Source organism: Streptomyces zinciresistens K42 (genome assembly GCF_000225525.1).
GTDB lineage: Bacteria > Actinomycetota > Actinomycetes > Streptomycetales > Streptomycetaceae > Streptomyces > Streptomyces zinciresistens.
Map to the genome: position 1 here is coordinate 1 of NZ_AGBF01000023.1, position 55,270 is coordinate 55,270.

Below are 55,270 nucleotides of genomic sequence, written 5' to 3' on the forward strand. Positions count from 1 at the left end.
GCTGTCCTGCCCATCCCCGCCCGACCCTTCCCGGCCGCGCCGTCGGCCCCGCGCCGTCCGCCCGGGACGTCCGGCCGCCGACGCCACCGCGGACCATGGCACGGGGCCCCGCGGCGCCCCCTCGGCCTCAATCCCCGGAGCCCGCGCCCAACTCCGGGTGGGCGTCCAGGAGTCGGGGCGGAGCCGCCTGGCGCCAGGAGTCGGCCAGGATGTCCCGCAACTCGGCCTCGTCCTCCAGGGCCGCGAGCCGGGCCCGCACCCACGCGAACTGGGCCTCGTGTCCGGCGATCCAGAACTTCTCCGGCTCGGCGAGCACCAGTTCGCCGCGCTCCTCCTTCGGGCAGCGCACCGCGAGGGAGGTCTCCTCCTCGGGCAGTGTCGCGAACATCTTCCCCGCGACCCGGAACGTGGGCATGTTCCAGGCGATCTTCTCCGAGCTGTCCGGCAGGGAGAGGGCGATACGGCGTACGTCTTCGGCGTCCGGCATGGCAGGCACGCTATCGGCCGCCTCTGACAATCACCCCGCGGCGGCGGGCGGGCCCAGGTGCTTGCAGGAGAGCGTCGTCGGCCGCGGGGCGCCGTCCGGGACGGCCGCGCAGCCGGGGACCACTCCGGCGCGGGTCCAGCCGGCCGAGCCGTACAGGCGTTCCGCGGGGCTGCCGCTCCCGGTGTCCAGATGCAGCAGGGTGATGCCCGCGCGTACGGCCGCGTCCTCCGCGGTGGCCAGGAGCGCGCGTCCGAGGCAGCCCCCGCGCGCGTGGCGGTGCCCCATCAGCTCGCCAGTGCGGCGCGGTGCCGGCTGTTGGGCCTGCCGGCGAGGGCCAGGCTGACCGTGCCGAGGACCCGGCCGCCGTCGTGCGCCGCCCACACCAGCGGGGTGCCGTCGGCGACGGCGCCGGAGCGCCCCTTCCACCGGGCGAGCGCCGCGGGCGGGTCCAGCGGCGCGAGGAAGCCGACGGAGGCTCCGTCGCGCACGGCGTCCACCAGCAGCTCCGCCAGGCCCTCGATCCTCTCGTCCAGCCCGGCCGCGTCCACGCGCGTGACGCTCACGCCAGCACCGCCACGCGCGCGTACCGCGCGCCGCCGGGACCGGGGCGTCGCGGCAGCGTCGGCCACCGCATCCCTGTCCGCGGGCGGACGCCGGTGCCGTGGCGCTGCCCGGCGCCGCACGGGGTCACGTCGCGTGCGCGGGCGGCGGCGGTGTCCGGGGCGGCGTCGGCGGTGGTCCGTCTCATGGCCGTGACGCTGTGCCGCCCATGAGACGCCCGTGTTGCGGGACGCTCACTCGGCGGCTGCCCGGCTCAGTGCCTCGAGGACGGGGCGGATCAGGGGATGCGCCTCGGCCCCCCGGCGTACGGCGGCGAAGACCCGCCGCGTGGGCGCGTCACCGTCCACGGGCCGTACGACGACTCCGGTGAGGTCCATGCCGCGCAGGGCGGAGCGCGGCACGAGGGCCACGCCCGCGTCGGCCGAGGCGAGCGCGACGACCGCGCGGAAGTCGTCGGAGGAGTGGGCGAGGCGCGGCTGGAAACCGGCGCTCTCGCAGGCCAGGACCACCACGTCGTGGCAGGGATTGCCGGGGTAGGGCCCGATCCAGGTGTCCTTGGCCAGCTCGGCGAGCGGGACCTCGGCGGTGTCGGCGAGCCGGTGGCCGACCGGGACGACCGCGTCGAAGGGCTCGGCGTACAGCGGCACAGGGGTCAGCCGGGGGTCGTCGGCGGGCGGCGCACCGCGGTACTCCACGGCCACCGCGACGTCGACCTGCCGGTCCAGGACCATCGGCAGGCTGGCGTCGCCCTCGGCGTCCTGGACCCGGATGCGGATGCCGGGGGCGGTCCTGGCGAGGCGGGCCACCGCGGGGGCGACGACCAGGGCGATCCCGGTCGCGAAGGACGCCACGGTGACGGTGCCCGCCTCGCCGGAGCCGTACGCCGCGAGCTCGGCCTCGGCGCGCTCCAGCTGGGCGAGGACGGCGTTGGTGTGGCTGAGCAGGATCTCACCGGCCGCGGTCAGCCGTACGCCCTTGGCGCCGCGCTCCACCAGCCGGTGCCCGGTCTCCTGCTCCAGCGCGGTGAGCTGCTGGGAGACCGCGGAGGGGGTCAGGTAGAGCGCGGCGGCAGCCGCCGTCACGGTGCGGTGGTCGGCCACCGCACGGAGGATGTGGAGCCGCCGCGCCTCGATCATGGGACCGATTATCGCAAGGTGTCCGGCATGCCGGACGTCAGCCTTCCAGTTCGCTCCGGGCGGCGACGAAGGCGTCGACGGCGCGGTCGACGTCGTCCGTGGAGTGCGCGGCGGAGAGCTGGACGCGGATGCGGGCCTGGCCCTGCGGCACGACCGGGTACGAGAAGCCGATCACGTAGACCCCGCGCTCCAGCAGGAGTTCCGCCATCCGGCCGGCGACGGAGGCGTCGCCGATCATCACCGGGGCGATGGCGTGGTCGCCGGGGAGGATGTCGAAGCCCTCCTCGGTCATGCGGCGGCGGAACAGCGCCGTGTTCTCGGCCAGCCGTAGGCGCAGGTCGTCGGCGGACTCCAGCAGGTCGAGGACCTTCAGGGAGGCGGCGGCGATCACCGGGGCGAGGGTGTTGGAGAACAGGTAGGGCCGCGAGCGCTGGCGCAGCAGGGCGACGATCTCGGCGCGGGCGGCGACATAGCCGCCGGAGGCGCCGCCGAGGGCCTTGCCGAGGGTGCCGGTGATGATGTCGACGCGGTCCATGACGCCGTGGAGTTCGGGGGTGCCGCGGCCGCCGGGGCCGACGAAGCCGACGGCGTGCGAGTCGTCGACCATGACCATGGCGTCGTAGCGGTCGGCGAGGTCGCAGATCTCGCTCAGCGGGGCCACGTAGCCGTCCATGGAGAAGACTCCGTCGGTGACGACCAGTCGGCGCCGGGCGTCGGCGGCGTCCTTCAACTGCCTTTCCAGGTCGGCGAGATCGCGGTTGGCGTAGCGGAGGCGGCGGGCCTTGGACAGCCGGATGCCGTCGATGATCGACGCGTGGTTCAGGGCGTCGGAGATGACCGCGTCCTCCGGGCCGAGCAGTGTCTCGAACACACCGCCGTTGGCGTCGAAGCAGGAGGAGTAGAGGATCGTGTCCTCCTGGCCGAGGAACGCCGAGAGCCTGCCCTCCAGTTCCTTGTGCACCTCCTGCGTGCCGCAGATGAAGCGGACGGAGGCCATGCCGTAGCCCCAGCGGTCCAGCGCCTCGTGGGCGGCGGCGACGACCTCGGGGTGGTCGGCGAGGCCGAGGTAGTTGTTGGCGCAGAAGTTGAGGACCTCGCCGGGGCGGCCGCCTGCGGTGACGTTGACGGTCGCGGACTGCGGGGTCCCGATGACGCGCTCGGGCTTGTGCAGGCCGGCGGCGCGGATCTCGTCGAGGGTGGCGCGCAGGTCGTCGCGCACGGAGTCGAACATGTCAAAAGCTCCCAGGGATGCGGATGGCTGACGCGGCGGGCTACGCGGTCCAGTCGAGGATGACCTTGCCGCCGCGGCCGCTCGCCGCGTCGTCGAACGCGGCCTCGAAGTCGCGGTACCCGTAGCGGCCCGTGATCACGGGTGCGAGGTCGAGGCCGCCTTCCAGCAGCACGGACATGGCGTACCAGGTCTCGAACATCTCGCGGCCGTAGATCCCCTTGACGGTGATCATCGAGGTGACGATCCGGGCCCAGTCGACGGGGAACTCCTCGGCGGGCAGGCCGAGCATGGCGATCCGGCCGCCGTGCGTCATGTTGGCGATCATGTCGCGCATGGCCTCGGCCCGGCCGGACATCTCCAGGCCGATGTCGAAGCCCTCGCGCAGGCCGAGTGCGCGCTGGCCGTCGGCGATGGACGTCCGCGACACGTTCAGGGCGAGGGTGACGCCGATCTTGCGGGCGAGCTCCAGCCGCTCCTCGCTGACGTCGGTGACGACGACGTGGCGGGCACCGGCGTGGCGGGCCACGGCCGCCGCCATCAGACCGATCGGTCCGGCGCCGGTGATCAGGACGTCCTCGCCGACCACGGGGAAGGACAGCGCGGTGTGCACCGCGTTGCCGAACGGGTCGAAGATCGCGGCCACGTCGAGGTCGACGGGCACCCGGTGCACCCACACGTTGCCCGCGGGCAGGACCACGTACTCGGCGAAGGCTCCGTCGCGTCCGACGCCGAGGCCGATGGTGGCGCGGCACAGGTGGCGCCGCCCGGCCAGGCAGTTGCGGCACTTGCCGCACACCAGGTGGCCCTCGCCGCTGACCCGGTCGCCGACGGTGATGTCGCTGACGTCGCGGCCGGTCTCGACGACCTCGCCGACGAACTCGTGACCGAGGACCAGCGGGGTGCGGATCGCCTGCCGCGCCCAGCCGTCCCAGGACCGGATGTGCAGGTCGGTGCCGCAGATGCCGGTGCGCTGCACCTTGATCAGTACGTCGCCGGGCCCGACGGCCGGTTCCGGCACGTCCGCGAGCCAGAGTCCGGGCTCCGCCTTCTGCTTGACCAGCGCCTTCAACGCTACGGCTCCTGTGGGGTGCGTCCTTGCCGCGAGCGCACCGAGCGGGGCCGCGGCCGGGGGGTGGGGTGGAATCGCCTGGTGCTGTGGGCCGGGAGGGACCGTGCCGGGCGTCGCGAGCCGGTGAACGTTTCCGGCCACAGCACTAGAATCTGCCGCACCTCGGCTCCCTGGTCCATCGAGGATTTCTTAAGCGGCGTCACAGCTCTACTTCACACCCTGCGCACGGCCCCGTCGCGCCCGTTGCCCCACACGGGTGACCGGGCGGGGCAGAGGGCGCGCGGGGCGGAGGGCGGGGCTCCGGCCGGCTTCCGGGTCGGCCGCCGGGCGGTGCGGCGGGTCGCCGGGCTCGCTGTCCCGGGCGCGAGACCTGGTAGCGCGCGATGTACCGGCCGTCCCCCGGCCGTCTCGCGAGGACGGCCGGCCTGACGGTGACGAGGGCACGGCCGGTGAACGTGAACTCGGCGTCGGCGTCGGCGTCGGCGTCGGCGTCGGCGTCGGCGTCGGCGTCGGCGTCGGCGTCGGCGTCGGCGTCGGCGTCGGCGTCGGCGTCGGCGTACCCGAGCACACGGCCGCGGCCGTCACCGTGCCGCGGTTCGGCTCCGTACCCGCCATGGTCGCAGGAGGCCCCACTAGGCACGGAACGGAGCGAGAATCGGTACGGGCACCCGGACCGCCGACGCCGTCCGCGACGCCCTCGTACCGCTGGCCGACTGACCTGGAGCCGCTCATGAACACCGCACGGGACCTCGCGATCGTCGCCCTGGACCTGGCCAAGGACCACCCCGTGAACCAGGGCGAACTCTCGCTCGCGCTGGCCGCGGCCGAGGTGTTCGACCTGCTGGACGCCGGTGCCCTCGCACTCGACGGCGACCGCATCACCCCCAACGCCCAGGCGCCGACCGGCGATCCGCTCCTGGACGACGCCGCCTCCTCGCTGGTGCGGCGGGAGCCGTACGAGACGGTCGAGGAGTGGCTGTGGCGCCGGGGGCGCGGGCTCGGCCAGACCTACGTCGCCGACATGGAGCGTGCGGGGCTCACGGTGCGGCCCCGCGGCCGCCGGATCCCGTTGCGGACCGGGCGTACCGTGCCGGTGGACTCCGCGGTCCGGCAGCGGGCCGAGGAACGCTGGAGCACGCGCGAGCCCCTGCTGGTCGCCCTGGCCGACGCCGCCGGGGTGGAGGGTGATGTGCCCGACCAGAACACGGACCCGGACGACGACAGGGTCACGGCCGTGCTGGCCGCCCTCGGCGACGCGGTGATGGAACTGGAGGCCGTACGCCAGCGGCGGGCCATCGAGGACGCCGCCTTCGACAACGTCTGGCGCGGCTTCTAGGCCGTGTCGTGGGAAGGGCACCGTCGGCGTGTCCTGAGAGGGGCGTCGTCAGCGGGCGCACGGGAGGGCCAGGCGGTTGCCCCGCGGCGGGCCGGGGCGCTCGGTGCTGCGGTGGAGCTTCGCGAGCCTGACCTGGCCCTCCGACTGGGCCACCACCGCCCACGCGGCCTTCGGTGGGTCCGCCACATGTGCCTCGCCCCGCTCGCACGCCTGCGCGACGACCGCCTCGACCATGTCGGCCTGTGCCTCGAAGTTCTCCGGGAGCCGCGCGTACGGCCTCGGTGTCGCGGAGATACGCGCCGAGGCCGGTCGGGCCCCGGGAGCCGCGCGCGTACGCCCTCGGTCCGGTTGCCCGGCTCCGGGGGGAGGTTCCCGAACAGACAGGCGAGACTCTTCTGCCGGGCGTCGCTGGTTCGTCCCGCACGCGGCGTGACGGCGGTAATGCACCGGTCGGCCGGGAGAGACGCGTCCGGGTGCTCAGAGCAGCGGAAGCCCGTCCGCCTGCCGGCGCTCCAGCCGTGCGACCAGGTCCGCCGCGGCGGCCTTGATGGTCTCCAGCCCGGCCTTCCCCCAGGGCCGCGGCTCCATGTCGACGACGCTCACCGTGCCCAGCACCGTCCCCGTGGAGTCGGTCAGCGGGGCGCCCAGGTACGAGCGGACGCCGTGCTCGTCGACGATCGGATTCCCGGCGAACCGCGGATAGTCCCGGACGTCCTCCAGGACCAGTGCCTTGCGTCGGACGACCACATGGGGGCAGAAGCCATGGTCCCAGCCCATACGGCGGACCAGCGCGGGCTTTCGGTCGCCGCCCCGGGAGAGGTTCACGGCGTCGCGCACATGCAGCCCGGCGAAGAACTGGTGGTGCTCGCCGATGAAGTTGACCATGGCGTAGGGCGCCGCGGTCAGCTCGGCGAGACGGTCCGCGAAGACGTCCAGGGCCGGATCGGGCTGCTCCCCCAGGCCCAGTTCGTGCAGCCGCGCGGCGCGCGCGGAGGGTTCCTTGTCGTCGGGAGTGAGCAGCAGACGGGCGACCGGGTGCGGTGGGCCGTAGCTCATGGGCGGATTCCGTCGCTGTGGGCGTAGCTCATATGCGGCTCCGAGGGGGTGTGGGTGCGTGTCACATGTGGGCGCCATGGCTCGGCGCGTGGGCGGGTGCGTGGGCGATGAGGTGCCGTACCAGGGTCAGCAGGGTCTGGACGCCGGAACTGGAGATGCGGGCGTCGCAGCGCACGACCGGGATCTCGGGGTCGAGGTCGAGGGCGGCCCGGACCTCTTCGGGTTCGTACCGGTGTCCGCCGTCGAACTCGTTGATCGCGATGATGAAGCCCAGGCCCCGCTGTTCGAAGAAGTCCACTGCGGCGAAGCAGTCCTCCAGGCGCCGGGTGTCGGCGAGGATGACCGCTCCGAGTGCGCCCTCGGAGAGCTCGTCCCACATGAACCAGAACCGCTCCTGTCCCGGGGTGCCGAAGAGGTACAGCACATGTGCCGGGTCCAGGGTGATCCGGCCGAAGTCCATGGCGACGGTCGTCTCGACCTTGTTCTCCACGCCTTCCAGGCTGTCGGTCGCCGCGCTGACGGTCGTGAGCAGTTCCTCGGTGCTCAGCGGCGCGATCTCGCTCACCGCGCCCACGAAGGTGGTCTTGCCGACCCCGAATCCTCCCGCCACCAAGATCTTCAGTGCGGTGGGGAAGGGGTCAGAGCTGTCGTCGTAGTCCATCGAGCACTGCCTCCAGAAGAGCCCGGTCAGTCGGGTTGTGGTGGAACTCGGGGCTCTTGGTGGTGAGCGCCCCGCAGTCGACGAGGTCCGACAGCAGCACCTTGGTGACCACCGCCGGCAGCTTCAGGTGCGCCGCGGCCTCGGCGACGGAGACGGGGCCGCGGCACAGTTCGAGCGCTTGGTCGTGCTCGGGGCCGAGGTAGCCGAGGGGGGTCGCCCCGGTGGCCATGACCTGCGACATGAGGTCGAGCGCGACGGTGGGCCGGGTACGGCCGTTGCTGACCGTGAAGGGGCGTACGAGCCGTCCGGCCGCGTCGTCGAGCCAGGGCCCGTCGCCGACCGCCGCCACCTTCAAGGCCTCATCGCGGGGGGTTCGGCGGCGTGCTGCCGGGGCGCGGTGACGAGGTACGGGCGGACGCTCTTGACCAGCATCGCCATCTCGTAGCCGAGGACGGCCGCGTCGGCCTCGCGTCCCGCCAGCACGGCGAGACAGGTGCCGGATCCGGCGGTGGTCACGAACAGCAGGGCCGAGTCGAGTTCGACCACCACCTGCCGTACGTCTCCGCCGTCGCCGAAGCGGACACCGGCGCTGCGGCCGAGGGAGTACAGGCCGGAGGCCAGGGCCGCCATGTGGTCGGCGCTGTCCGGGTCGAGGCCGTGAACCGACTTCACGAGCCCGTCGCAGGAGAGGAGCACCGCGCTGGTGGTGTGCGGTACGCGCTGCACGAGGCCGCTCATCAGCCAGTCGAGGTCGGAGACATGGGCGGTCGGTGCTTCGCTCGCCATGGTGGATCGACTCCTTGGGGTACGTGGGTCTGCGCTGGGGGTGCGGGCGGGGGTCCGGGCGGACCGCACGCCGGTGCCAGGGGTGGTCATCCGGCTGGTGCGCTCCCGTCGTGCCAGGGGGTGTGATCGGTGCCGGACTCGCGGCCGGGGTTGGTCGCGTTGAGGGGGGCCGGGTCCGTGGGCGGGGGTTCCATGGGAGGGGGATCCAGGGGCGGGGGATCCATGGGAGGGGGATCCAGGGGCGGAGCGCCTGTGGGGGCCGCACCCATGTGCCCCGCCTCCACGTGATCGGCACCCGTGAGTTCCGGGCCCGGGTTCGGCGGGGCGGTGTGGCGGGATGCCCTGTGTTCCAGGGCGGTGAGGGCCGAGGGGGGTGGGTGACTCGCTCCCCCGTGGTCCACGGTCATGTGGCCAAGGCCCGTGTGTGCAGCGCCCATGTGGGCTCGGTCTGTGTGTGCCGTGGCCGTGTGTCCATGGTCCGTGTGCGCAACGCCCGTGTGGGACGCGTCCGCGTGTGACGGGCCGGTGTGTCCAGGGCTCATGCTCGCTGCGCTCATGTGCGGTGCACCCGCAGGCGTCGGCTCCATGGGTGTCGGCCTTACGGACGCCGAGCCGGTCGGTGCCGAACCTGTCGCCGCCGGGCCGATCCGCGCCGCGTCCATGTGCTGCTGTGTCTCGGCGAGGCCGACTCCGCGCTGGAAGGCCGCCATCAGCCCCGGGTCGTGTCCGGCGAGTTGGTCGGACTCCTGCCGTACGACCGGTCCGTCCCGGAGCTGGGGGGCGATGTGCTCCTGGGCGCGGCGGCGGGGCAGTCGGGGCTTTCCCATGGTGCCGCGGACGGGACCGGTGCGCGGAAGCGGCGGTGCGGCGGTGTCCTCCGCGAGGAACCGGCGGTCGTCGGGCTTGATGCCCGGTACCGCCTCGGCCGGGTTGGCCCGCTCCTGGTGCGAGTCGCGGACGGGAAGTGGTGCGGGCATGCCGCCGTTCGGCCGGGAGACCGCTCCCGGACCGCCCGCCTGATCCCGCGGCGGGCGCGGCGCGGCGTTCTGGGCGGCGTCCGCCGCACGCCTGCGTCCGCCCTCCGGCGCACCCGCCGGAGGTTTGCGATGCCGTTGGGGCGGCTTCGGCCCGTCCTGCTGCCGCGGGCGCTGCGGAGGTGCCTGGGCCGGGGGATGCGGGGGTGAGCCGGCACCATGTGCGGCCGTCACACCCGGCGCGCCGAGCGCACCCTGCGTGCCGAGGACACTGTGCGCGACCTGCGCGACCTGCGCGATGTGTGTGTCGTGCGCGATGTGTGTGCCGGACACACTGTGCGTGCCCTGCGGCGCCTGCGTCCGGACCGCCGCTGCGTGGGCCGCCGGATCGGTGCCCAACAGCCCCTGGGGGACGACGAGTACGGCCTGGACGCCACCGTAGATGTTCGACTGGAGGCGTACGTGGATGCCGTGCCGCTTGGCGAGCTGCGACACGACGAACAGGCCGATCCGTCCGTCCGCCAGCAGGCTGGCGACGTTGACCTGATCGGGGTCGGCGAGCAGCGCGTTCATCCGGGTCTGTTCGCCGACCGGCATGCCGAGTCCGCGGTCCTCGACCTCGACGGCGAGCCCCGAGGTCACCAGGTTGGCGCGGAGCAGCACTTGGGTGTGCGGGGCGGAGAACACGGTGGCGTTCTCGACCAGTTCGGCCAGCAGGTGGATGACGTCGGCGACGGCGTGTCCGCGCAGGGTGCCGTCGACGGGCGGTACGAGCTTGACCCGCGAGTACTGCTCGACCTCGGCGATGGCGGACCGCAGCACCTCGGTCATGGAGACCGGGTTGCTCCACTGGCGGCGCGAGACGGCGCCGCCGAGCACGGCGAGGTTCTCCGCGTGGCGGCGGATACGGGTGGCGAGGTGGTCCACGTGGAAGAGGCCCTTGAGCAGATCCGGGTCCTCGATCTCGTTCTCCAGCTCGTCGAGGATGGAGATCTCGCGGTGCACGAGCGACTGGAGGCGGCGGGCGAGGTTGACGAAGACTTCGAGCTTCTGCTCGCTTCCGGTCTGGCTGGAGAGCTGGGCCGCCTGGACGACTGCGTTGACGGCTCCGTCGCGGGCACGCGCCAGGTCGGCCGCGAGGAGTTCGAAGTCGTCGGCGCCGTCGGGCGGGCCGCCGCGCGGCTTGCGTTTCGGCGGTCCGTCACCGCGCCGCAGCGTCTCGACCAGGGCACGTAGATCGGCCTCGCCCCGCGCACTGCTGCGGCGCAGTGCGCCGACGCGTTCGGTCACGGACCTGGCGGTGCGGTTGGCGGCCACGGCGGCGATCAGGACGGCCGCCGCGGCCACGGACGCCGCTCCCGTGAGCACGGCCCATGAGGCGGCGCCGGGCTGAGCGCCTGTGGAGCGCACGACGAACAGGACGGCGGCGCAGGCGCTGAGGCTCACCGCGACGGGTGGCAGCACGGCAAGCCGCAGCAGTTGTGGCCGTATGTGGGTCTCGGGCAGCGCGGGTGTGGTGCGGGCGGGCGGGCGCCCGTGCCTCCCGCCCTCACGGCGGTCAGCGCGTGCGGCCGGGGCGCGGAGTTGAGACATCGGGGTCCTCGTGCTGGTCCGTCGGGTCGGGCCCGGGGTGCGCGGCGATGCGTGCGGTCCTGGGCATGCGCCATGGTGATGCCGGTCGACGGAACCGACGGATTCGGCTGCGTGTCGCCCGACGGACACTCACAGTAGTCGCCTCCGCATCAAGTGCGGTGGGCAGTTGACAAACTCCCGCAGGCGACGTCCCGCTCTGGTATGAGGGCTCGTACGACAGACCGATAACCGGTCACGACGCGCGCCCGAAAGGCAAAACGGATCGATCAGACCTGTTCAGAAGCGGTCACCCGATTGCGTCGAGGAGTGCGCCCCGCCTCGGGCACCACCCCGCGACCACCGCGGCTCCGGGCCTCCGAACGTCACCGCACGGGACGTGTGGGTACTCCACACAGCCCGAACACACCTCGACCACCCCACCCCGAAGCATGACTGTCCGTAACAACACCGCCGGCACCCCACACGCCCTCCGCCGCTATCGGGGGCGACTATCGGGGGCGACCACGACCGAGGACACGCGCCAGAGCGCCGACCGGCGCCAGCGCGTGTCCGCCGTCGCCCGCGCACCACCACACGGCCGTACCGTCGCGCACCGAGGCATGGACGCCGAGGTCGTGCCCGGGGCACACCGGCCAGACCTGCCAAGTGCGTTCGAGCAGACTCTCCTGGATCAGGGTCGCCAGGGCGGTCGCTGCGACGGCAGGGTCGTCACCCGTCTCCGGCAGGATGAGGCCGCCCCGGTTGAGCCGTTCGCCGTCGGCACGGCGGACTGCCGCAGCCACCGGGAACGAGTCCTCCAGGATCTCGATCGACGGTTCGCCCTCGACCCCACGCGTCGGCAGGTCATGGGCCACGACGCGCAGCGCGGCGCGCAACGTCTCCCACCGCTCGGGAGCGAGGTCGAACCCGGGATCGAAACCCGCGTCGTCCAGGATGCGCCGGGCCAGCGCGGTCGTCTCCACCGGCGGCACCAGGGCCGGGTTCGGCTCGACGCGCTCCAGGACGGCATCGCCGCCGTGGAATCGGTCGAGCAGTTCACAGGCGAGGGCGACGACATCCTGAGGGGCGAGACTGCCCTGGCGCAGACCGGGGTGGACCTTTCGCATCAACGGTTCGGCAACCGCTTCGTACCGGGCGACGGCGTTGCTCACCGGCCCGGTATCCCGACGCGGCGGCTCCCCACCGAGCAGACGGCGCCGACACCGCGACGGGCGCGGCTGATTCCGGGCCGTGACCGGACACCAAGCACCGGCATCAGGCACCGGCACCGGGCACCGGGCACCGGGCACCGGGCACCGGGCACCGGGCACCGGGACCAAACGGCAGGCACCAGACGGCAGACGGCAGACGGCAGACGGCAGACGGCAGACGGCAGACGGCAGCCACAGATCACCGGGGAGGCGCCCCCGCGTCAATCCACCTGTGCCTAGATCGAGTTGAGTACCGGTACTCATGCCCGGGGCAGCCACGCGCGGCGAGTATCGGTGCAGCGGCGCAGCCGAGAGCGCGCCGGCTCCACACCATCGAGACCGTTATGGAGTACCTCATGTCCCGTCGTGTTGCCCTGTCCCTGGCCGCCGGTGTCGTCGTCGTGGGCGGCGCCGGAGCCTTCGCCCTCGCCTACGCCGGGGACCAGCCGCCCGCCCTGGCCCAGAGCACGGCCCGCTACACCGCACCCGACGGCGGCCGGGACGGCTCGCTCACCTTCACGACCGAGGTCACGGCGTCCTCCGGCGTCAAGAACGTGCGCGTGCTCGCCTATCCGGCGGGTTCCTCCGTCGCCGAGAAGGGGCCGACCGCGAAGGAGATGGCCTCGGTGGAGTCGGCGGACTGCGTGCCCGCAGGCAAGGACACCGCCCGCTGCACCTACTCCGTCAAGGTGACCGCCGCCGAGTCGAAGTCGTCCCCGAAGGGCCCCTGGCGTGTGGCGGTTCTCGCCACGGGCACTGACGGCAGCACCACGCTGGACACCCGGGCCGCGGACTTCACCGTGCGCTGAACCCCCTCGCCGCGTCTCGTCCGCGGCCGGGAGCGGGCCACCCTCACCGCCGTCCGGCCGCACCGCGGACCTGTACCGGACCGCCGTCGGGCCGCACCGCGGACCTGTGCCGGAGATTTCCGCCTCCACCCCACGGTTCACCCCGCGCTCGGCTCCACACGTCCCTCCCGAGTGTCACCACCGAAGTCGGCGCACCCCGTCAGCCAGCGCACGGACGCCTGTGGTGGCCCGACACTGACCGCCGTTGCCAGGGCGCCTCGTTGACGATCCGTCAGGTCCGTGACGTGGATGTCCTCGAAGCGCAGGGGTGTCCGGTCCGCGTCCAGCGGAAGGGCGGAGAGATCGAGTGCTCCGAGTGAGTCCATGGTCGTACGGCCTGTCTTGATGAGCGCCTCCTTGCGGACCCACTGGCGGAGGAACGCGAAGTGCGGGTCCCGGTGCCGGGTCACCAAGTCGACCTCGGCGGCGGTGAGTACGCGGTGCATGACCTCGATGCCGCGGCTGCGTCCGCTGCGCTCCACGTCGATGCCCACCGGGACGTGACCGGCGGCGGCGGCCACCACGCCGTCCGTGTGCGACAGGCTCACGTGGACGTCCGGCCGGTCGGTGAGCAGCGGCCGGCCGTGGTCGGTTCCGTGGCAGTCCGGGCAGTACTGGGCGAAGGCCAGCGCCGTCGGGGCTGCGTGGAGCAACTGCCCCGCACAGAGCCGGACCAGGGTGTGCGCGGCGATGAAGTCCCTGCGCGCTCCTTCCCGGCGGAACCGCGCGAGCCGCGTCCGCTCCGCCTCGTTCAGCAGGTGCGGGCCTGCCAGCGGATGCCGCAGCACCTCGTCCGTACGCGCCACCACGGCCAGTGAGTCGGTCACGCAGCGCCTCCCTCCCCGTGTCGTCCACGCTCGACTCCTCACGCCCGGCCGAGCCCGACCGGAACCCCACACAAAGCCCAACAAATCCCAGCCGGCGGCCCTGTCCGCCCACCACCGGTCAGGAAGGGACGCTCGCCCCTTCTCGGTCGACGGGTTCGTCGGGGGAAGCAGGGTGCAGTGCGGCGGCGGTGGCGATGAGCCTCCCGTCGCGGACGGACGTCGTCACCACCAGCGCGCAGTCCAGGCCCTCGGCGGTCACGAGCGCGGCCGCGGCTTCGCCTGCCAGGTCCTCGACGCGGGCGGGGTCCAGGGAGACGCCGAGCGGCACGGCGGCCACCAGACCGTTGCCGACGAGCACCCGACGCACCACGTCGGCCGCGAACTCGCCGTCGAGCAGGGCGGATTCGGTGGACCGCGGCCAGTCGGCCGGGTCGGCGCAGCCCACCACGAGAAGGGGGACCCCGGCCGGATCGAGCGGTGCCGTGTCCAGCAGTCCGCGTACGGCCGCCCCGGCGAGGGCGACAGGGTCGGCGTCCGGCGCCGCGGTCACGGTGACTTCAGCGCCCGTCCGTACGCCGGTCACCAGGCCAGGCGCAGTTCGGCGAATCCGCGCAGCATCGGGTTCATCACCCGCTTCGGCTCGGTGTCCGCCGCCCTGAGATCGGGGAACCTGTCGAGAAGCAGGCTGAGCGCCACCTCGGTCTCCATCTCGGCCAGCGCCGCGCCGAGGCAGACGTGGGGACCGTATCCGAGCGCGACATGGCCGGTCGGATTGCGGGTGACGTCGAAGCGGTCGGGGTCCGTGAAGACCTCGGGGTCGCGGTTGGCCGAGCCCAGCATGGTCACCACGCCGTGTGTGCCTTGATCCGGGCGCCCAGGTGGGTGAAGTCCTCGCGCGCCACCCTGCGGACGAACTGCAGTGGGCTCTCGAAGCGCATCATCTCCCGGATGGCGCTGGTCATGAGGGACGGGTCGGCTTTCAGCTTCTCCAGCTGGTCGGGGTGGTTCAGCAGCGTCCACAGGCCGTTGGCCACCAGGTTCCGGGTCGTCTCGTGTCCGGCCACGATGAGTTGGGCGCAGTTGGCCAACACCTGCTCGTCCGTGAGCTGTTCGCCGTTCTCCCGGACACTCACCAGCAGGCTGATCACGTCGTCGCCGGGGTCGGCCCGCCGTTGCGGCAGCAGCGCGCGGAAGAACTCGGTCATGGACAGCAGCCCGTGCTGGGCGGATCTGGCGACCTGCGGTGTGGGCCGCAACGAGCCGGCGAACAGGACGATGTCGTCCGACCAGGAGATGAACGTGCTCAGGTCGGCCGTCGGCACCCCGAACATGGTGGCGATCACCGCGGCCGGGAAGGGCTGGGCGAAGTCGGTCATGAAGTCCCCCGACCGCCGCTCGGCCATGTCGTGGATCAGTCCGGCGGCGATCTCGGTGACCTTCGGTCTCAGTGTGGCCACCAGCTGCCGGGTGAAGCCCTTGTTCATGAGCTGGCGCAGCCGGCGGTGGGCCGGTGGGTCCTGCAGCACCACCCAGCCCGCGACGGACCGGTTGAAGGGCTGGAACTCGGCGCGTTGTTCGGGCGGGAACTGGTTGATGAAGCCGGGCGCCTTCAGCGCCGCCGAGAACCTGTCGTCGCGCAGCACGTCGATCACGTCGGCGTAGCGCGGTACGAACCAGGTCCGCCCGGTGTTCGCGTCGGAGAGGTGGACGGGTGCCGACGCGCGCATACCGGCGTAGACCGGGTACGGGTCGCGCAGGAAGTCCTCGGTGATCTGCATGGCTTCTGCCCTTCGTCAGTTCTCGATTCGCCGCAATCCGATGGCGCCCCAGCTGAAGGGGCCGGTGGACAGCACGAGGACCCGGTCCCCGGCGGTGACTTCGGCCGTGCCGGTGAGGGCGGCCAGGTTGATCAGGCCGTCCGCGGTGAACACATGGCCGTGCCGGGCCACGTTGCCGCGGAAGACCCTGTCGTGGGGCAGCCCCGCCAGGTCGGCGAAGTCGTCCAGGTGGGAGGTGCTGTAGTTGTTGGCCACCAGCCACTGGTAGGAGTGCGGCCCGGTGCCGGACGTGCGGTGGAGCGCGGTGAGCGCGCCGCGCACCCCCGCCATGAACGCCAGGTACTCCCGCAGGCCCGTGGCGCGTCCGGCGGCGGCCGCCGCCGGGCGCGCGCGGTGTCCGACGCCCTCCAGTGCGTACGGTCCGCGGTGCACCGTGGACAGCAGGCAGGCGGCCGCGCCGTCGCCGTTGACGGTGACCGCGTTCGGCATCGCCCGGTACTCCCCCGGGCGTTCGGGCACCGCGTCGGCCACGACCACGAGGACGGTGCGCGCGTCCGTGGTCCGCAGCAGCGCGTGTGCGAGGCGGAGGGCGCCGGCGAGGTTGCCCGACTCGCCCAGCCACACGCCGTACAGGCGGGCGCCGTTCAGCCCGAGCCGGTCCAGCCCGGCCCGTACGTCCCGGTCGCCGGTCTGTTCGCCGCGGTGGCCGCACGTGGCGTACACCACCGCGTCCACGTCGGTGCCGGTGAGGCCGCGGCGCGGCAGCAGCTCGGCCACCGCGGCCGCGGCCAGTCGGGACGGCGGCCGGTCGGCGACCGAGCAGGTGCCGAACCCGTACTCGCGCAGCCGCGCGCCCAGCGCGGGCCGGCCGGTGACCTCCTCGACGGGGACCAACCGGCCGAGCGCGTAGGCGGGTTCGGACAGCATGGCCTCGGTCACGGCGTGCGACAGGTGTAGTGCGCCAGTACCCTGGTGATCAGCCGGTCGTCGTCGACGAAGAGGACCTCGGCCACCATGCGGCCTCCGACGCTGCGCATGTAGATCGTGACGCTGTCGACGCAGCGCAGGACGTCGACGGTCTCGAACCGCAGGTCGGGGTTCCTGGCGAGGGCGGTGCCGAAGTACGCGCGCAGGCCCTCCCGGCCGCGGACCACGTCGCTGCCGACGACCTGCCCGGCGAACGGGGACACCAACTCGACGTCGTCGGAGTACAGCTGGAGGATCTCCTCCAGGTCGTGCTTGTTCCAGACGTCGATGTGGTGTTCGACGAAGGCCACCGCCTCCTGCTCGCTCCACTGCATGGTCACGTTCTCCGTATCTCCGTCAGAGCTTGCGCAGGACGGTCGAGCTGAACAGGTGGTTGGCGCCGATGCCGAGGACGAGGGCGAGTTGGCCCGCGCTGATCTCTTCGGCTTCGGCGAGTGTCGCCAGGGTGATGAGCTGGTCGTAGGCGAAGCAGTGCCCGAAGGCGGCGATGTTTCCGGTGGGCACCCGGGCGAACGGGATGTCGGCGACCCCCGCGTAGTTGCGCAGTACCGGCAGGGCGAGGTTCGCGAGCACCAGGTGGCTGAAGTCCTGTGGACCGGCACCGGTACGGGCGTAGGTGTCGGCGCACAGTCGCTCCAGCCGGGCCGCGAACAGGTCCATGAACCGTAGCGTGTGCTGCACGGGATCGAGCGCCGACAGTTCGTGTTCGACCTGGTGGCCGATGTGTTCGACCGCGTACCCGTCCGTCGCGTCGGTGCTGACCACGCAGCTCAGGACGGTGTCGCTGAACACCGACGCGGCTGCCGGAAGGAGTCGGCCGGCGCGGCTCTCGTCCAGGGCGTCCGCGCCGAGCAGCAGGACGGTGCGCATGCCCTGGGTGCGGATCAGGGACGCGGCGATCATCAGGGCGTAGGAGAAGTTGCTGCACTGGGCCTGGAACAGGCCGACGGGCAGGGCCTTTTGCATGCCCAGCTCGCGGCAGAGGGCGGTCAGGTCGCCGTGGTCGTCGTAGCTGGAGAAGGTGGAGGAGAAGAACAGCGCGGCGTCCACGGTGGACGGTTCGACACCGGCGGTGTGCAGGGAGTCGGAGGCGCAGTCGGCGAAGTACTCCCGTACGGGTCTGTCGAAGACCGAGTAGCGGCTCAGTCCGCCGCGGCTCAGGGCGGCGAGGTCGGCGAGGTCGGCGAGCCCGCGCTCGGTGAGGTCGACGAGGTCGTGCCACCGGCCGTTGCGGTGGCTGACCCCGTTCACCACGACCGCGGGGGCGCTCATCCGGTCCGCTCCCCGGCCGGCAGGGCGGCACGGTCGATCTTGCCGTTGACCGTGGTCGGCAGGTGTGCGACGAGGGCGAATCGGGCGGGGACCATGTAGCGCGGGAGGGTCTGCGCGCAGTGCGGCCGCAGTGCGGCGTCGAGCCGTCCGCTGTCCAGGTCGTGGCCGGGTGTGGGCAGGACGTACGAGACCAGCCGGGGTTCCTCGCCGGAGGTGTCGAGGACGGTGGCCGCGGCCGCCACCGCGGGGTGGGTGTGCAGGTGCAGGTCGATCTCCTCCAACTCGATGCGGTGGCCGAGGAGTTTGATCTGGGTGTCGGCGCGGGAGTGGAAGTGGTGCTGTCCGGCCTCGTCGGTGTAGGCGAGGTCGCGGGAGCGGAACGCGCGCACGCCCGGCCCGGACAGCGGGCTGGGCACCAGCGCGGCCGCGGTGGTCGCGGTGTCCTGCCAGTAGCCGCTGAACAACGCGTCGCCCTCGACGTGGAGTTCGCCGACGCGGCCGGGTTCGGTGATCACGGCGCCTTCCTCGTCCACCAGGTACATGCGCATCCCGTCGATGGCCCGCTCGCCGAACGGGACGCGTCCGTGCGGGTCGGCGAGGACGTCACCGAGCACGTGGTAGGCGCAGGCGATCGACTCGGAGTGGCCGAATCCGTTGACGAGCCGCAGTCCGGGCTTGGCGGCGCGCAGGGCGCGCAGTCCCCCGACGGGGAATCCCTCGCCGGCGTACAGCACGGTGTCGAGCGGGGTGTCGGCCAGCCTTTCGAGGTGGGCGTCGGCCAGCAGGGCGCGCCAGATGGCGGGGACCCCGTTCATCTGCGCCACCCGGTGGCGTCGCAGGGCCCGGACGAAGCCGGCCGGCTGCTGGGCGAGCAGTCGGGACATCTGCACCAGGGTGCCGCCCGCGCCGAGTGCCATGCCGAGGTCGAGGAGGGAGAAGTCGAACTGCAGGGGTGCCATGCTCCCCAGCCGGACTCCGGGCGCGACGCCGAACCCGCGGAACCCGAGCCAGAAGGACACCACGGCCCGGTGCGACATCATGATGCCCTTCGGCATCCCGGTGGAGCCGGAGGTGAACACGAGGTAGGCGAGGTCGTGTTCGGCCGGGGGCCGCGGCGCGGTCCGGGCCGGGATGCCGCCCGTCAGGTGCAGGCGGCTGTCGTCGGTGAGGGCTCCGGTCACCGCGCAGGGGCTGTCCCGCGGTGCGGTGACGCCGATGTGGGCGGCGGCACCGACCCGGTGCAGCAGGTGTGCCTTGCGTGCCGCGGGCAGGTCGGGGCTCATGTTGACGAAGATCACGGCGCGGCTGGCGGCGGCGGCCATCAGCGCGACGGCCTCGGGTCTCGGTGACAGCTCCAGCACCGCCACGTCGCCGGCTCTGAGGCCGTGCTCGTCGAGCGTGGTGGCGTACTCCTCGGTGAGCGCGGCCAGTTCGGTGTAGCTCAGGGTGAGCCGGGCCGAGCTGACCGCGGGCGCCGGTCCCCGCTCGGCGGCGCGTGCGAGCAGGTAGGTGTGGAAGAGGCGGGGCAGCCCGGCGCCCGGCTCGGTCACCGCTGGCCGCTCAGCGCGTTGTTGGCCGCGGCCGCCGCCTGCCTGCGGGCCACTTCGGTGAGGAAGGCGGCGACCTGGCCGGCGTCGCTGGTGAAGCCGGTCGGCTCGCCGTCTGGTGTACGCACCTCCACCTCCACGGAGTTGGCGCGCAGGAGGGTGGCCAGCAGGACGTTGCGGGCCGCGGCCCGGCGCACCAGGCCGGCCAGATCGGCCCCGGCCCCGGTGTCGGCGCGTACCAGGAACCGGAGGTTGTGGAAGCGGGCGGGGATGTCCGGCGACACGTTGAGCATGCCGCGGATGTCGAGCCGCCCGGAGGACTCGACTTCGGCGCCGGCCAGGGTGATGCCGTGCTCGGCGGCCTCGGCGTGCACCTGGTGGGTGAGGTCGGCGGAGACGGCGGCGAGCAGCAGTTCCTGCGGGTTGGGGCCGGAGTCGAGGCCGAGCATCTGCTTGGACTGGTCCACGACCAGCGCCGGTCGCTCGCGGCGGGCCTGCGCGCCGGGGGCGAAGGTGGTCGTGGCGGTGGCCTGTACGCCGTACTCCCAGGTGAGTTCGGCGGTCAGGTCGAGCCGGGTGGCGCCGGGGGCGGCCGGCGTGGGGGCGGCCTGGTCGAGTTCGACGGCGTCCGGTGTGCCGTCGGGTCGTACCGCCACCGCGGCCAGCCGGTAGCCGCCCTCGTCGAGGAACGCCCGGTGGTTGGGGCTGAAGCAGGTGACGAACTGGCTGACCTCCCTGACGCTGTCCGCGGGGCCGTCGCAGTCCGCCTCGACGAGGTAGCGCACGTCGTGAAGTGCCCTGTCGCCGCCGGCCCACCGGCCCCGGGCGTCCACGTCGACCGCGGCGGTCACCGTGAGCCGGAGCGAGGTGATCGTCACTCCGCGGGCGGAGTAGCCGTGCACATGGGTGATGAGCACACAGGCGCCGAGCGCGGCCACCGCGGCCTCGTGGGAGGACAGGCCGCCGAGCGGACGGGCGCTGTCCTCGGTGAACGGGATCCGGAAGGAGCGGGCCATCCGCTGGGTGCCGTGGTGGGCGGTCCGGATGCTGACCTGCGCGCCGTGCAGTCCCGGCACGGCGGTGGCGTTGAAGTCGATCACCGCCTCGATGGGCTTGTCGCCGATCTCGTGCACCAACTCGGATGCGCCGCTGATGTCGAGCCCGTTGCGCATAGGTGATCCACCTTCAGATTCCGTTGAGGGCCTGGTCGATGTCCGCGATCAGGTCGGCGGTGTCCTCCACGCCGGCCGAGAGGCGCACCAGTCCCGGTTCGATGCCGATGTCGCGGCGCTGTGCCTCGGTGAGGAAGCTGTGCGAGGTGTTGAACGGCAGGCTGACCAGTGACTCCACCCCGCCGAGGCTGGTGGCCACCTGGGGGATGGTGAGCCGTTCGAGGAGTTTCAGGGCGGCCTCGTCGCCGCCCGCGACCTCGAAGCTGACCATGCCGCCGAAGCCGTCGCGGCAGATCTCCCGGATCGCCGGGTAGCCGTAGTCGGGCAGCGACGGGTGGTGCACGGTGCGCACCTTCGGGTGCCCGGCGAGGAACGCCGCGAGCGCGTCCGCGTTCGCGACGTGCGCCCTCATCCGCAACGCGAGGGTTTTCAGGCCGCGTTCGAGGAGGAAGCAGGGGAAGGCGTCGATGGAGCCGCCGAACTTCAGCATCTGCTTCCACAGCCGGTCCATGTACTTGCGGGAGCCGACCGCGAGTCCCGCGGTGACGTCGCTGTGGCCGCCCAGGTACTTGGTCGCGCTGTGGATCACCACGTGCGCGCCCAGTTCCAGCGGGCGCAGGCAGTACGGCGTGAGGAAGGTGTTGTCGACGACCAGCAGGAGGTGGTTGCGCTCGGCGTACTCACCGAGTTCGGCCAGCGGCAGCGCTTTGAGCAGCGGGTTGGTCAGTGTCTCGAAGAACAGCACCTGGGTCTGCGGCCGGACGGCCGCGACGATCGCGTCCATGCTGGTCGCGTCGGCGAACGTGACGTCGCGGCCGAGCTGGTACATGTCCTCGCGCAGCAGGTTGTAGCTGCCGCCGTAGACGTCGCGGGAGGTGACGATGTGTCCGCCGCGGTTGGTCAGGGCGAGCAGGGTCGTGGTGATGGCCGCCATGCCGGAGGCGAACACCACCGCGCTCTCCGCGTTCTCGAGGGCGGCGACCTTCTCCTGGACCACCCACTGGTTGGGGCTGCCGTAGCGGCCGTAGATCGGTACGTCCCGGATGTGGCCCTGGTCGAAGGCGCCGTAGGTGTGCTCGTTGAACTCGAAGGTGCTGCTCGTGAAGATCGGCGTGCCGACCGCGCCGGTCACCGGGTCGATGTACGTCCCGCTGTGGACGCTCTGGGTGCTGGGTCCGACCACGTCGTCGAAGACCCGCTGCTGGGGCAGTCGCGGCCCCGGCACCCGGCCCCGCCCGAGGCTGTTCGACCAGGGCCGGTCCTCCCCCGGTCCCGCGGTGTCACCGATGGCTTTGGCCACGTCACTGTCCCTTCCTCGTCGTCGCTGGTGCGCTCGGCGGTGTCGTCGCCGGTGTCAGGGGCGAAGCCCGTCCCAGGAGGCTTCTGACGATGTCCTCGGCGTCGCGGCCGTGGAACACGTTGATGGCGGCGCGCCGTTCGCCGTCGTCGTCCCTCCGCGCGAAGCCGATGCCCAGTCCGTGGACGCCCGCGACCGGCCCGTGCGGTCCGAGGACCCGGCACGCCTCGTCGACGGCGATACGGCCGTGCTCGCGTCGCAGGGGGACGGGCGTGCCGTCGGCGCCGACGACCTCGGGGGCGGTGCCGCGGTAGCCGCCGGCGTGCACGACGACCGCGGCGCGGGCGAGTGCCTGCCGTGCCTCGTCGGTGCCGGCCGGGCACAGCCGGACGCGGTCCTCCGCGCGGGCCAGGACGGCCATGCACAGCCGTCGGGCGGCGCCGCGCAGACCGGTGAACCGGTTCACCGCACCGGTCTGCGGGCAGATCACCGGTGGCTTCAGGGGTGGCGTGCCGGGGAGCGGCCCGGCTGCGGCGAGTTCGGCGACGCTGGCGAAGCCCAGCGCGATCTCCCGGTGCACCACGGTGATCTGGCCCGGCCGCACCGCGCCGCCGTGCCGGGTGAGCACCAGGTCGGCCGCGGCGAACCCGCTGTGCGAGCCGCCGAGGATCGCGACCGGGCGGCCCGCCCGGACCGCGTGGGCGACCTGGTCGACGTCGCCCGCCAGCAGCCGGGCGGACGGCACCAGCCGGTCGCCGGGTACTCCGTGCCGTGCGGTGTCCTCGGCGGCGCCGGTGGCCAGTACGACCGCGTGGCTGCGCAGCACCGGCCGGCCGGCGGTGCAGAGGCTGGTGAAGGTGCCGTCGGCGTTGCGCCGGACCCTGCGCACCTCGCGCCCGTATCTGATCTGGCCGGTGTGGGCGTGGAGCCAGCCGGTGATCTCGTCCGCCAGGTCGGCCAGGTACGCGCCGACGTGCCGGAGCGGCACTCGCCGTTCGCCGTGCTCGACCAGTTCGCGTCCGGCCGGGCGGTCCAGGACGCCGCCGAACCGGCCTGCGGGATCGACGCCGGCGACGAAGTCGCGGGCCGGGGAGTTGGACTCGATCAGGAAGGGGAAGCGGTTGGCGCGCAGCACGGCGGGGCCGAGGGCGCGCTCGACGAACGCCATGCCCTGCGCGGCGAAGCGGTCCAGCTCGCCCATGCGGTCGGCGGCCAGGGGCAGCCCGAGGGTGGCGGGTCCGAACCCGACGACCTGTACCAGGGGGATCATCCGTGTACCGCCCGTCGGATCAGCGCGGCCACCTCGGCCGCGCGGGCGGGCCGCACGACGCTGAAGTGGTCCCCGGTGAGGGTGTGCCAGCGTGCTCCGGGGAGCGCGGCCGGGTCCACGGCGCAACGGAGCGGTACCAGGTGCCGCGGGCGGGCGGTGCCGAAGCCGTCCTCGGCCGTGACGACGGTGACCGGCTGCTTCGGATCGGGGGTGAACCGGTAGTCGGACAGGGCGACGGCGTTGCTCCGGTAGCGGTCGAACAGGGCGGTGAGGACGGTGTCGGAGAGGTCGGGGCCGTCCGGGTCGTCGGAGTCGTCGTGCTGTCCGCCGGAGAGGTCGCGGGCGAAGGAGCGCCGCAGTTCGGCTTCGGCCGGGCGGCTGCCGGGCCGGGCCGGCAGCCAGGGGTCGAGCATCACCACGGGCCAGGCGCCCTCGGCGAGCCGGGCCGTCTCGTAGGCGACGGCCGCCCCGTACGACCAACCGACCAGCCGTACGCGTCTGTCGGGCAACTCCGCACGGATGCGGGCGTGATAGCGCTCGGCCATGCTCGGCACGGTGTGCTCGCCGGTGGTGCCGGTGTCGGCGGCGATCGCGTACACCGCGTGGTCGGCGGCCAGTTCGCGCACCAGCGGCCGGTAGCACAGCACGTCGCCGCCGACCGGGTGGATCAGCACCAGGGGTTCGCCGGCGCCGTCCATGTACGTGACGGTGGTCGACGCGGTGTGGCGGGCGAGCACGGCGGCCAGGTCCCGGACGGTGCGCTGCCGGTGGAGGGTGGCCAGCGGCAGCCGGACGCCGAACTCGCGCTCGACCCTGTTCAGCAGGACGGCGGCGGACACCGAGTGGCCTCCGCTGGCGAAGAAGTCGTCCAGCACGCCGCGGACCGGGACGAGTTGGCGCCACAGTTCCAGGAGGGCCGCTTCGGCCGGGCCGGCGGGCGCCACGGCGGCGGCCGCGGGTTCGGCCCGGTGTGCGGCCATCCGGGCCCGGTCCACCTTGCCGTTGGCGGTCAGCGGGAGGTGCTCGTGCACGACCAGCGAGACGGGCACCAGGTAGTCGGGCAACCGGGTGCGCAGGGCGGCGAGGAGGTCGTCGGGGTGCCGGGCGCCGGGCGCGTCCAGCGCGACGTGTCCGACGAGGCCGCCGCCGCGCAGGTCCCTGCGGACGACGGCCGCCGCGGCGCGCACCCCGGGCTCGTCGAGCAGCGCGGACTCCACCTCGCTCAGTTCGACCCGCATGCCGTTCACCTTCACCTGGCCGTCGCGGCGGCCGAGGAACTCCAGCGTGCCGTCGGGCCAGTAGCGGGCGCGGTCGCCGGTCCGGTAGAGGCGGGTGCCGTCCGACGGGTGGGTGAGGAAGGCCGCCTTCGTCAGTTCCGGGTCGTTGAGATACCCGTCGGCCAGGCCGCGGCCGGTGATGTAGAGGTCGCCGGGCACCCAGTCCGGGCGGTCGGCCAGGTGCGCGTCCAGCACGCGGAAGCCCTGGTTGGCCAGGGGGTGTCCGTACGGGACGCTGGTCCACTCGGCCGGCACCGGACGCGGCACCGGGTACCAGTTCGACCAGATCGACGCCTCGGTGGCGCCGCCGAGGCTGACCAGCCGGACCCGGGGCAGGGTCGCGGCGAGCCGGTCGCCGAGGTTGACCGGCACCCAGTCGCCGCTGACCATGGCCAGTCGCAGCGTCGGCAGGTCCGGGCGGCCTGCGGCCTCCCGGTAGTCCAGCAGCATGCCGAGGTGGGCGGGGACGCTGTTCCACACGGTGACCCGCGCGGCGGCGCACGTCTCGTGCAGCGCGGCGGGGTCACGGGCCGCGCCGTCCCGCGGCACGACCACCGTGCCGCCTGCGGCCAGGGTGCCGAAGACGTCGAACACGGACAGGTCGAAGGTGGCCTCCGACAGCGCGAGCACCCGGTCGTCCGGTCCGATGCCGAACCGGGTCAGCAGGTCGGCGAGGGTGTTCGCGGCGCTCTGGTGCCGGATCATCACGCCCTTCGGCTCGCCGGTGGTGCCGGAGGTGAAGATCACGTAGGCGAGGGACTCCGGGCTCACCGGGGGCGGCGGCGCGGCAGGCTGCTCCCGTCCCGGTGGAGCGGAGCGTCCGGCGAGCACGTGGTCGAGGCCGAGGCGGGGCAGGTCGGGCGCCGCGGGCGGGCCTGAGGTGTCGTCGGTGAGCAGGCAGCGGGGGCGGGCCCGGTCGATCACCTGCCGGATGCGGGCGGCCGGCCACCGCGGGCCGACCGGCACGTACGCCGCGCCGGTACTCAGCACACCGAGCAGCGCGGCCACTTGGCGCCAGCCGCGGTCCGCCTGTACGAGGACCAGGTCGCCGGGTTCGCAGCCGGCCGCGCGCAGCGCGTGCGCGACGGTCGACGCCGCGTCGGTCAGCTCGCCGTAGCTGAGGGTGCGGTCGGGGGCGATGACCGCGGGCGCGTCGGGGGTGGAGTCGGCCACGGCGAAGACCGGTTCGTGCAGGGTGGTCGGTGGCACGGGTACGGCCGTGTCGTTGACCCCGGCCCGGACGTGGAGCTGCGCGGCCGGGGCGGCGACGAGCCGGGCGGACCGCCACGCCTCGGGGGTGCCGCACAGGGTGTGCAGCAGGGCGCGGTAGTCGGCGAACATCGCGTCGACCAGGCCGGGCGGGTAGATCCCGTCCACGGTGTCCCAGTTGGCGACGAGGCGGTCGTCGCTGTCGAAGACCTGGTGGTCGAAACTGACCTGCGGGGTGTGGATGGCGCCGCCGACCCGCCGCCAGCCCAGGCGTTCCAGGAAGACGCCGTCCTTGGTGCCGCCGCCGATGACGCTGGCGAACACCACCGGCATCGCGGGGGAACTGGCGGCGCCGCGGCGGCTGTTCAGCTCCCGGATGCCGTCCACCCCGCTGTACGCGCCGTGTGCCAGGTCGGCGGCCAGCCGGGCGCCGAGCGACGCGGCCCGGCCGGCGAAGGTGTCGGCCCCGGACCGGCACTCCAGCAGCAGTGTGTCGCTGAAGTTGCCGAGGACACGCGGCACGTCCGGGTGCAGCGGCTGCCGCTCCCCGTACATCACGTTGAGTGTGAAGTCCGGTGCCGCGCTGTAGTTGCGGAGTATCTCGCAGAACGCCGCGCACAAGGCGACCGTGACGGTGACCCCGTGCGCGGCGGCCCCGGCCTTGAACGTCCGCCACTGGTGCGGTTCGAGCACCGCGGTGCGGCGGGTCATGCCGGCCGCGGTGGACTCGCCCTTCCTGCGCGGAAGTTCGGGAGCCGGTGGCAGCTCGGGAAGGCGGCGCAGCCAGTACTGCCTGCTGTCCGCGTCGGCGCCGGAGGCCCGCCGCGCGGCGCGTGCCACCTGGTAGTCCCGGTAGGTGTAGCGCAGTGGGGGAAGCCGCCGTCCGGCGAGCAGGGCGCGCAGTTCGTCGGCGAGGAGGTCGCCGGACGCGCCGTCGAACGCGAGGAGCCGGCCGGCGACCTGGACGCGGTGGCCGTCGGCGAGCCGGAACACCCGGAACCACAGCACCGTCCCGGAGTCGGCCGCCGGAACGCGCTCCGACAGTTCGGCGCGGCTGCGGCGCAGTGCCGCTTCCGCCTCGCCGTCCGCCATGCCCCGCAGGTCCCGGTAGCTCAGGGGCGGTTGCTGCGGTGGCGGCAGCACCCGCTGGGTGCCGTCCGCGCGGAACGCGAGGCGCAGTGCCTCGTGGCGGCGCAGCAGGGTGAGGATCGCGGCGGTGAACCGCGGGAGGTCGAACTCGGTCACCCGGTAGTCCTCGCAGAACACCGCCGGGCGGGCGAGGTCGTATCCGCCGGTCTCGCCGATCAGGTACGCCTGTTGGAGCGCGGACATCGGGAACGCCTCGGCCTGCCGTGCCGCGGGCCCGGGGGCGTCGGCCGGTGGCGCGGACGCGGGGTGGCGTGCGCCGGCCCCGGGTTGCTCCAGCCAGGCCGTCACCGCGGCGAAGGTCTGGTGCTCCAGGATCAGGGTGCGCGGCACCTCCACCCCGAGGGCGTCGCCGATGCGGGAGGCCAGCGACAGGGCCAGCAGCGAGTACCCGCCGAGTTCGACGAAGGTGGCCTGCTCGGACCAGGTGCCGTCGAGGCCGAGCGCGTCGCGCCACAGCGTGCGCACCCGCTCCCTGGTGTCCTCGGGCCGGGAGGTGGGGGCCTGGCTCATCGGTGCCCGCCTTCCGTCGCGGCCACGGCCGTGCGGTCCGGCCCGCCGAGCCTCATCGGCAGCGCGGCCGGCTGCCGGAAGGTCCATCCGTCGATCCGGGGTGGCGTGCCGACCACGGCGGCGTCGGGGAACCTGCGCAGGAAGGCCGCGAAGAACCGCGTCGCCAGGTCCACCGCCAGGTGGGTACCGAGGCAGGAGTGCGGCCCGTGGCCGAAGCTGAGGCCCGCCCGTTCCTCCCGGTCGGGCCGGAAGCCGTCCGGGTCCGCGAACACGGACTCGTCCCGGTTGCCGCTGCCGAGCAGCAGCTTCAGCGGGCGGCCCGCGGCCACCGGCACGCCCGCCAGCCGGGTGTCGGTGCGGGCGAAGCGCACGGTGTCCATCTGCGGCGGCTGCCAGCGGATCGCCTCGCGCACGACCCTGCCGAGTACGGCCTCGTCCGCGCGCCCCCTCGCGCGCCACTCGGGGAACCGGGTCAGGGCGACCATGGTGTTGGCGAGCACCCCGGTCGAGGTCTCCACGCCCGCGGCGAGCACCAGCAGCACCATGCCGACCGCGTCCTCCAGGTCCAGCTCGCCGGTCCGCACGAGCGCGCCGAGCCGGCTGATGACGGTCCGGCCGTCCTGGTGCGGGTCTCGCAGGAGGCGCCGGGCCAGGTCGCGGACCTCGTGGCGGAGTGCGGTGGCGACGGCGAAGTCCCTGCTGCTGCCGTCCAGGTGTGCCAGCAGGTAGCGCAGGTGGCCGAACACCCAGTCCCGCTCCCCGCGCGGGATGCCGAGGAAGGCCGCGGTCACGGATTCCGGCAGTGCCCGTGCCACCGCGGGCACGAAGTCGACGTCGTCCCGGCCGGCCAGTCCGTCCAGGACGTCGGAGACGCATCGGGCGACCGGTCCGGCGAACGGCGTGTTGGCGTCCCGCCCGACGAGCAGGCTGCCCAGTCCGCGGCGCAGCCGGGTGTGCCGCGGCCCGTCGAAGTCGAGCAGTGTCGGGCCGAACACCTGCCGCGACACCCTGAAGGGGTAGTCGACGGTGAAGTCCGGGCTCGTCAGGCAGGTCTTGATGTCGGCGTGGCGGAACACGCAGTACATCCGGACCGACGGCACCCACGTGACGGGCCGCTCCCGGCGGCATCGGGCGAACACCCGCCACAGCTCGTCCCCGAGTTCGGGGGACAGGAAGTCGACGTGCCTCATCCCGCGGTCAGTTCTGCCCGCCGGCGCCGTTCGCCGGGCCGGGGCCGACGAAGGTGCCGTAGATCCGGTCGGTGGTGGCGAAGATGTCGATGGTCGCCTGTTCCAGGTCGATCGGCCGTCCGACCAGGTTCTCGATCAGCGCGATCAGCTTGATCACCGAGAAGGAGTCGAGCACCCCGGCGTCGAAGAGGTTGTCGTCACCGCCGACCCCGGTCATGGTCCGCCCGTCGCCGAGTCCGCCGACGAATGCGGCGAACTCCGCGTCGAACTCGCCGCGGCTCACCACGTGCTGTGCGTCCGTCATTCAGATTCCGCCTTCGTGTCGGCCCGTGCCGGCCGGGGGCACCCCGATGCCGCCGGCCAGCGCGTGCATCCCGCCATCGGCGTGCAGCACCTGGCCGGTGGACCACCTGGCCAGGTCGGACAGCAGGAACAGCACCGCGCCGACGATGCGGCCGGGGTCGGTGCGGTCCCAGCCGAGCGGCGCCCACCGCTCGTAGTACTCGGCGATGTCGTCGAACGTGCTCACCCCGCGCCCGGACACGGACTCGACGGGGCCGGCCGCGACCAGGTTGACCCGGATCGCCGAGGGCCCGAGATAGCAGGCGAGGTAGCGGGCCACGGCCTCCAGCGCCGTCTTGTAGACGCCCATCCAGTCGTAGCCCGGCAGCGCCCTCGCGGAGTCGACCGTCATGCCGACGACCGATCCGCCGTGCTCGCAGCGGGCGAGCAACGGCGCGAGGGCGGCGGACAGTTGCTGGAGCGAGTACGCGGAGGTGCGGAACCCGGCCAGGGCGCTGTCGGGCGGTGTGGTGAGGAACGCCCGCCCGAGCGCGTCCGGTGGGGCGTGCGCGATGCTGTGCAGGACCCCGTCCAGCCGGCCCCACCGGCGGTCCAGTTCGTCGGCGAGCGCGGCGAAGCCCTCGTCCCGGGTGACGTCGAGCTCCAGCACGTCCGGGCGGACGGGGAGCAGGCCGGCGGCCTTGCGGGTGATCCGCGCCGCCCGGCCGAACGAGGTCAGTACGATCTCCGCGCCTTCCTTCTGCAGCGCGGCGGCGGCGTGCCAGGCGATGGACTCGTCGTTGAGCACACCGGTGATCAGGTACCTGCGGCCGGCGAGGGTCGGCATCAACAGGAGGTGCTGGACACGATGCGGTCGACCAGTTCACCGATGGTGACATCGGCGAGTTCGGCGCGCCGGATGTCCACGCCGTACTGGCGCTTGATCGTGGTCATCAGGTCGGCGACGTCGAGCGAGTCGATCTCCATGGTGTCGAACTTGGTGTCCGGGGCGATGGTCTCCCGCGGTATGCCGAGGTCGACGAGCTCGGCTCGGATCAGTTCGTGCACGGCTTCCGCGGTCGTCTCGACGGGCATGGACATGCTTCTTCTCCTTGTGGTCGTGCGGAACGCGTGCTGCCGGGCGGGTGCCGCGGGGCTGGTGCTGTGGCCGGGAGGGTTCGCCGGAGGCCCGCGGCGTCCGGTGCGGTGCCTCGCGAGGCGGAGCCTCCTCCTCGTACCGGACGTACCCGGGTGAGGCGACCACGCGGCGAGGTGCCGTGCCGGGCGTCGAGAGCCGGTGAACCCTCCCGGTCACCGCATTAGGCGGGGAGGGTGCGGCGGGAGAAGTTCGGTGAGAAGCGCTGCGCCCAGTACCACTGGCGCCAGTAGCTCTCGGCGACCTCCAGCCAGGTCTCCAGCCGCTGCGTCGAGTCGAGGAACCAGTTCATGCTGACCAGCAGCCAGCTGTACACGCCCTGGCTGTCCCGGCACTCGGCGCAGTTCCCGGAGGTGCAGCAGAACTGGAGGGTCTTGAAGTCGGCGCCGTAGACGGCGAATCCCTCCAGTACCGGGTTGCCGTTGCGGACGCGGTCGGCGTGCTCGGGGAGGTCGACGCTGATGCTCGGGCACACCTCGTAGCCGAAGTGCCCGCCCCAGTGCGAGCGTCCGGTGATCAGTGCCTCGATCAGGTACGGGGGGCTGACCACGGTGTCCGGGTAGCGCTCCTGGACCCGCAACGCCTCGGCGAGGGTGCGCTGTTCGTTCTCCATGCGCAGCGGATGATCGGTGCCGTGCGCGCTGTAGAAGTTGAAGCTGACCTGGTTGCCGTTGTCCTGGACGGCGCGGACCGTCGGCTCGACGTACTCCAGGCCGTCCTCGTTGAGTGCGAGGACGAACGTCACGCGCCGGTCGTCGCGGTAGTGCCCGAGGGCGGTCTCGAACAGCCCGGTGAAGGCGGTGCCGTTGGGCCGGTGTGCGCGCAGCTGGTCGTCCAGCGGTCCGCCGCCGAACAGGCTGACCGCCACGCCCACGTTCTCGAACCCCGTCTTCGGCAGCGGGCGCAGTCCGTTGGAGGAGATGGTGATGTAGGGGATCTTCTCGATGAACGGCACGATGCGCTTCTGCACCAGGGTCGGCTCGCCGCCGATGAGCGTCGCCTGGGTGACTCCGTCGGCGACCAGTTTGTCGACGAACGCGTTGATGACGCCGAGATCGCCGGTCTCCGGGAGCGCGGTGTCGAAGCCGCCCTCGAAGTACCAGCAGCCCTTGCAGCGGATGTTGCAGGTGGTGGTGAGGTGTACTTCGCAGGCGCGCACGCGGCGTCCCATGTCGCGCAGGACCCGGAGCCGTTCGGCGAGGTCGGGGCGCTGGGCCAGCAGTTCGCGCAGCCTGGTCTTGGCCTCCAGCCGGCTGGGCGGCCGGGGTTGCGGTGGGGTGAGCCGTAAGTCCGTCTTCATGTCGGCGCCGCTCCCCGGTCAGACCGCGTAGGGCGGGTTCAGCCCGAGCGCGGTGATGCGCTCGGCCATGTCCGTGCGGTACTGCTCCAGCGCCTCGCCGTTGGTCGTGGCCCGCAGCCGGTAGCGGACGGCCAGCTTGGAGCGCTCGGAGTTCGGGTTGCCGAACACGCCCTCGAACGTCGGCCACAGCCGGTCGAGCGCGGCCTGGAGTTCGTCGGTGCGGCCTTCGGCCACCAGGTTGCGGCACACCCGGGCACCGTGGGCGATGTGGATCTTCTCGTCGATGATGATGGTTCTGACCGCGTCGGCCCACGGCTTGTAGCTGCTGTCGGCGAACTCCCGCAGCATCAGCAGCACCGCCGCCTCGCCGAAGTACGAGAAGATGCCGCGCTCGGCCCATGTGGTGCAGGTGTGCAGCCGGTCGTCGGCGAAGAGCCGGCGCTCGGCGAGCGTCTGGGACTCCATGTGGCTGGTGTCGACACCGATGTCGGCGAGGACCTTCTTGCCGATCTTGTAGTGGTCGTACTCCTCGGCCGCCCGCTCGGCGCAGACCTGCATCTCCTCGGCGTTCGGCGCCATCGGGAGGAACATCTGGACGTAGTCGTCGCCGCCGGAGATCTCACCCTCGGTGTTGATCGTCACCTGACTGATGAGAATTCTCTGATAGTCCTTGGGCATCCGTTTGAACTCTTCCGGAGTACGGACCACCACTTCTTCATCAGCAAAGACCGTTAATGCCACGCTCGCCCTCCCGTAAGTGAGTCAACGTCACGTCCGGCCCCCTGAGCAGGCAATGCCCAGTGCATCTGACGCATCGTCACTTCACATGGCCAGCTGCGGCGTTGACCGTATCCCAGCCATTCGGGAGCGTCAACACCTTGATGACGGCACCGGACGGGCGTATTCCGGAAAACCGGCGGCGGTCCCGCGAAACACCTGCTGGACACCGGCCGAATAGCCTGGCTACGCTGCGAATGCCCACGTGTGCGGGGCCCTTTGACGACGGCGACAACGGCCCGCACCGCCAATTACCCGGCCCGGTGAGGCGCGTTCCTGATCGGGAATGCCTTGTTCCCCTTTTTGAATTGGCGGTTGCCGGTGAGTGAGCAGGTGGCGGAATCCCGACCGACGCTGGAGCAGGCGGCGGCGGTGCTCGCCGAGTTGATCCCCGGCGACCACGGGCTGCGGGTGGTCGAGGTGCGGCCACCCCACCGGCTGGTGTGCGCCGCCGGTCCGGACGGACTGGAGTACGCGCTCGGCGGATCGGTGTCCGGGCCGACGCTCTTCAAGCTGGTCGACTACGCCGCGTTCCTGACCGTGAACGCCTGTGTGGGGAAGATGCGTTCAGCGGTCCTGGCGCAGGCGAGCATGAGCTTCCTCGAACCGGCCCAGCCCGGCGCGCTGCGGATCGCGGTCGACATCGTGCAGCTCAGCCTGCGGAGCGCGGTCACCGACGTCCGGGTGACCGACGGCCGCGACTGGCTGGTCGCGATGGCGTCGCTGCACTTCTCCCTGCCGACCCGGGCGGCACGGCGGGCGACCGGGCCGGACGACCCGGTGGCTCAACCGGTGGCGCCGATCGGCCGGACCGCGTAACTGCCGTGCTGCCACGGGTAGGTGGGCAGCGTGGCCACCGCGCGCCGCACCGCGGCGGGCGGCCGGGGCAGCGGCTGCGCCGGGTCGAGCACGGTCACCGCCGGATGCGGCTCCCCGGCGGCCACCGCGTGCAGGGCGGGGATCGCGGCCCCGGGCCGGTCCGCGTCCACCCATACGGTGTGCTCGTGCCGGGTGCGGCCGTGGCTCGCGGTGTAGGCGAACGCCGGGTAGCCGGCGGAGCCGGTCCCGGCCAGGTGCGCGGCGTAGCGGCCGGCCAGTGCGCGCAGCGCGCCGGGGGCGCGGGCGGACACGGCGAAGCCGGACACCGCGGGCCCCGGACGGGCATCCGCTCCCGCGTCCGGAGCCGCGTCCCGAGCCGCGTCCGACGCTACGTCCAAAGCCGCGTCCGGAGCGGGGGACAGCACGACGTACGCGTTGGTCCCGCTCATCCCGTAGGAGCTGACCGAGGCCCGGTCACCGGCGTCCGGCGGCCACGGCTCCTCCTGCCCGGTGATGGTGATGCCGGTGCCGGCCAGGTCGACACCGGGGTTGAGCCGGTCGAAGTGCGGCTGCCGGGGGATGCGGCGGTGGCGCAGGCACAGCGCGGCCTTGATCACGCCGAGGAGCCCGGCGGCCGCCTCGGTGTGTCCGAGGCACGCCTTGACCGATCCCACGTACAGCCGGCCGCCCGCGAGTGCGGTCTTGATCGCCTCAAGCTCGATCCGGTCGCCGAGTTGAGTGCCGGTGCCGTGCGCCTCGTGGTAGCCGATGTCGGTGGCGGACAGGGCGAGCGAGGTCAGGACGGAGGAGATCAGCCGGGTCTGCGCCCGCGGATTCGGGGCGGCGAAGGTGCTGGAGCGCCCGTCGTGGTTGATGGCGCTGCCGTCGACGACCGCGATGACGCGGTCGCCGTCGCGTACCGCGTCCGCCAGCCTCTTCAGTACGAGCGCGGCGCAGCCCTCGCCTCGGACGAAACCGTTCGCCCCGGCGTCGAACGGGCGGGACGCCCCCTCAGGCGAGAGCGCGCCGGTCTTGTCCAGGGCGAGCGTGGTCCACGGGGCGAGAACGAGGTTGACGCCGGCCGCGACCGCGGTGTCGCAGTCCCCGGCGGCCAGCGATCGGCAGGCCGTGTGCAGCGCCACCAGCGACGAGGAACAGGCGGTGTCGATTGCGAACGCCGGACCCTGGAGGTCGAGGGTGTGGGAAATACGGCCGGCCGCGAAGCTGTGCCCGTTGCCGGCCGTCCAGTGGGCACTCGGTTCACCGGTGAACCAGCGCCGGTAATCCTGGCCGCTGACGCCGACGAAAACCCCCGCGGCCGGCGCGACGTCGGCCGGCACAATGGCGGCGTCCTCGAACGCCTCCCAGACGACCTCCAGCAGAAGCCGCTGCTGCGGGTCGACGACTCGCGCCTCACGTGGGGAAACCTGGAAGAAGCCGGCGTCGAAGTCGAACGCGCCGGAGAGGTATCCGCCGCGGGTCACCATGCCGTCCCATTCGGCACCGAAGACGGCCCTGCGCTCCTGCGGCAACTCGGTGACGAGGTCGGTGCCGTTCCTGACGGCTTCCCAGTACGCGTCGACGTCCGCCACTCCACGAGGCGCACGCAGACTCATCCCGACAATTGCCACGCGCTTTTCGTCATCATCCTGCACGCCTCCCTACTCTGACACCCGTCCGTAATCCGTGTCCAGACTTCTGCGGCACCTTGCAGGAACTGGCAGACCGTATTGTTCACGCGGTCCCCGGACAGTATTGTGAGCATGATGCGCAACGATGTTGTGATAACAGGCATAGGGGCCGTCACCCCGGTCGGAAACGATCGGGAGAGCAGTTGGGAAGCAATGCTGGCGGGCCGGTCGGGCATCGCACGGATCACTGCTTTCGACCCGACCGGAATGGCCACTCAAATCGCCGGGGAAGTATGGGGTTTCCAGCCGTCCGACCATTTCGACGCCAAGCGCTCCCGGCGCATTTCGCGGTTCACCGCGTTTGCAGTCGTGGCCGCCCGCGAAGCGGTGGCCGACGCGAAACTCCGCATCGACGACGACAACCGGGACCGGGTCGGAATCGTGGTGAACGCGGCCGTCGCGGGCTTCGACACCATCGAGGCCGCCACCCGGCGGGTGGTCGCCGAGGCCGACCCGAGCGCCTACTTCGTGCCGTACTCGCTTGCGAACATGCCCAGTTGCGAGGTGGCGATCGACCTCGGCGTGCACGGCCCGGTCAACGCCAACGCGCTGGCCTGCGCGAGCGGCCTGTACGCGCTGCTGGACGCGCGGCGCCTCATCCTCGCCGGCGAGGCGGACGTGGTGATCTGCGGCGGCACCGACTCCGCGATCGCGCCGGTGTTCATCACCGGGATGGCCGCCATGGGCGCGCTGTCGCGGAACAACGACGACCCGGCCGGGGCGAGCCGCCCGTTCGACGCCGACCGGGACGGTTTCGTGCTCGGCGAGGGCGCGGTGGTCATGGTCCTCGAATCGGCCGAGCACGCCCGCAGGCGCGGCGCCACCGCGTACGCCGCCGTCAGCGGTGGCGCGTTGACCTGTGACGCCTTCCACGTCAGCGCGCCGTCCCCGACCGGCGCGTACACGACGGCCGCGATCAGCACGGCGGTCGGGCGCGCGGGCGTCTCCCCGGACGAGATCGACTACGTGTGCGCGCACGGCACGTCCACCAAGGCCAACGACTCCACCGAGAGCAGAGCCCTGCGCACCGCGCTCGGCCCGGCGGCGGACCGGATCGCGGTGAGCAGTCCGAAGTCGACCGCCGGTCATCTGCTCGCGGGCGCCGGCGCGTTGAGCGCGATGGTGTGCGCGCTGTCCATCCGGGACGGCGCCGTTCCCCCCACCATCAATCTGGACACCCCCGACCCGGAGTGCGACCTGGACCATGTGGCCCACGTCGCGCGCCGGCTGCCGGTGCGGACCGCCATGGCGAACGCCTTCGGCTTCGGCGGGCAGAACTGCGTCGCCGTGTTCACCGCCCCCGACGAGCCCTGACGACTGCCACGGCCTGGGCGCCGGGAGCGGCCGGGCGGGCCGGCGCACTCCGCCGACCGGCCGGGACGACACGCGCGGTCCCGTACGCCGATCGCGCTGCGTCCCCCGCACGCCGCTCCCGCCGCACGCGCCGAACGCGCCGCTCCCGCCGAACGCGCCGCGGAGCGTCGTCCTTCCCGCTCAGCGGCCTGAGATGACGTTCGCGACGCGTGCGAGCAGAGCCGTTCGGCTGCCGCCCCGGCTCTCGACTCGGTCGGCTTCCCGGTACGCCGCGTAGATTCCGCCGTCCAGCAGCCCGCCCTCGGTGTCGACGAGCCCGGAGACACCGAGAGTGGGGGCCAGGTCTGCCGGGCGCCGCAGGGCTCCCCGCGGGGCCGGGGTGGCCGCGCCCCGGGGTTCGCTCGTCGAGGTCATGGCGCCGGGCGACAGCAGCAGGTCGGGGCAGTTCCATCCGTTGTTCCACAGAGCGGGACACCTGCTGTCGCCGGGTGGGAGGGTGGGCGAGCGTGACGGCATGCTTGCTGCAACCGCCGTCTCCCGGAGCCCGAGCGACCCGCTGACCGGGCTCGTACCCGGGGACGTAGCCAAACCCGAACCGAAGCCCGGCCGGTCCCTGGTCCGTGTGGTCGCCACGTCGCTGAAGTCACTGCGTCCGGGGGGCACGGTCGTCGTCGCCGGAGCCACCTTCGGGTACCGATCCGGGCGCCGACCTGGGCCGGGTCTTCTACCTCCAGCAGCGCATCCTGGGCTGCACCCGCGGCGAACCGGTGTCCCTGCTGAAGCCGATGGAGGCCACCGGTGTACGTCCGGTCATCGACCGGACGCTGCCGCTGACGGAGATCCACAGGGGTTTCCAGCTCATGACCGACGGGCTGCCGACCGGAAAGCCCGTCCTTCACCCGACCGATTCCCCCTCGGCGAGGAGCACCGCATGACCGCCGCAGTCGTAGGCCCCTCCCGGTCGCCGCTCACCGGCGCCAACGACCCCGCGCCGGACGCGGTCGCCGCCGTCGACGCCTGGAGCACCGAGTGGATGGGTGCCGAGGGCGGGGGCTCCGCGCACGAGGTGCGCACCTGGGTCGCGGCGTTCGCCTCCCTCGCCGCCGTCGGAGACTACCGGTTCACCTCCCGCTCCTACCGGCCGATCCCGCAGTGGATCGCCGGGTTCGCCGTGGTGACCGCGCAGTCGGGGGCGGGCCGATGACGACGCCCGATCGCGACGTGCCGGTCGTGGAGGCCGCGGCCAGGCTGGCCGCCGCCACCGAGAGCGGCACCCCCTGCGCCCCGGTGCGGGACCTGCTGGGCGCGGGCGACGTCGGCGCGGCATACCGGGTGCAGCGCATGCTCGTGGACCGGCGGCTCGGCGCCGGCGCGCGTGTCACCGGCCGCAAGATCGGACTCACCTCACCCGCGGTCCAGCGGCAACTCGGCGTCGACCAGCCTGATTTCGGTGTTCTCCTCGACGACATGGACTACTCCGGTCGTGCGGTACCCGCCGGGCTGCTGCTGCAGCCCAAGGCGGAGGCCGAGATCGCGTTCGTCCTCGGCGCCGACCTCGACACGGACGACCCGTCGCCGGCGCGGGTGCGCGCCGCGGTCGCGTACGCGGCGGCGGCACTGGAGATCGTGGACAGCCGTGTCGCGGGCTGGGACATCACCCTGGTGGACACGGTCGCGGACAACGCCTCCTGCGGTCTGTACGTCCTCGGGGACGGGCATGTCACCCTCGACGGCTTCGAGCCCCGTGAGACGACGATGCGTCTGCACGTCAACGGCGCTCCCGTCTCCGAGGGGACCGGCAGCGCCTGCCTGGGTGACCCGCTCAACGCTCTGCTGTGGCTGGCCCGTACCGCGTACGCCTTCGGTGACCCGCTGAAGGCCGGACAGGTCGTGCTGTCCGGGGCGCTCGGCCCGATGGCGGCGGTAGCCCCCGGCGACCGCGTCCACGCCGAGATCTCCGGCCTGGGAACCGTGTCCGCCACCTTCCTCGAAAAGGACTGCGCATGACCAGGACCAAGGTCGCCGTCATCGGTTCCGGCAACATCGGGACCGACCTGATGATCAAGATCCTCCGTACGTCGGACACGCTCGAGATGGCGGCCCTCGTCGGCATCGACCCCGAGTCCGACGGGCTCGCCCGCGCCCGCCGCCTGGGCGTTCCCGTCACCTCCGACGGCGTCGACGGTCTGATCGCCCTCGACGGCTTCTCCGGTATCGACATCGTCTTCGACGCCACCTCCGCCAAGGCGCACCGGGCCAACGCCGCGCGGCTCGCGCCGTACGGCAAGAGGCTGATCGACCTCACGCCGGCGGCCATCGGGCCGTTCGTCGTCCCGGCGGTCAACCTCGACGCCCATCTCGCGTCCGGCAACGTCAACATGGTGACCTGCGGCGGCCAGGCCACCATCCCGGTCGTGCACGCCGTGGCCCGGACGACCGCTGTGCCGTACGCGGAGATCGTCGCGTCCATCGCCTCGAAGTCCGCCGGACCCGGTACCCGCGCGAACCTCGACGAGTTCACGGAGACCACCGCGTCCGCCGTCGAGGCGGTCGGCGGCGCCGCCCGGGGGAAGGCCGTCATCGTCCTCAACCCGGCCGAACCACCGCTGATCATGCGCGACACCGTGTTCTGCCTCATCGGTGACGCCGACCACGACGCGATCCGCGCCTCGGTCGCCGACGTCGTCGCCGAGGTCGCCGAGTACGTGCCCGGGTACCGCCTCAAGCAGGAGGTGCAGTTCACCCCGGTGGCCGCGGACGAGCCCGTGCACACCCTGGTGCCGGACGGCTCCGCCCCGGTCACCACTCGGGTGTCGGTGTTCCTCGAGGTGGAGGGCGCCGCCCACTACCTCCCCGCCTACGCCGGCAACCTCGACATCATGACGTCGGCCGCGCTGCGCACCGGCGAACGCATTGCCCAGCACGCACGCCAGGAGGCCCGGGGATGACCGTCAACCTCTACATCCAGGACGTCACCCTGCGCGACGGCATGCACGCCGTGCGCCACCGGATGGAGCCGGCCGACGTCGCCCGGATCGCGGCCGCGCTCGACGCGGCCGGCGTCAACGCCGTCGAGGTCGCCCACGGCGACGGCCTGACAGGCGGCTCCCTCAACTACGGCCCCGGCAGCCACACCGACTGGGAGTGGATCGAGGCCGCCGCGTCCGTCCTGCGCAACGCGACCATCACCACGCTGCTGCTCCCCGGCATCGGCACCATCGCGGACCTTCGGCACGCCTACTCCCTCGGAGTGCGCTCCGTACGGATCGCGACCCACTGCACCGAGGCCGACGTGTCCGCCCAGCACATCGCCGCCGCACGGGAGTTGGGGATGGACGTGTCCGGCTTCCTCATGCTCAGCCACATGGCCGACGCCCCGGAGCTGGCGCGGCAGGCACAGCTCATGGAGTCCTACGGCGCGCACTGCGTGTACGTCACCGACTCCGGCGGGCGCCTGACGATGGACGGGGTCCGCGACCGGGTCCGCGCCTACCGTGACGTCCTCTCCCCCGAGACGCAGATCGGCATCCACGCCCACGAGAACCTGTCGCTGGCCGTGGCCAACTCGGTCGTCGCCGTGGAGGAGGGAGTCAACCGGGTCGACGCTTCACTCGCCGGACACGGCGCGGGAGCGGGCAACTGCCCCATCGAGCCGTTCATCGCCGTGGCGAATCTCCATGAGTGGAAGCACGGCTGCGATCTGTTCGCCCTCCAGGACGCCGCCGACGACATCGTCCGCCCGCTCCAGGACCGTCCGGTGCGGGTCGACCGGGAGACGCTGACCCTGGGGTACGCGGGCGTCTACTCGAGCTTCCTCCGCCATGCCGAGGCCGCGGCACTGCGGTACGGCGTGGACGTCCGGAGCATTCTGCTGGAGGTCGGGCGCCGCCGACTGGTCGGCGGGCAGGAGGACATGATCGTCGACATCGCGCTCGATCTGCTGGGGAGCGGGTCGGACCGCTGAACCCAGGCCGTGTCCGTCCCCGCCTTCGGAAGGCGGGGACGGACACGGACAGCGCACCTGCTCCCGCGCCGGGGTCCGGGAGGTGCCGGTCATGCCGTGCGGGCGGATGCCGCCCCCCGGCGACGCGGCTGGCCTGCCGCCCAGGCTTCGTGCGCTTCCCCGGCGACACGCCCCACCGGCACGTCTGCCTGAGCGAACGAGTGGTGGCACACATGGTCACCACCGTCCCGCAGGTGCGCCAGTTCGGCCCAACCGTCACCAAGGGCGGGCACACGGACGCACGGTGACCCGACCGCACCGAACCGGGCCGAGCGCCGAACCGGACCGAGCACCGACCGGGTTCCGCCGGACGGGCCGCGTCCGGTCCGCGGGCGCGGCCCGGCGGTCCGCGGTACGTGTCCGGGCGACGAACGGGTGCGGTCCCCGCCGTGTCGGCGGGGGCTGAACCTGCGCGACACGGCTCGAACGCCCGCGTCGAGCGCGCCGCCCGGCGAACGCGCCAGAGGGTCCCGCTCCCCGCCGCGGCACGCGCCGGAGGGCGCGCACCCCGACCGGGTTCGTCCGCGTCCGCCGTCAGCGGTCGCCCGCGAGGCCCAGATCGTGCTTGGCCCCGGCGGCGGGCCGCGCCGGCCCGGGACGGCGCCAGGGGTGCGCGACCGGACCCGCGACCGCCCGCCACCACGCCTCCGACGGGAGAGTCCCCGCCGGCTCGAACGGCTCACCCGGACGGGGGAACGCCACCGCCTGGCCGGCCTCCTCCGCCGCGTCCCTCATCCACTCCCCCGGCTCCGCCCACGCGTGCGGCGCCAGGTTGAACGTCCCCCAGTGGATCGGCAGCAGGACACCGCCCGGACCGCCGCCCTGGAGGTCCAGATGGGCGCGCACCCCCTCGTCGGGCTTCATGTGGATGTCGGGCCAGAAGTCCGAGTAGGCGCCGACCTGGATCATCGTGGCGTCGAACGGGCCGTGGTCCGCGCCGATGTCGCGGAAGCCGTCGAAGTAGCCGGTGTCCCCGCTGTGGTAGATCCGGTGCCGCTCGCAGGCCACGACCCAGGACGCCCAGAGCGTGTGCTGGGTGTTGCGCAGTCCGCGGCCGCAGAAGTGGCGGGCGGGGGTGGCGGTCAGGGAGAGTCCGCCGATCTTCGCCGTCTCGTGCCAGTCCAGCTCGCGCAGGCGGTCGGCGCCGACGCCCCAGTGTTCGAGGTGGGCCCCGACGCCGAGCGGCACGGCGAACAGGGTGTCCGACCCGGCCAGCGCCTTGATCGTGGGCATGTCGAGGTGGTCGTAGTGGTCGTGCGAGATGACGACGGCATCGACCGGGCCGAGCGCGGCGACCGGCAGCGGGGCCGGGTGCAGCCGCTTGGGCCCGGCGAACGGGAACGGTGAGCAGCGCTCGCCCCAGACCGGGTCGAAGAGCACCCGGTGGCCGTCGATCTCCGCGAGCACGCCGGAGTGGCCCATCCAGGTCAGCCGCAGGCCGCTGACCGGCGGCTTCGCCAGATCGGCGTAGGTGGTCGGATGCACCGGGACGGTGCCCCTCGGGGTGCGGCGGGGCCGCGTGTCCCTGTCGAAGAAGACCTTGGCGAACTCCAGCATCGAACCGGAGGGTCTGGTGCGCGCGGCACCGCCCGGGTTCTGGAAGACCCCGTCACGGAAGTGCGGTGACCTGCGGATGCGCTCCAGGCGCTGCCCGCTCGGGTCCACGCCGAAGGCCGCGGGACGCGGGACGCCGACCCCGGCGCTCGGGAGACGGAAACCGGCCACGGTACCTCCAGGTAATGGGCGAGACTTCCATTATGGTCGGCCGCACCGACAGTCCGGGTGCGGCGCTGCTCCGGCGGCCCCGGACGTCACTGCTCCGGCGGCCCTCCTCGACGGGCTCGCCGCGCAGCTGACGTCGTACCCGGGCGCGGTCTCGCGCGCGCGGGCCCAGCAGTGGGCGGACGAGGCGCTGGCCCGGGAACTGGAGGTACGGCGGGAGGCGTTGACGGCCGCCGTACGGTGAACGCGCGGTGAGCGACCCGCCCACCGCGGATCGCGCTCGCCCCCGTACGCCGCCGGTCGCGGTCACGTCCGTTCGGCACCGGTCGCGCTCACGCCCGTACGCCGCCGGTCGGGCTCTCGTCCGTGACGCCACCGACGACGGCAGTCTCAGGCCACCGCCGCGATCCGCGTCCTGATGTCGCCCGGACTCAGCGCGCCCTTGGCCCTCACCTGGTCGCCCGACGACTCGCCGCGCAGCCGCCGTCCGATCCACGGCACCAGGTACTCGCGCGCCCAGTGGACGTCGTCCCGCCGGATCTCCAGCGTGCCGCGGGGCGGCAGTGCGGGCCACGGCTGGTCGGGGTCGGCCGGGGTCTCCAGTCCGAGGACCTGGCCCGCGCGCAGCGCCACGCGCGTGTGCCCCTCGGGAGACAGATGGAGCCGGTCGCCGTCCCACGCGCGGCGGTCCTGGACGGTCTTCAGGGACCACAGGTCGAGCACCGGGCACCCGTACCGGTCGGCGACGGCCCGTACATGGCCGTTGTAGGTGGCGATCCTGCCGCGCAGGTGCTTCAGCAGCGGTACGCCCCGGGTGTCGAAGCCGGTCGTCACCATGACGGTGCCGACGGCCGCGGTGAGCGTGGCGATCGCCCGCTCGAAGCGTTCGGCGACCTCGTCGGGGTCGGTGCCGGGGCGGATGATGTCGTTGCCGCCGGCACAGAACGAGACCATGTCCGGGGCGAGTTCGAGGGCCCTGGGCAGCTGGTCCGCCACGATCTGGTCGAGCAGTTTCCCCCGCACGGCGAGGTTGGTGTACGTGAAGTCGCCCTCGGGGCGCCGGTCGGCGAGGAGGACCGCGAAACGGTCGGCCCAGCCGACGAACGCGCCGTCGGGGCCCGGATCGCCTACGCCCTCGGTGAAGCTGTCCCCCACCGCGACGTACGACCCGATCACTGATCTGTTGTCACTCTTCGAATCGTCTGTCACAACGGCACATGATTCACCTTCGAATGTGACCTACGCGACCGTAGGAAAGGGTTGACGGGCGGTGAGATAAGCCACTGCCAAAGTGTTCACCAAACCCGGAATAACGTTCCGGCACGGCGCGTTGGGCGCCGCCACCGCAATCCCCGGCCGGGAATCCGCATACGGCCCCGAGCCCGCGCACGAGCACGAATGCGGGCACGAGTACGAGCACGTGCGGGAAAGGCCGAAGGCCGGACCCGGGGATCGGGGTCCGGCCTTCGGCCGCGTGTCAGGCAGGTGGTGCGGGTCGCGCGCGCGGGCGGGCCGTCAGCCGATGGAGACGCCCTTGGAGCGGAGGTAGGCGACCGGGTCCACGTCCGAGCCGTAGTTCGGGGTGGTGCGGATCTCCAGGTGCAGGTGCGGGCCGGTCACGTTGCCGGTCGCGCCCGAGAGGCCGAGCTGCTGGCCCGCGGTCACCGTCTGGCCGCTGGAGACGGCCAGCGAGGACATGTGGGCGTACTGGGCGTAGTAGCCGTCGGCGAGCCGGATGATGATCTGGTTGCCGTACGGGCCGGCCCAGCCGGCCGAGACGACGGTGCCCGAGCCGACGGCCTTGAGGGGCGTGCCCATCGGGGCGGTGAAGTCGGCTCCGGTGTGGTAGCCGCTCGACCACATGCTGCCCGGCACCTTGTAGTTGGTGCCGACCGACGCGGAGTCCGTCGGAGCGGAGAAGCCGCTCGCCGTGGCGGCGCTCGCGGCCTTGGCGACGGTCTTCCGGGGAGCCGTCTTCTCGGGGGCGGTCTCCTGATGGGCCTTCGCGGACGGCTTGGCCGCCGAAGAAGGCGTCGCGGCGGACGGCTTGGAGCTCTCCGCGTGGGCCTTCTTGCCGCCGAGGACGAGCTTCAGGCCCGGGTGGATCAGAGCGGGGTCCGAGCCGACGGCGTCGCGGTTGTCGCTGTAGAGCTTCTGCCAGCCGCCGCTGACGTTCTGCTCGTCGGCGATCTTGGCGAGGTAGTCCCCGGCCTTCACCGAATAGGAGCGCACGCCGGTCTTCTTCGCGGCGGTCTGCCGCTCACCGGTCTTCTTCTCGACGGCCTTCTTCGCGGAGACCGGAGCGGACTGCACGGCCTTCTCGGTGACGGGCTGCGCGGGAGCGGCGAAGGCTCCGGTGGCCCCCATGAGCGGGAGGGCGAGAGCGGCGCCACCGGTTCCGGCGACGGCTATGGAACGGGTGAAGCGCAGGGACTTCGGACGGCGGTGCTTACCCTTCGCGGGCATGGCTTTTTCCTCTCCGGTGCCTGCGAGGTGAGCTGTCGGGTGCGAGCTGGAGATGCCCGGCCGCGCCGAGGCGCGACTTAACCCCAAGCCTGTTCCGGAGACCGGAACAGGCGGTGGTGCCTGTGGGTCCCCCGCTCCTGCCGTGCACGGGTGAGTTGGCGCGGGATCCGGTCGGCGGCAGGATTCGGCGTCCGTCCGGATTGGTGGCGAACGTAAGCGAGGAGGACGCACCGGAACAAGTGACGGGTTCCGTCCGAATGCGTTCCCGTTGATCCCTTGCGGGAATTCCCGGTCACCCTGAGTGAATTCCAGGAGTCCACACGCCTCGAAACCCCATGAGAACCATACGAATTGCGTGGACATGACTAACGACGCACCGTCACGGTTATGACGCTCCTCACGTGACCCTGCTCCAGCCTTCCCTAATCCAGGGCGAGTTAGAACGAAGGAAGCAATTCGGACAGAAGTATCCGGATGTGACGAGATTGGATATGCACCGCGGCAGGTCAACCCGGCAAAAGGGGATGAAATACCCGCCCCGCACAAGGGGGCAACCATCGCACCATTAGTCCGTTTCGCGAACTTCGACCGTCGGGATCGCGACGGGGCGCGGAAGAACGCGCGAGGGGCACGAGAAGGGCGTACGGCCTGCCGGGCGACGCCTGTGGACAACTCATCGGCCGTGGAACGCATGTCGTATCGTCGGGGACGCACCCCGCCGGCCTCATCGCCGAGCCGCGCCGGCGGGGCCGACCGGGAGGAGCCACCCGTGACGCAGCAGATCCCCTCGACCGAGCCCGAGCTGGCAGGGGTGCGCAACTTCCGCGACGTGGGCGGACTGCCGACGCGAGACGGACGGCGGGTGCGGCGGGGCGTGCTGTTCCGCAGCGGGCACCTCGCGCACGCGACCGCGGACGACGCGGCCTTCCTGGGCTCCCTGGGGCTGCACACGATCTTCGACTTCCGCAACGCGGCCGACCAGAAGCTCGAAGGCCCGGACGTCGGGCTGCCGGGCGTGCGCAACGTGAACCTTCCGCTGTCCGACCCGGCGGACGGGGCGGAGTTCTGGAAGATGGTCCGCGACGGCGACCTCGACGAGTTGCGCGCCATCCTCGCGGACGACAAGGGCGCGGAGCGGATGATCGCCTCCTACCGCGCGATCATCAAGGAGCGCACCGGCGAGCACTCCCGGGTCCTGCACGCGCTCGCGCAGGACAGCGTCCCGGCGCTCATGCACTGCGCGGCCGGCAAGGACCGGGCCGGCCTCTCCATCGCCGTGACACTGCTCGCGCTCGGGGTCGAGCGTGAGGCGATCGTCGCCGACTACCTGGAGTCCAACGCCAAGCACCGCCGCTACAAGGTGCGCCGCAGCGGCACCGGGGCATCCGCCTACTCGCCTGAGGTCATGGAGCTGCTCAGCCCGCTGTTCGACGCGCGGGCCGAGTACCTGACGGCCGCCTTCTCGACGATCGAGGAGACCTGGGGCGGCGTCGACGCCTATCTGGAGCAGGGTCTGCGGGTCACCCCGCAGACCCGCGAGCGGCTGCGCGCCCGGCTGCTCGACTGACCCCCGGCGGGCCGCCGCCGGGCCGCCCCGCCTACTTCGCGCCCGCCTCGAACAGGAGGTAGATGAAGGCGGCGAAGACGTGGCCGACCGCGATGTAGATGAGCAGCCGCACCCACAGGGCCCGCGGGAACTTCTCCTCCATGTTTCTCATGACGTCTCTCCAGGGGTGGGGCCCAGGCACAGCGTGGCCGTCGGGCTCTGCATCAGGGTGTGGACGAAGAGGAGCTCGACGCCGCCCTCGTCCTGGGCGGCGATGCGGTGCGGGGTGAGCGAGTCGAAGTGCGCGCTGTCACCGGGGCCGAGGCGGTGGGTGGTGTCCCCGAGACGCAGCCGCAGCTCCCCCTTGAGGACGTGGAGCCACTCCTCGCCGGGGTGCACGCGCACGATGTCACCCTGCGAGCGGTGCGGCACATGGACGCGCAGGGCCTGCATCCCGCGCCCGGAGGCGCCCGCCTGCCAGTACGTCCAGCCGCCCGCGGCGGTCGGCTCCATGTCGGCGGCGCGCACCACGGCGTCGCGGTCGGCGACCGTCTCCCCGAGCAGTTCGGAGACGGTGGTGCCGTAGATGCGGGCCAGGGCGAGCAGCATCGGCAGGGAGGGCTGCCGCTGCCCGGTCTCCAGCCGGGACAGATGGGCGGGCGACAGTCCGGCGGAGCGGGCCGCGGCCTCCAGGGTGAGGGAGGCCCGACGGCGCAGGGCGCGCAGCTGAGGGGCGACGACGGGCAGGATCTGGGCCGGCCCCGCCACCTCGGCCGGCCCCGCCGCCTCGCCTTCGGGCCCGTTCTCGGGAGAGCTCATGCTCCCCATTCAGCCGCAGCATTGCCTCAGGGGCAAATTTGTTGCCCCTGAGGCAAAAGCACCCTCGGGGCCCGGGACGGGACCGGCTCTCAGCGGTTCGCCACCGCCTGCTTGACCAGTGTCTTACCGAAGTCCCACATCAGTCCGCCCCCGCTGTGTGCGTCGTCCATCACATCGGTGAAGGCGTCCACGAACCGGTCCACCTCCCGCTCGCCGATGATCAGCGGCGGAATCAGCTTGATCACCTCCAGGTGGTCGCCGCTGACCTGGGTGAGGATCCGGTGCCGCCGCAGCAGCGGCACCACGACCATCTGCGCGAACAGGCCCTTGCGCGCGGCCTGGAGCATGGTCCAGCGGCTGCGCAGCTTCAGCGAGTCGGGGCGCCCGAACTCGATGCCGATCATCAGCCCCCGGCCGCGTACGTCGGCCAGCAGCTCGTATCCGCCGGTCAGGGCCGCCAGCCGGGACCTCAGCAGATCTCCCGTCGCGCGGGCGTTGGCGACGATCTGCTCGTTCTCCATGACGGACAGGACCGCGAGGCCGGCGGCCATGGCCTGCGCGTTGGCGCCGAAGCTCGCGGAGTGCACCAGGACCCGGTCCATGGACGAGTAGACCTTCTTGAAGATCCAGTCCTTGCCGAGCGTGGCGCCCACCGGCACATAGCCGCCGGACAGCGCCTTGGCCACGCACACCAGGTCCGGCTCGACCCCCTCCTCGTGCTGGTAGGCGTAGAAGTCGCCGGTGCGTCCGAGTCCCGTCTGCACCTCGTCGGCGATGAGGAGCGCCTTGTGCCGGTGCAGCAGTTCCTGGGCGGCCCGCAGATACCCGCCGGGCGCCTCGTGGACGCCCTTGCCCTGGATCGGCTCGACGATCAGGGCGGCGACGTCGCCCTTCTTCAGCTCCCTCGCCAGCGCGTCGAGATCGCCGAGGGGTACGGCGGTGTCCGGCAGCAGCGGGGCGAAGCCGTCCCGGAAGCCGGACTCGCCGTTGACGGACAGGGAGCCCGTGGTCAGCCCGTGGAAGGCGTGGTCGCAGTACAGGACGCGCGGCCTGCCGGTGGCGAACCGGGCGAACTTCAGCGCTCCCTCGACCGCCTCGGTGCCGCTGCTGCCGAAGAACACCCGGTCCAGGTGCGGGCTGTGCGCGAGCAGCTTCTCGGCCAGCAGACCGGGCAGCGGCTGGCAGTCGAAGCGGGTGAGGTCGGCGAGGCCCAGGTCGATGACGTCGTGCAGCGCCTTGCGGACGACGGGGTGGTGCCGCCCGAGGCCCATCACCCCGAACCCGGCGAGCATGTCCAGGTAGTCGTCGCCGTCCGCGTCCCAGAAGTAGGCGCCCTCGGCCCGCTCGTAGACCTTGTCGAAGCCGATGGTGCGCAGCATCCGCGGGAGCTGGTGGTTGAGGTGCCGGGTGTGCAGCTCGTAGCGCTCGGCCCCGCGCGCGGCGAGGAGGTGACCGAGGTCGAACTCCGTGGTCATGGGGTCCTCTCCTTGGCCGGCACTGCGGTACGGCCGTCCTGGCCGCCGTTCGCCCGCGGTCCGGCCGGGGTGTCCCCGGCCTCCCCGAGGGCGAGGCTCGCGCTGATCCGCCCGGCGACCTCGACGGGGGTGAGGCCGATGTCGGCCAGCACCTCGCCCCGTTTGGCGTGGGCGAGGAACTGCTCCGGGATGCCGAACCGGCGTACCGGCACGTCCACGTCGGCGTCCCGCAGGGCCAGTTCCACGGCCGCGCCGACGCCCGCCGCCCGGCTGTTGTCCTCGACGACGGCGACGATCCGGTGCCGTGCGGCGAGCGGCGCGAGGGCGGGGTCGACGGGCTTGACCCAGCGCGGGTCGACGACGGTGCAGGTGAGTCCGCGGGCCCCGAGCAGGTCGGCCGCCTGGAGGCAGACCGGGGCCATCACGCCGACGGCGACGAGCAGGACGTCCGGCTCGCCGTCGTCCCCGCGCAGCACGTCCAGGCCGCCCACCCGGTCCACCGCCGGGACGGAGGGTCCGACCGACTCCTTCGGGAACCGGACCAGGGTGGGAGCGTCGTCGCAGGCCACGGCCTCGCGCAGCTGGGCGCGCAGTTGGTCGGCGTCGCGCGGGGCGGCGATCCTGAGGCCGGGCACCACCTGGAGGACGGACAGGTCCCACACGCCGTTGTGGGAGGGGCCGTCGACCCCGGTGACCCCGGCCCGGTCCAGGACGAAGGTCACCCCGCAGCGGTGCAGCGCCACGTCCATGAGGAGCTGGTCGAAGGCGCGGTTGAGGAAGGTGGCGTAGACGGCGACGACGGGGTGGAGCCCGCCCGTGGCCAGGCCGGCCGCCGAGACCACCGCGTGCTGCTCGGCGATGCCCACGTCCCAGACCCGGTCCGGGAACCGTTCGGCGAACCTGCCGAGTCCCACGGGGTGCAGCATGGCGGCCGTGATCGCCACGACGTCCGCCCGCTCCTCCCCGATCCGCACGATCTCGTCGCCGAACACCGACGTCCACGACGGCCCGGCGGACGGGGCGAGCGGCTCGCAGGTGAGCGGGTCCATCACGCCGACGGTGTGGAAGTGGTCCTCCTCGTGGGCGAGGGCGGGTTCACAGCCGCGCCCCTTCTCCGTGCGGCAGTGCACGAGGACGGGTCCGTGGAAGCGCTTCGCCCGCCGCAGCGCGGACTCGACGGCGCCGATGTCGTGGCCGTCGATGGGACCGACGTACTTGAGCCCGAGGTCCTCGAACATGCCCTGCGGCGCGAAGGCGTCCTTGAACCCCTTCTTCGCGCCGTGCAGGGACTCGTAGACGGTGCCGCCGACCAGCGGGGTGCGCAGCAGGACCTCCTTGCCCCAGGCGAGGAACCGCTCGTAGCCGTCGGTGGTGCGCAGGGTGGCGAGGTGGTCGGCGAGCCCGCCGATGGTCGGCGCGTAGGACCGCTCGTTGTCGTTGACGACGATGATCAGCGGCCGGTCCCTGGCCGCGGCGATGTTGTTCAGCGCCTCCCAGGCCATGCCGCCGGTCAGCGCCCCGTCGCCGATCACGGCGACCACGCACCCCTCCTCCCCCCGCACCTGCCGGGCCTTGGCGAGCCCGTCGGCCCAGCCGAGCGCGGTGGAGGCGTGGCTGTTCTCGACGATGTCGTGCGCGGACTCCTCGCGCGAGGGGTAGCCGGACAGACCGCCCTTGCCGCGCAGCTTGGAGAAGTCCTGACGCCCCGTCAGCAGCTTGTGCACATAGCTCTGGTGGCCGGTGTCCCACACGATGCGGTCGACCGGCGACTCGAAGACCCGGTGGAGCGCGACGGAGAGTTCCACCACCCCCAGGTTGGGCCCGAGGTGCCCCCCGGTCCTGGCGACCGCGTGCACCAGGAACTCCCTGATCTCGTCGGACAGTTCGCCGAGTTCCGCCTCGGACAGCGCCTTCAGGTCACGTGGTCCCCGGATGCTCTCCAGAATCGTCACGCTCGGGCCCCCTCTCGGTCCGTGCCTCGCTTCAACCCACCGTCACTGCCGGTGTCCCCGAACCGGCCGGGGCGCTCGCGGCGACAGCGCGTCCGCGTCGTCCTGCGTCGGACACGCCACCCGCACGATCTGGCACCCCGACGCCGTCGGCTCCGCGATCCGCTGCAACGTCGCCCCGACGTCCGCCGTACGCGTCGTCGTCACCGACCGCACCGACACCGCGGCACCCCCGCCGACCGCCGGCGTCCCGACCTGGGTCCGACGGCTCCCGCGGCGCTCGGCGACCGGCCGGACCGGTACCTCCGGGACGCCCGGGGGGATCGGGGTCACGGTCTCACTCCCGGTTCCCGGAGACGGTCTCGCGCATGGCGCGCAGGGACTCCTTGAGCGAGCCCATGGTGGCGAGGACGGCGGTGGGCTCGTAGCCGCAGTGCGCCATGCAGTTGGCGCAGCGCGGGTCCTTGCCGCGGCCGTACTTGTCCCAGTCGGTCTCCTCGATGAGTTCCCGGTACGTCGGCACATAGCCGTCGCTCATCAGGTAGCAGGGGCGCTGCCAGCCGAACAGCGAGTAGTTCGGGATCGCCCAGGCCGTGCACGGGAAGTCGACCCTGCCCTCCAGGAAGTCCAGGAAGAGCGGCGAGTGGTTGAGCCGCCAGCGGCTGCGGTTGCCGCCCGCGAATGCCTTCTTGAACAGTTCGCGGGTCTGCTCGACGCCGAGGAAGTGCTCCTGGTCGGGCGCCTTCTCGTAGGCGTAGGCCGGCGAGATCATCATCTCGTCGACCTGAAGCTCGTCGTTGAGGAAGTTGAGCACCTCGACGACGGTCTGCGGGGTGTCGGTGTTGAAGAAGGTCGAGTTGGTGGTGACCCGGAAGCCGCGCCGCTTGGCCTCCTTGATCGCCTCGACGGCCTCGTCGAACACGCCTTCCTTCGCCACCGACTCGTCGTGCCGCTCGCGCAGCCCGTCGATGTGCACGGCGAAGGCGAAGTAGGGCGACGGGGTGAACTTCTCCATCTTCTTGCGCATCAGCATGGCGTTGGTGCAGAGGAAGACGTACTTGCGCCGGGCCACCAGCTGCCGCACGATCTCGTCGATCTGCGGGTGCATCAGCGGCTCGCCGCCGGCGATGGACACCATCGGCGCGCCGGACTCCAGCACCGCCCCGACGGCCTGGGCGACCGGCATGCGCTGCTTGAGCACGCCGGCCGGGTGCTGGATCTTGCCGCACCCCTCGCACTTGAGGTTGCAGGCGAACAGCGGCTCCAGCTCGACGATCAGCGGGAACTTGTCCCGCCTGCGGAGCTTCTGTTCGGCCAAGTAAGTAGCGACCTTGATGGACTGACGCAGCGGCATGGCCATCTGGCTCACCTCCTGGGGAGCAGCAAGGAACGGTGCCATTCATGGAAAGCGGGCAGAACGGAGCGAAGAACGCGGAAAGCCGATATTCCACCGCGCAGCGTTCCGATCCGGACGAGTTCGTGTTCTGGAGCGTCCACGACCACCCGGACGGCCGCAACCGGGCGCTCGCCCGTCCGCACGGCGCTCAGGAGCGTGGCCGCGGACTCCATGTCGGCCGCGATCGCGCCGGTCGCGAGCAGATCGCCGCGCTCCGGGCCGCGCACGACGTGATCCGATCCGGTGAGCGGACCGGTGTGGACGGTGCGGCCCGGGAGGGACCGCGTGAGTTCCTTCACGAGGAGGTCCGTCCCGACGCAGGCGACGGTCCCCGCCGGATCACGGGTCTCCTCGGCGACGACGAGGTCGCCCGGGTGCATCCCGGGCGCGAGCCCCGCGCAGAACCCGGTGGCGAGCACGGCGGCCCCGCCGAGCGCGGGGTCGGCCAGCACCCGGGACACCGAGCGCTCCGCCGCCCGGGGGCCCATGCCGGTGCGCAGGACCGTCACCGGTCCGCCGGCGTCCCCGCGCTCGCTCGTGCGCAGGGCGAACTGCTCGATACCGAGCGCGCAGGCGATCAGCAGCGGGGCGGGGGCGGGCTGCGGGCTCATCAGGCCCCCTTGGCCTCGGTGAGCGGGCCCTCCGCCCGGTCGGCGAAGGGCTCCCCGTACACATAGCGGCCGAGCGCGGTGAGCGGGAAGACCTGCCGGTAGAGGTGGTAGTTGATCGAGAAGTCCGAGGGGAAGCCGGTGCCGGTGAAGTACGGCTCGTCCCAGGAGCCGTCCGCCCGCTGGGTGGCCGCGAGCCACGCGACGCCCCGTTCGACCGCCGTGGAGTCCTTCTCCCCCGCCGCGAGGAGCGCCATCAGCGCCCACGCGGTCTGGGAGGCGGTCGAGGCGCCCTTGCCGCTCCACTCCCCGGCGTGCCGGTAGGAGCGCAGGTCCTCGCCCCAGCCGCCGTCGTCGTTCTGGACGGACTCCAGCCAGCCGACGGCCCGGCGGATCGCGGGGTGCGTCCCGGGGAGGCCGGCCGCGACCAGGGCGGGTACGACGGAGCCGGTGCCGTAGACGTAGTTGACCCCCCAGCGCCCGAACCACGAGCCGTCCGGCTCCTGTTCGGCGAGCAGCCAGCGCACGCCGCGCCGGGTGCGCGGGTCGCGGGTCAGGCCCTCGACCGCCAGCATCTCCACGACGTGCGCGGTGACGTCGGCCGAGGGCGGGTCGATGACCTCGCCGAAGTCGCAGAACGGCAGCCGGTTGGGGAAGGGGCTGGTGTTGTCGACGTCGAAGGCGCCCCAGCCCCCGTCCCGGGACTGCATGCCGAGGCTCCAGCGCACGCCGCGCCCGATCGCCCGCTCCATCCGCTCCCGGTCGGGGTGGCGGACCCGGCGCAGCGCGAGGACCACCTCGGCGGTGTCGTCGATGTCGGGGTAGTTGTCGTTGTGGAACTCGAACGCCCAGCCGCCGGGGGGCAGTCCGGGCCGGCGTACGGCCCAGTCGCCGCGGCGGACGATCTCCTCGCCGAGCATCCAGTCGGCGGCCCGGACGAGTTGCGGGTGGTCGGGCGGGACTCCCGCGTCCACGAGGGCGATCGTCGCGAGGCAGGTGTCCCAGACCGGCGACTGGCACGCCTCGATCATCCGGGCGCCGTCCTCGCGCCAGACGGCGAAACGGTCCAGGGACGCCAGTCCCGCGCGCATCACGGGGTGCTGGAGGTCGTAGCCGAGCAGGTGCAGCGCGATGACCGAGTACACCGCCGGGGGCTGGATGCCGCCCCAGCAGCCGTCGTTCTCCTGGCGCTCGATGATCCAGCGGGCCGCGCTGTTCATGGCGGCTCTGCGCAGTCCGCGCGGGGCGACCTTGCGCAGCCGGTGCAGCACCTTGTCCATCCGCTGGAAGGCGCCGTCCCAACTGGCCACCGGGGCAAGGGGCTTGGTCGGGTTGGGATGCGCGGGATCGGTGTGCAGCTCGTCGAGCGGAAAGGGTGCGGGACGGACCGGCCGCTGGGCGGAGACGATCGTCAGCGGGACGATGGTCTGCCGGGCCCAGCAGCCGAAGTCGTAGATGTTGAGCGGCACCCAGGTGGGGAAGTAGATGAGTTCTGGCGGGAGTTCGGGCAGGTCTTCCCACTTCCACCAGCCGAACAGGGCCAGCCAGATCCGGGTGAAGACACGGGCCTCGGCGATGCCGCCCCGATCGCGGATCCAGGCGGCGGCCCTGGCCATGTGCGGCGCGTCGGGCGGGTCCCCGGCCAGCCGCAGGGCGACGTACGCCTCGATGGTGGCGGAGAGTTCGCCGGGGCCGCCGTAGAAGGTCGCCCAGGTGCCGTCCTCGCGCTGCTCGCCCCGGATGAACAGCCCGGCGGCCCGGGTCGTGGCCTCGTCCCGGATGCCGATGAACTGACGGAGCAGCAGGTCCTCGGCGTCCATGGTGACGTTCGTCTCGAGGTCGCCCTTCCACCAGCCCTGGGCGTCCTGCTGGGCCAGCAGGAGGTCGGTGGCGCGGCCGACCGCGCGCACGGCGGCTTCGTGCACCCCGGCCGCCACGGGGGTCTGTGGGTCGGTGTCGCTGGCCGCGGCTGCCCGGGGACGCAGGGCCCCGGCGCTTCCGTCGGTCGTCGCTGTCATGGCTTCCCCTTCGTGCAGTGCTTGGTGGTGCGTCTGCTACGGGTCCGCCGTCGGCCGGTGCGCTGGACTCACGCCGCACCGGCCGGCGACTACGCGAGGGCTATTCGACCGATACCGATCATCTCTTCTCGCCGGGAGGGGATCATCTCTTTCGTACGACGACGAAGTCGGCGAGCGCCGTGAACTGCGCCCGGACCCGCTCGGGCATGTCGACGGCGTCGAGGGCCTCGACGGCGACGGCGTGCTGACGGCGGGCCTCACCGGCCGTCCACTCGCGCCCGCCCGCCTCCTCGATGAGGGCCGCGCGCGCGGCGAACTCCTCCTCGGAGAAGGTGGCGAAGTCGCTGCTCCTGGCGTCGGCGGCGAGGATCTCGCCCAGCCGCAGCGACGCCTTGCCGCCCTCCGCGAGCGCGGCCACGACGGGCAGCGACTTCTTGCGCTGGCGCAGGTCGCTCCAGGTCTGCTTGCCGGTGGAGACCGGGTCGCCCCAGATGCCGAGGAGGTCGTCGACGGCCTGGAAGGCGAGGCCCAGGTGGTAGCCGTAGCGCTCCAGGGCGTCGGCGGTGCGGTCGTCGGCGCCGCCGAGGACCGCGCCGATGGAGCTGGCGCAGGCGAGCAGGGCGCCGGTCTTGTTGCCCTCCATCTCCAGGCACTCCTCGACGCTGACGCGGTCGCGGTGCTCGTAGGAGATGTCCTGGGCCTGGCCGTCGATCAGGGCGCGGGTGGCGGTGGTCAGCCGGCGGGTGGCGCGGCCGGCCTCGACGGTGCCCAGTTCCAGCAGGAGTTCGTTGGCGAGGGCGAACAGGGCGTCGCCGACGAGGATCGCCTGGGCGGGTCCGTGCACCTTCCATACGGTGTCGCGGTGGCGGCGCTGCTCGTCGCCGTCCATCAGGTCGTCGTGCAGCAGGGAGAAGTTGTGGACGAGTTCGACGGCGACCGCGCCGGGGATGCCGGTCTCCGGTCCGGCGCCGGTGACCTCGGCGGAGAGCACCGCGAGGGCGGGGCGCACGGCCTTGCCGCCGTCGCCGGCCGTGGGGCGGCCGTCGGCGTCGATCCAGCCGAAGTGGTAGGCGGAGACGGTGTCCATGGGAGGGGCGAGACGGTCGACGGCCGCCCGCAGTACCGGCGTGGCCAGGGTCCTACCGCGCTCCAGGAGCGCGGTGACGTCCACCGCGGCCTCTCGAGCGGCCTTGGAGGCCGGGGGGACAGTGGGCACGTTCTCTCCTCTTGTTGCGGTGCCGGGGGTGCGGGAGCCTGCCGCCGCGCGCTCGTGGAGCATCACGCCGCCTCCTCGACGTCGAAGAGAGGGCGGGGGCGGGGCCGGCCCAGGGCGCCCAGCGCGGCGCCGGCCGCGCTCACGCCGCTGCGGACCGCACCCTCCATGGTCGCGGGCCACCCTGTGGCGGTCCACGCCCCGGCCAGGTAGAGGCCGGGAACATTGGTGCGGGCGCCGGGCCGCAGCCGCCCGACGCCGGGGGTCGGAGCGAACGTCGCCGTACGCTCCCTGGTCACGAAG

General features: G+C 72.5%; 55 protein-coding genes, 3 pseudogenes and 1 riboswitch (1 of these 59 cut by a window edge). Of the genes and pseudogenes, 10 read left to right on the plus strand and 48 right to left on the minus strand.

The window, feature by feature from the left end:
- Window positions 1-127: 127 nt before the first annotated feature.
- The 7 genes and pseudogenes from SZN_RS10410 to SZN_RS40015 all read right to left on the minus strand — a co-directional run bounded on the left by SZN_RS10410 (window position 128) and on the right by SZN_RS40015 (window position 5,052).
- Window positions 128-487, minus strand: a complete 360-nt coding sequence (locus SZN_RS10410; protein ID WP_007494034.1) for an MmcQ/YjbR family DNA-binding protein — start codon at window positions 485-487, stop codon at window positions 128-130.
- A 30-nt stretch (window positions 488-517) separates the two neighbouring features.
- Window positions 518-1,050: pseudogene (locus tag SZN_RS10415) on the minus strand (GNAT family N-acetyltransferase).
- Window positions 1,047-1,235: a hypothetical protein gene (locus SZN_RS10420; protein WP_007494040.1), complete on the minus strand. Its 189-nt coding sequence runs from the start codon at window positions 1,233-1,235 to the stop codon at window positions 1,047-1,049. Before SZN_RS10420 ends, SZN_RS10415 begins: the two are co-directional and overlap by 4 nt.
- A gap of 46 nt (window positions 1,236-1,281) precedes the next feature.
- A complete protein-coding gene (locus tag SZN_RS10425) occupies window positions 1,282-2,184 on the minus strand; it encodes a LysR family transcriptional regulator (RefSeq protein ID WP_007494042.1) in 903 nt (300 codons plus the stop codon).
- A gap of 37 nt (window positions 2,185-2,221) precedes the next feature.
- Entirely contained in the window at window positions 2,222-3,415 is a 1,194-nt protein-coding gene (locus tag SZN_RS10430) for a glycine C-acetyltransferase (RefSeq protein WP_007494053.1), read from the minus strand.
- A 40-nt stretch (window positions 3,416-3,455) separates the two neighbouring features.
- Complete coding sequence (tdh, locus tag SZN_RS10435; protein ID WP_007494055.1) at window positions 3,456-4,484, minus strand: L-threonine 3-dehydrogenase; 1,029 nt, start codon at window positions 4,482-4,484, stop codon at window positions 3,456-3,458.
- Window positions 4,485-4,683: 199 nt separating this feature from the next.
- Entirely contained in the window at window positions 4,684-5,052 is a 369-nt protein-coding gene (locus SZN_RS40015) for a hypothetical protein (RefSeq protein WP_007494057.1), read from the minus strand.
- A 162-nt stretch (window positions 5,053-5,214) separates the two neighbouring features.
- Here SZN_RS40015 and SZN_RS10445 point away from each other — a divergent pair, with 162 nt between their 5' ends.
- On the plus strand, window positions 5,215-5,820 hold the full coding sequence (locus tag SZN_RS10445; RefSeq protein WP_007494058.1) for a GOLPH3/VPS74 family protein: 606 nt from the start codon (window positions 5,215-5,217) through the stop codon (window positions 5,818-5,820).
- Between the two features lie 48 nt (window positions 5,821-5,868).
- On the opposite strand, the gene SZN_RS37635 is transcribed toward SZN_RS10445, so the two are convergent.
- The 7 genes from SZN_RS37635 to SZN_RS10480 all read right to left on the minus strand — a co-directional run bounded on the left by SZN_RS37635 (window position 5,869) and on the right by SZN_RS10480 (window position 11,996).
- Window positions 5,869-6,054 (minus strand): hypothetical protein, encoded by a 186-nt coding sequence (locus SZN_RS37635; protein ID WP_007494060.1) that lies wholly within the window; start codon window positions 6,052-6,054, stop codon window positions 5,869-5,871.
- A 243-nt stretch (window positions 6,055-6,297) separates the two neighbouring features.
- Entirely contained in the window at window positions 6,298-6,876 is a 579-nt protein-coding gene (locus tag SZN_RS10455; protein WP_007494062.1) for a GAF domain-containing protein, read from the minus strand.
- Between the two features lie 61 nt (window positions 6,877-6,937).
- Complete coding sequence (locus SZN_RS10460) at window positions 6,938-7,537, minus strand: GTP-binding protein (protein ID WP_007494064.1); 600 nt, start codon at window positions 7,535-7,537, stop codon at window positions 6,938-6,940.
- Entirely contained in the window at window positions 7,515-7,886 is a 372-nt protein-coding gene (locus SZN_RS10465) for a DUF742 domain-containing protein (RefSeq protein ID WP_043729781.1), read from the minus strand. Before SZN_RS10465 ends, SZN_RS10460 begins: the two co-directional genes overlap by 23 nt.
- Before the next feature lie 2 nt (window positions 7,887-7,888).
- Window positions 7,889-8,323 (minus strand): roadblock/LC7 domain-containing protein, encoded by a 435-nt coding sequence (locus SZN_RS10470; RefSeq protein ID WP_007494068.1) that lies wholly within the window; start codon window positions 8,321-8,323, stop codon window positions 7,889-7,891.
- An 86-nt stretch (window positions 8,324-8,409) separates the two neighbouring features.
- On the minus strand, window positions 8,410-10,890 hold the full coding sequence (locus SZN_RS10475; protein ID WP_078508521.1) for an ATP-binding protein: 2,481 nt from the start codon (window positions 10,888-10,890) through the stop codon (window positions 8,410-8,412).
- Between the two features lie 488 nt (window positions 10,891-11,378).
- Complete coding sequence (locus SZN_RS10480; protein ID WP_244313330.1) at window positions 11,379-11,996, minus strand: hypothetical protein; 618 nt, start codon at window positions 11,994-11,996, stop codon at window positions 11,379-11,381.
- 440 nt (window positions 11,997-12,436) lie between these two features.
- Here SZN_RS10480 and SZN_RS10485 point away from each other — a divergent pair, with 440 nt between their 5' ends.
- Window positions 12,437-12,889 carry a DUF5707 domain-containing protein gene (locus SZN_RS10485; protein WP_106432636.1) on the plus strand — a complete coding sequence of 151 codons (453 nt, stop codon included), beginning with the start codon at window positions 12,437-12,439 and terminating at the stop codon, window positions 12,887-12,889.
- Between the two features lie 137 nt (window positions 12,890-13,026).
- Here the strand turns inward: SZN_RS10485 and SZN_RS10490 are convergent, their stop codons facing one another.
- The 18 genes from SZN_RS10490 to SZN_RS10570 all read right to left on the minus strand — a co-directional run bounded on the left by SZN_RS10490 (window position 13,027) and on the right by SZN_RS10570 (window position 31,793).
- Window positions 13,027-13,755 (minus strand): 4'-phosphopantetheinyl transferase family protein, encoded by a 729-nt coding sequence (locus SZN_RS10490; RefSeq protein WP_007494075.1) that lies wholly within the window; start codon window positions 13,753-13,755, stop codon window positions 13,027-13,029.
- Window positions 13,756-13,873: 118 nt separating this feature from the next.
- Window positions 13,874-14,305 (minus strand): hypothetical protein, encoded by a 432-nt coding sequence (locus SZN_RS10495; protein ID WP_007494076.1) that lies wholly within the window; start codon window positions 14,303-14,305, stop codon window positions 13,874-13,876.
- A gap of 29 nt (window positions 14,306-14,334) precedes the next feature.
- Entirely contained in the window at window positions 14,335-14,595 is a 261-nt protein-coding gene (locus SZN_RS43150; protein WP_279627016.1) for a cytochrome P450, read from the minus strand.
- Window positions 14,596-14,597: 2 nt separating this feature from the next.
- Window positions 14,598-15,533 carry a cytochrome P450 gene (locus SZN_RS43155; protein WP_007494080.1) on the minus strand — a complete coding sequence of 312 codons (936 nt, stop codon included), beginning with the start codon at window positions 15,531-15,533 and terminating at the stop codon, window positions 14,598-14,600.
- A 15-nt stretch (window positions 15,534-15,548) separates the two neighbouring features.
- Window positions 15,549-16,472 (minus strand): 3-oxoacyl-[acyl-carrier-protein] synthase III C-terminal domain-containing protein, encoded by a 924-nt coding sequence (locus tag SZN_RS10505; protein ID WP_007494082.1) that lies wholly within the window; start codon window positions 16,470-16,472, stop codon window positions 15,549-15,551.
- The gene (locus SZN_RS10510) at window positions 16,469-16,834 is read right to left on the minus strand and encodes a nuclear transport factor 2 family protein (protein WP_007494084.1); all 366 of its coding nucleotides are present in this window, start codon (window positions 16,832-16,834) and stop codon (window positions 16,469-16,471) included. The genes SZN_RS10505 and SZN_RS10510 overlap by 4 nt, the downstream gene beginning before the upstream one ends.
- A gap of 22 nt (window positions 16,835-16,856) precedes the next feature.
- The gene (locus SZN_RS10515; protein ID WP_007494087.1) at window positions 16,857-17,792 is read right to left on the minus strand and encodes a 3-oxoacyl-[acyl-carrier-protein] synthase III C-terminal domain-containing protein; all 936 of its coding nucleotides are present in this window, start codon (window positions 17,790-17,792) and stop codon (window positions 16,857-16,859) included.
- The gene (locus tag SZN_RS10520; RefSeq protein ID WP_007494088.1) at window positions 17,789-19,342 is read right to left on the minus strand and encodes an AMP-binding protein; all 1,554 of its coding nucleotides are present in this window, start codon (window positions 19,340-19,342) and stop codon (window positions 17,789-17,791) included. Before SZN_RS10520 ends, SZN_RS10515 begins: the two co-directional genes overlap by 4 nt.
- Window positions 19,339-20,511 (minus strand): OsmC family protein, encoded by a 1,173-nt coding sequence (locus tag SZN_RS10525; protein WP_007494089.1) that lies wholly within the window; start codon window positions 20,509-20,511, stop codon window positions 19,339-19,341. The genes SZN_RS10520 and SZN_RS10525 overlap by 4 nt, the downstream gene beginning before the upstream one ends.
- Before the next feature lie 13 nt (window positions 20,512-20,524).
- The gene (locus SZN_RS10530) at window positions 20,525-21,811 is read right to left on the minus strand and encodes a trans-sulfuration enzyme family protein (protein ID WP_007494090.1); all 1,287 of its coding nucleotides are present in this window, start codon (window positions 21,809-21,811) and stop codon (window positions 20,525-20,527) included.
- Window position 21,812: 1 nt separating this feature from the next.
- Window positions 21,813-23,078, minus strand: coding sequence for an FAD/NAD(P)-binding protein (locus SZN_RS10535; RefSeq protein ID WP_007494091.1), 1,266 nt, complete (start codon window positions 23,076-23,078; stop codon window positions 21,813-21,815).
- A complete protein-coding gene (locus tag SZN_RS10540) occupies window positions 23,075-27,223 on the minus strand; it encodes a non-ribosomal peptide synthetase (RefSeq protein WP_007494092.1) in 4,149 nt (1,382 codons plus the stop codon). Before SZN_RS10540 ends, SZN_RS10535 begins: the two co-directional genes overlap by 4 nt.
- Entirely contained in the window at window positions 27,220-28,413 is a 1,194-nt protein-coding gene (locus tag SZN_RS10545; protein ID WP_007494093.1) for a cytochrome P450, read from the minus strand. Before SZN_RS10545 ends, SZN_RS10540 begins: the two co-directional genes overlap by 4 nt.
- Window positions 28,414-28,420: 7 nt before the next feature.
- Window positions 28,421-28,717 carry an acyl carrier protein gene (locus SZN_RS10550; RefSeq protein ID WP_007494094.1) on the minus strand — a complete coding sequence of 99 codons (297 nt, stop codon included), beginning with the start codon at window positions 28,715-28,717 and terminating at the stop codon, window positions 28,421-28,423.
- Complete coding sequence (locus SZN_RS10555) at window positions 28,718-29,542, minus strand: SDR family oxidoreductase (RefSeq protein ID WP_007494095.1); 825 nt, start codon at window positions 29,540-29,542, stop codon at window positions 28,718-28,720.
- Window positions 29,542-29,796 (minus strand): acyl carrier protein, encoded by a 255-nt coding sequence (locus tag SZN_RS10560; protein WP_007494096.1) that lies wholly within the window; start codon window positions 29,794-29,796, stop codon window positions 29,542-29,544. Before SZN_RS10560 ends, SZN_RS10555 begins: the two co-directional genes overlap by 1 nt.
- Before the next feature lie 218 nt (window positions 29,797-30,014).
- Window positions 30,015-31,151: a radical SAM family protein gene (locus SZN_RS10565; protein ID WP_007494098.1), complete on the minus strand. Its 1,137-nt coding sequence runs from the start codon at window positions 31,149-31,151 to the stop codon at window positions 30,015-30,017.
- An 18-nt stretch (window positions 31,152-31,169) separates the two neighbouring features.
- Complete coding sequence (locus SZN_RS10570) at window positions 31,170-31,793, minus strand: Phenylacetic acid catabolic protein (protein ID WP_007494100.1); 624 nt, start codon at window positions 31,791-31,793, stop codon at window positions 31,170-31,172.
- 468 nt (window positions 31,794-32,261) lie between these two features.
- On the opposite strand from SZN_RS10570, the gene SZN_RS10575 reads away from it, so the two are divergent.
- Window positions 32,262-32,747, plus strand: a complete 486-nt coding sequence (locus SZN_RS10575; RefSeq protein ID WP_007494102.1) for a PaaI family thioesterase — start codon at window positions 32,262-32,264, stop codon at window positions 32,745-32,747.
- On the opposite strand, the gene SZN_RS10580 is transcribed toward SZN_RS10575, so the two are convergent.
- Window positions 32,714-34,402: a polyketide synthase gene (locus SZN_RS10580; RefSeq protein WP_279627015.1), complete on the minus strand. Its 1,689-nt coding sequence runs from the start codon at window positions 34,400-34,402 to the stop codon at window positions 32,714-32,716. The genes SZN_RS10575 and SZN_RS10580 overlap by 34 nt on opposite strands.
- A 111-nt stretch (window positions 34,403-34,513) precedes the next feature.
- On the opposite strand from SZN_RS10580, the gene SZN_RS10585 reads away from it, so the two are divergent.
- On the plus strand, window positions 34,514-35,752 hold the full coding sequence (locus tag SZN_RS10585) for a beta-ketoacyl-[acyl-carrier-protein] synthase family protein (protein WP_086021359.1): 1,239 nt from the start codon (window positions 34,514-34,516) through the stop codon (window positions 35,750-35,752).
- A gap of 180 nt (window positions 35,753-35,932) precedes the next feature.
- On the opposite strand, the gene SZN_RS10590 is transcribed toward SZN_RS10585, so the two are convergent.
- A complete protein-coding gene (locus SZN_RS10590) occupies window positions 35,933-36,268 on the minus strand; it encodes a hypothetical protein (RefSeq protein WP_007494105.1) in 336 nt (111 codons plus the stop codon).
- Window positions 36,269-36,476: 208 nt separating this feature from the next.
- A complete protein-coding gene (locus SZN_RS41320) occupies window positions 36,477-36,614 on the minus strand; it encodes a hypothetical protein (protein ID WP_167546298.1) in 138 nt (45 codons plus the stop codon).
- A gap of 69 nt (window positions 36,615-36,683) precedes the next feature.
- Here SZN_RS41320 and SZN_RS10595 point away from each other — a divergent pair, with 69 nt between their 5' ends.
- The 4 genes from SZN_RS10595 to dmpG are packed head-to-tail and all read left to right on the plus strand — an operon-like array spanning window position 36,684 to window position 39,716.
- On the plus strand, window positions 36,684-36,956 hold the full coding sequence (locus SZN_RS10595; RefSeq protein WP_007494107.1) for a hypothetical protein: 273 nt from the start codon (window positions 36,684-36,686) through the stop codon (window positions 36,954-36,956).
- Window positions 36,953-37,759: a 2-keto-4-pentenoate hydratase gene (locus tag SZN_RS10600; protein ID WP_043729809.1), complete on the plus strand. Its 807-nt coding sequence runs from the start codon at window positions 36,953-36,955 to the stop codon at window positions 37,757-37,759. The genes SZN_RS10595 and SZN_RS10600 overlap by 4 nt, the downstream gene beginning before the upstream one ends.
- Complete coding sequence (locus tag SZN_RS10605; RefSeq protein ID WP_007494109.1) at window positions 37,756-38,700, plus strand: acetaldehyde dehydrogenase (acetylating); 945 nt, start codon at window positions 37,756-37,758, stop codon at window positions 38,698-38,700. The genes SZN_RS10600 and SZN_RS10605 overlap by 4 nt, the downstream gene beginning before the upstream one ends.
- Window positions 38,697-39,716, plus strand: coding sequence for a 4-hydroxy-2-oxovalerate aldolase (dmpG, locus tag SZN_RS10610; protein ID WP_007494110.1), 1,020 nt, complete (start codon window positions 38,697-38,699; stop codon window positions 39,714-39,716). The genes SZN_RS10605 and dmpG overlap by 4 nt, the downstream gene beginning before the upstream one ends.
- Window positions 39,717-40,289: 573 nt before the next feature.
- Here dmpG and SZN_RS10615 read toward each other — a convergent pair.
- Window positions 40,290-41,480 (minus strand): MBL fold metallo-hydrolase, encoded by a 1,191-nt coding sequence (locus SZN_RS10615; RefSeq protein ID WP_007494112.1) that lies wholly within the window; start codon window positions 41,478-41,480, stop codon window positions 40,290-40,292.
- A gap of 79 nt (window positions 41,481-41,559) precedes the next feature.
- Between SZN_RS10615 and SZN_RS42430 the strand changes: the two are divergent.
- A pseudogene (locus tag SZN_RS42430) lies at window positions 41,560-41,721 on the plus strand (TetR family transcriptional regulator); the annotation flags it as partial.
- Window positions 41,722-41,867: 146 nt separating this feature from the next.
- Here the strand turns inward: SZN_RS42430 and SZN_RS10620 are convergent.
- A complete protein-coding gene (locus tag SZN_RS10620) occupies window positions 41,868-42,653 on the minus strand; it encodes an SGNH/GDSL hydrolase family protein (RefSeq protein ID WP_007494114.1) in 786 nt (261 codons plus the stop codon).
- Window positions 42,654-42,992: 339 nt separating this feature from the next.
- A complete protein-coding gene (locus SZN_RS10625; RefSeq protein ID WP_007494116.1) occupies window positions 42,993-43,943 on the minus strand; it encodes a M23 family metallopeptidase in 951 nt (316 codons plus the stop codon).
- Between the two features lie 2 nt (window positions 43,944-43,945).
- Window positions 43,946-44,114: riboswitch (cyclic di-AMP (ydaO/yuaA leader) on the minus strand.
- A 598-nt stretch (window positions 44,115-44,712) separates the two neighbouring features.
- Here SZN_RS10625 and SZN_RS10630 point away from each other — a divergent pair.
- A complete protein-coding gene (locus tag SZN_RS10630) occupies window positions 44,713-45,510 on the plus strand; it encodes a tyrosine-protein phosphatase (RefSeq protein WP_007494118.1) in 798 nt (265 codons plus the stop codon).
- 31 nt (window positions 45,511-45,541) lie between these two features.
- Here the strand turns inward: SZN_RS10630 and SZN_RS10635 are convergent, their stop codons facing one another.
- From SZN_RS10635 to hpnE, 10 genes and pseudogenes are all read right to left on the minus strand, one after another.
- Window positions 45,542-45,661, minus strand: a complete 120-nt coding sequence (locus SZN_RS10635; protein WP_043729817.1) for a DUF6126 family protein — start codon at window positions 45,659-45,661, stop codon at window positions 45,542-45,544.
- Window positions 45,658-46,308 (minus strand): helix-turn-helix domain-containing protein, encoded by a 651-nt coding sequence (locus tag SZN_RS10640; protein ID WP_007494121.1) that lies wholly within the window; start codon window positions 46,306-46,308, stop codon window positions 45,658-45,660. The genes SZN_RS10635 and SZN_RS10640 overlap by 4 nt, the downstream gene beginning before the upstream one ends.
- An 89-nt stretch (window positions 46,309-46,397) precedes the next feature.
- On the minus strand, window positions 46,398-47,783 hold the full coding sequence (locus SZN_RS10645; protein WP_007494124.1) for an aspartate aminotransferase family protein: 1,386 nt from the start codon (window positions 47,781-47,783) through the stop codon (window positions 46,398-46,400).
- On the minus strand, window positions 47,780-49,735 hold the full coding sequence (gene dxs / locus SZN_RS10650) for a 1-deoxy-D-xylulose-5-phosphate synthase (protein ID WP_007494126.1): 1,956 nt from the start codon (window positions 49,733-49,735) through the stop codon (window positions 47,780-47,782). The genes SZN_RS10645 and dxs overlap by 4 nt, the downstream gene beginning before the upstream one ends.
- A gap of 84 nt (window positions 49,736-49,819) precedes the next feature.
- Window positions 49,820-50,065: pseudogene (locus tag SZN_RS10655) on the minus strand (flavodoxin-dependent (E)-4-hydroxy-3-methylbut-2-enyl-diphosphate synthase); the annotation flags it as partial.
- A 4-nt stretch (window positions 50,066-50,069) separates the two neighbouring features.
- Entirely contained in the window at window positions 50,070-51,092 is a 1,023-nt protein-coding gene (gene hpnH, locus SZN_RS10660) for an adenosyl-hopene transferase HpnH (protein ID WP_007494130.1), read from the minus strand.
- Window positions 51,093-51,097: 5 nt separating this feature from the next.
- Window positions 51,098-51,739: a phosphorylase family protein gene (locus SZN_RS10665; RefSeq protein WP_007494132.1), complete on the minus strand. Its 642-nt coding sequence runs from the start codon at window positions 51,737-51,739 to the stop codon at window positions 51,098-51,100.
- Window positions 51,739-53,754 carry a squalene--hopene cyclase gene (shc, locus tag SZN_RS10670; protein ID WP_007494134.1) on the minus strand — a complete coding sequence of 672 codons (2,016 nt, stop codon included), beginning with the start codon at window positions 53,752-53,754 and terminating at the stop codon, window positions 51,739-51,741. The genes SZN_RS10665 and shc overlap by 1 nt, the downstream gene beginning before the upstream one ends.
- A 142-nt stretch (window positions 53,755-53,896) precedes the next feature.
- Entirely contained in the window at window positions 53,897-54,970 is a 1,074-nt protein-coding gene (locus SZN_RS10675) for a polyprenyl synthetase family protein (protein WP_043729828.1), read from the minus strand.
- A 62-nt stretch (window positions 54,971-55,032) separates the two neighbouring features.
- Window positions 55,033-55,270, minus strand: the 3' end of a protein-coding gene (hpnE, locus tag SZN_RS10680; RefSeq protein ID WP_007494137.1) for a hydroxysqualene dehydroxylase HpnE. 1,190 nt of this gene lie beyond the right edge of the window; only the last 238 of its 1,428 coding nucleotides appear in the window; the start codon falls outside the window, past its right edge — the gene reads right to left on this strand; the stop codon is at window positions 55,033-55,035.

What these genes read in the sequence shown, in the direction of transcription:
- SZN_RS10410 (WP_007494034.1), bottom strand. Translation starts at nt 487, where the DNA reads ATGCCGGACGCCGAAGACGTACGCCGTATCGCCCTCTCCCTGCCGGAC.
- SZN_RS10420 (WP_007494040.1), bottom strand. Translation starts at nt 1,235, where the DNA reads ATGAGACGGACCACCGCCGACGCCGCCCCGGACACCGCCGCCGCCCGC.
- SZN_RS10425 (WP_007494042.1), bottom strand. Translation starts at nt 2,184, where the DNA reads ATGATCGAGGCGCGGCGGCTCCACATCCTCCGTGCGGTGGCCGACCAC.
- SZN_RS10430 (WP_007494053.1), bottom strand. Translation starts at nt 3,415, where the DNA reads ATGTTCGACTCCGTGCGCGACGACCTGCGCGCCACCCTCGACGAGATC.
- SZN_RS10445 (WP_007494058.1), top strand. Translation starts at nt 5,215, where the DNA reads ATGAACACCGCACGGGACCTCGCGATCGTCGCCCTGGACCTGGCCAAG.
- SZN_RS37635 (WP_007494060.1), bottom strand. Translation starts at nt 6,054, where the DNA reads ATGGTCGAGGCGGTCGTCGCGCAGGCGTGCGAGCGGGGCGAGGCACAT.
- SZN_RS10455 (WP_007494062.1), bottom strand. Translation starts at nt 6,876, where the DNA reads ATGAGCTACGGCCCACCGCACCCGGTCGCCCGTCTGCTGCTCACTCCC.
- SZN_RS10460 (WP_007494064.1), bottom strand. Translation starts at nt 7,537, where the DNA reads ATGGACTACGACGACAGCTCTGACCCCTTCCCCACCGCACTGAAGATC.
- SZN_RS10470 (WP_007494068.1), bottom strand. Translation starts at nt 8,323, where the DNA reads ATGGCGAGCGAAGCACCGACCGCCCATGTCTCCGACCTCGACTGGCTG.
- SZN_RS10475 (WP_078508521.1), bottom strand. Translation starts at nt 10,890, where the DNA reads ATGTCTCAACTCCGCGCCCCGGCCGCACGCGCTGACCGCCGTGAGGGC.
- SZN_RS10480 (WP_244313330.1), bottom strand. Translation starts at nt 11,996, where the DNA reads ATGCGAAAGGTCCACCCCGGTCTGCGCCAGGGCAGTCTCGCCCCTCAG.
- SZN_RS10485 (WP_106432636.1), top strand. Translation starts at nt 12,437, where the DNA reads ATGTCCCGTCGTGTTGCCCTGTCCCTGGCCGCCGGTGTCGTCGTCGTG.
- SZN_RS43150 (WP_279627016.1), bottom strand. Translation starts at nt 14,595, where the DNA reads ATGCTGGGCTCGGCCAACCGCGACCCCGAGGTCTTCACGGACCCCGAC.
- SZN_RS43155 (WP_007494080.1), bottom strand. Translation starts at nt 15,533, where the DNA reads ATGCAGATCACCGAGGACTTCCTGCGCGACCCGTACCCGGTCTACGCC.
- SZN_RS10510 (WP_007494084.1), bottom strand. Translation starts at nt 16,834, where the DNA reads ATGCAGTGGAGCGAGCAGGAGGCGGTGGCCTTCGTCGAACACCACATC.
- SZN_RS10515 (WP_007494087.1), bottom strand. Translation starts at nt 17,792, where the DNA reads ATGAGCGCCCCCGCGGTCGTGGTGAACGGGGTCAGCCACCGCAACGGC.
- SZN_RS10525 (WP_007494089.1), bottom strand. Translation starts at nt 20,511, where the DNA reads ATGCGCAACGGGCTCGACATCAGCGGCGCATCCGAGTTGGTGCACGAG.
- SZN_RS10535 (WP_007494091.1), bottom strand. Translation starts at nt 23,078, where the DNA reads ATGATCCCCCTGGTACAGGTCGTCGGGTTCGGACCCGCCACCCTCGGG.
- SZN_RS10540 (WP_007494092.1), bottom strand. Translation starts at nt 27,223, where the DNA reads ATGAGCCAGGCCCCCACCTCCCGGCCCGAGGACACCAGGGAGCGGGTG.
- SZN_RS10545 (WP_007494093.1), bottom strand. Translation starts at nt 28,413, where the DNA reads ATGAGGCACGTCGACTTCCTGTCCCCCGAACTCGGGGACGAGCTGTGG.
- SZN_RS10550 (WP_007494094.1), bottom strand. Translation starts at nt 28,717, where the DNA reads ATGACGGACGCACAGCACGTGGTGAGCCGCGGCGAGTTCGACGCGGAG.
- SZN_RS10555 (WP_007494095.1), bottom strand. Translation starts at nt 29,542, where the DNA reads ATGCCGACCCTCGCCGGCCGCAGGTACCTGATCACCGGTGTGCTCAAC.
- SZN_RS10560 (WP_007494096.1), bottom strand. Translation starts at nt 29,796, where the DNA reads ATGTCCATGCCCGTCGAGACGACCGCGGAAGCCGTGCACGAACTGATC.
- SZN_RS10565 (WP_007494098.1), bottom strand. Translation starts at nt 31,151, where the DNA reads ATGAAGACGGACTTACGGCTCACCCCACCGCAACCCCGGCCGCCCAGC.
- SZN_RS10585 (WP_086021359.1), top strand. Translation starts at nt 34,514, where the DNA reads ATGCGCAACGATGTTGTGATAACAGGCATAGGGGCCGTCACCCCGGTC.
- SZN_RS10590 (WP_007494105.1), bottom strand. Translation starts at nt 36,268, where the DNA reads ATGCCGTCACGCTCGCCCACCCTCCCACCCGGCGACAGCAGGTGTCCC.
- SZN_RS41320 (WP_167546298.1), bottom strand. Translation starts at nt 36,614, where the DNA reads ATGAGCTGGAAACCCCTGTGGATCTCCGTCAGCGGCAGCGTCCGGTCG.
- SZN_RS10595 (WP_007494107.1), top strand. Translation starts at nt 36,684, where the DNA reads ATGACCGCCGCAGTCGTAGGCCCCTCCCGGTCGCCGCTCACCGGCGCC.
- SZN_RS10600 (WP_043729809.1), top strand. Translation starts at nt 36,953, where the DNA reads ATGACGACGCCCGATCGCGACGTGCCGGTCGTGGAGGCCGCGGCCAGG.
- SZN_RS10605 (WP_007494109.1), top strand. Translation starts at nt 37,756, where the DNA reads ATGACCAGGACCAAGGTCGCCGTCATCGGTTCCGGCAACATCGGGACC.
- dmpG (WP_007494110.1), top strand. Translation starts at nt 38,697, where the DNA reads ATGACCGTCAACCTCTACATCCAGGACGTCACCCTGCGCGACGGCATG.
- SZN_RS10625 (WP_007494116.1), bottom strand. Translation starts at nt 43,943, where the DNA reads ATGCCCGCGAAGGGTAAGCACCGCCGTCCGAAGTCCCTGCGCTTCACC.
- SZN_RS10635 (WP_043729817.1), bottom strand. Translation starts at nt 45,661, where the DNA reads ATGAGAAACATGGAGGAGAAGTTCCCGCGGGCCCTGTGGGTGCGGCTG.
- SZN_RS10640 (WP_007494121.1), bottom strand. Translation starts at nt 46,308, where the DNA reads ATGAGCTCTCCCGAGAACGGGCCCGAAGGCGAGGCGGCGGGGCCGGCC.
- SZN_RS10645 (WP_007494124.1), bottom strand. Translation starts at nt 47,783, where the DNA reads ATGACCACGGAGTTCGACCTCGGTCACCTCCTCGCCGCGCGCGGGGCC.
- hpnH (WP_007494130.1), bottom strand. Translation starts at nt 51,092, where the DNA reads ATGGCCATGCCGCTGCGTCAGTCCATCAAGGTCGCTACTTACTTGGCC.
- SZN_RS10665 (WP_007494132.1), bottom strand. Translation starts at nt 51,739, where the DNA reads ATGAGCCCGCAGCCCGCCCCCGCCCCGCTGCTGATCGCCTGCGCGCTC.
- shc (WP_007494134.1), bottom strand. Translation starts at nt 53,754, where the DNA reads ATGACAGCGACGACCGACGGAAGCGCCGGGGCCCTGCGTCCCCGGGCA.